Here is a 40818-nt window from a genome sequence, read left to right as displayed (position 1 = left end):
GCGCGGCAGGGCGCGGAGCACATCGTGCTGGCCGCCCGCCGCGGCCCCGACGCACCCGGCGCGGCCGGCCTGCGCGACGAACTGGAGGCAGCCGGGGCGCGGGTGACTGTGGCGGCGTGCGACGTGGCCGACCGGGACGCCCTGCGGGACCTCGTCGAGCGCGTCCGCGACATCCGCGCGGTCTTCCACACCGCCGGCGTGATCAGGGCGACCAGGCTGGCCGACACGACACCGGCGGAGTTCGCCGAGGTCATCATGGCCAAGGTCGCCGGGGCGGCGAACCTGGCGGAACTCCTGCCGGACCTCGACGCCTTCGTCCTGTTCTCCTCCACCGCGGGCGTGTGGGGCGACGGCCACGGCGCGGCCTACGCCGCCGGCAACGCCTACCTCGACGCCCTGGCCGCACAGCACCGCGCCCAGGGCCGCGCCACGACCTCCGTCGCGTGGGGCATCTGGGCCGAAGGCGGCATGGCGGCCCTGGAGCCCGTGCAGCGCCAGCGCACCCTGCTCGGCCTCGGCGAACTGGACCCGGGCCGGGCACTCGACGCGCTCCAGGACGTCCTCGACCACGACGAGGCCCTCGCGGTCGTCACCGAGGCCGACTGGGCACAGTTCGCCCGCGCCTACACCCACGCGCGGCCGAGCCGGCTGCTCCGGGACCTGCCCGAGGCCCACAGCCGGCCGCAGGCCCTCCGACCCGTGCTCCCCGCCGAGGGCACCGACCTGCTGGAGCTGATCACCACCCACGTCGCCGGGGTGCTGGGACACGCCACCCCCGAGCGGCTCGACCCCCGGCACGCGTTCAAGGACCTGGGCTTCGACTCACTGACCGCGGTGGAACTGCGCAACCGCCTGGCCGCCGCGCTCGGGGTGAGACTGCCCGCCACCCTCGTCTTCGACCACCCCACCCCGGCACGGCTGGCCGCCCACCTGTCCGGCGAGTCCGGCGAACAGGACGCGCCGCAGGCCCCGGCCCCGGCCGCGACGGACGAGCCGATCGCGATCATCGGCATGGGCTGCCGCTACCCCGGAGGTGTCGGTACCCCCGAGGACCTGTGGCGGCTGGTCGCGGACGGCGTGGACGCGGTCGGCGACTTCCCGGCCGACCGGGGATGGGACACCGACCGCCTGTACGACCCGACGGGAAGCCGCCCCGGCACGTCGAGCACGTCCCAGGGCGGCTTCCTCGACGCCGCCGGCGACTTCGACGCGGCGTTCTTCGGGATATCGCCCCGCGAGGCGCTCGCCATGGACCCGCAGCAGCGCATCCTGCTGGAGACCGCGTGGGAGACCATCGAGTACGCCGGTATCGACCCGACCACGCTGGCGGGCACACCCACCGGCGTGTTCACCGGCATCTGGTCCACCGGCTACGCCGCCGGGCCGGTCCCCGACGACCTGGAGGGCTACCAGGTCACCGGTACCGCGTCGAGCGTGGGGTCCGGCCGGCTGGCGTACCAGCTGGGGCTGCTCGGCCCGGCACTGTCCCTGGACACCGGCTGCTCGTCGTCCCTGGTGGCCCTGCACCTGGCCGCTCAGGCGCTGCGCTCGGGAGAGTGCTCCTTCGCCCTGGTCGGCGGCGTCACCGTCAACGCGGCACCCATGCTGTTCACCGAGATGTCCCGGCAGGGGGCGAGCGCGCCCGACGGCCGCAGCAAGTCCTTCGCCGCCGCGGCCGACGGGGCGGGCTGGGCCGAGGGCGCCGGTCTGCTGCTGCTGGAACGCCTGTCCGACGCCCGCCGCAACGGCCACGAGGTGCTGGCGGTCGTCCGAGGCACTGCCACCAACCAGGACGGGGCGTCCAACGGCCTGACCGCGCCGAACGGTCCGTCGCAGGAGCGGGTGATCCGGCAGGCGTTGGCGAATGCCGGGTTGGAGGCGTCCGAGGTGGACGCGGTGGAGGCGCACGGCACCGGGACCACGCTCGGTGACCCCATCGAGGCTCAGGCACTCCTGGCGACCTACGGTCAGGACCGGGTGGAGCCGTTGTGGCTGGGGTCGGTGAAGTCGAACATCGGCCACACCCAGGCGGCGGCCGGCGTCGCGGGTGTGATCAAGATGGTGATGGCGATGCGGCACGGGCAGTTGCCGCCGACCCTGCACGTCGACGCGCCCACCCCGCACGTCGACTGGGCCTCCGGCGCGGTCCGCCTGCTCACCGAACCGGTCGCCTGGCCCGGGACCGGGCGCCCCCGCCGTGCCGCCGTCTCCGCGTTCGGCATCAGCGGCACCAACGCCCACGTCATCATCGAGCAGAGCATCCTCGAACAGCCCGCCCAGGCCGACTCCGCCGCGCCCTCTCCCCGGGGCCGCGCGGACGACCAGGTCCTCTGGCCGCTGTCGGCCAGGTCCGAGGCGGCGTTGCGGGAGCAGGCGCGCCGGCTGGTCGCCTTCACCGCCGTACATCCCGAGGTGAGTCCGGCGGCGGTCGGGGGTGCTCTGGCTGCCCGCACCGTGTTCGAGCACCGGGCCGTGGTGGTGGGCTCCGCCGCCGCCCTGGAGGCACTGGCCGAGGGCGGCACGGCGCCTGGTCTGGTCACCGGGAACGCCCGCTCGCTGGGTCGGTCGGTGTTCGTGTTTCCGGGGCAGGGTGCGCAGTGGGTGGGGATGGGTGGGGAGTTGTACGGGTCGGAGCCGGTGTTCCGGGGGGTGATCGATGCGTGTGATGCGGCGTTGGCGCCGTACACGGATTGGTCGTTGGTGGAGGTGCTGGTCGGTGGTGGTGCGCTGGAGCGGGTGGATGTGGTGCAGCCCGCTCTGTTCGCGGTGATGGTGGCGCTGGCGGAGTTGTGGCGTGCGCATGGTGTGGAGCCTGATGCGGTGGTCGGGCATTCGCAGGGGGAGATCGCGGCGGCGTATGTGGCGGGGGCGTTGTCGTTGGAGGACGCCGCCAAGGCGGTCGCCCTGCGCAGCAAGGCCCTGGTCGCCCTGGCCGGACACGGCGGCATGGTCTCGGTCGCGCTGTCCGCGGACGATGCCGCCGGCTACCTGAGCCCCTGGGGCGACCGGATCACCGTCGCGGTGGTCAACTCCGCCTCGACCGTCGTCGTGTCCGGCGAACCCGGGGCCCTGGACGAACTGCTGGCAGCCTGCGCCAGGGACGGCATCCGCGCCCGCGCCATCCCCGTCGACTACGCGGCGCACTCGGCGCAGGTCGAGGCGATCCGCGAGCAGCTTCTGACCGACCTCGCGGACATCCGGCCCCGGTCCGCGGCGATCCCCTTCTACTCCACGGTCACCGCGGAACCGGTCGACACCTCCGTCCTCGACGCCGGCTACTGGTACCGCAACCTCCGCGAACCCGTACGGTTCGACCTGGCCACCGTCCGGCTCACCGCCGACGGCCACGAGGTGTTCGTGGAAGTCAGCCCGCACCCGGTGCTGGTGCAGGACCTGGACGGCGTGGCGACCGGCACCCTGCGCCGCGACCACGGCGCCATCGGGGAATTCCACACCGCCCTGGCCCGCCTCCACGTCCAGGGCGTCGCCGTGACCTGGCCGCACGACCGCCCGCACGGCGTCAGGCTGCCGCGCTACGCCTTCCAGCGCAGCACCTACTGGCTCACCCCCGCGGCCGGCGACCACGGCACCGGGCACCCGCTGGCGGGCACCACGGTCGAACTGCCCGACGGGAGCACCGTGCACAGCGGCCGCGTCTCCACCCGCACCCACCCCTGGCTGGCCGACCACGCCGTCGACGGAACGGTCCTGCTGCCGGGCACCGCCTTCCTCGAACTCGCCACCCTGGGCGGCGGGACCCTTGACGACCTCGTCCTGCACCTGCCCCTCGCGCTCTCGGACACACCGACGGAGATCCAGGTCTCGGTCGGCGCCCCGGACGACGCCGGCCGCAGCCCGGTCACCGTGCACTCCAAGGGCGGCGACGGCTGGGTCCGCCACGCGTCCGGAACTCTCGGCGGCCGGGTGACGGCCGGACGCCTCGACTGGCCCGCGAGGAACGCCGAACCCGTGGACCCCGAAGGGTTCTACGGCTTCCTCGCCGGACTCGGATACCAGTACGGACCCGCGTTCCGCGGCGTGCGGGAGCTGTGGCAGGGCGAGGACGAACTGTACGCCGAGGTGTCCGTCCCCGACGGCGCCCGCTTCGGCATCCACCCCGCGCTCCTGGACGCCGCACTCCAGCCGCTGATCCTGCTCAGCCCCGACACCCGGGTCCGGCTGCCGTTCTCGTTCTCCGGCGTCGCCGTGCACACCACCGGTGTGTCGTCCGCCCGGGTCCACCTGGCCCGGACGGGCACCGGCACCTACCGCGCGACACTGACCGACCTGTCCGGTAACCCGGTCGCGGACATCACCGCGGTGACCGTCCGTCCGGCCGCCGAGGCGCGGGCCGCGGTGCTGCACACCCAGTGGGTGCCCCTCACCGCGAGCACACGGACCGAGGTGGTGCCGAGCCCGGTACTCACTGCGGAAGCCGACGCGGACTCCGTGCACGCCCTCGTCCAGCGGGCCCGCGCGCTCGTCCAGGACTTCCTGGCCGAGCAGCCGGAGCGGGCGGCCGCACGCCTGGCCGTCCTGACCCGCGGCGTGGCCGGCGCGGCCGTACGCGGCCTGGTCCGCAGCGCCGCCGCCGAGCACCCCGGCCGGTTCGTCCTGGTCGACATGGGCGACGCGTCCGAGGAGGACGCGGTCCGGGCCGCCATGACAGCCGGCGACGAACCCGAACTGGCCCTGCGCCGGGAGGGCGTCCTCGTACCGCGGCAGGCCAGGTACGCGCCGGAACTGACCGCCCCCGACGGTGCGTACCGGCTGAGCGAGTCCGGCACCGGGCAACTGGACGACCTGGCCCTGCTGCCCTGGCAGGAGGCCGCGCTGGAACCCGGACAGGTACGGGTCGCCGTACGCGCGGCCGGCCTGAACTTCCGCGACGTGCTCATCACCCTCGGCATGTACCCGGACCGGCCCCCGCTGGGCGGCGAAGGGGCCGGCACCGTCCTCGAGGTCGGCCCCGGCGTCACGGCCTGGCGGCCCGGCGACCGCGTCCTGGGAATGATGCCCGGCGCCTTCGGGCCGCGCGCGGTCGCCGACCACCGGCTCCTGACGGCGATCCCCGACGGCTGGAGCTTCACCGAGGCGGCGTCGGTGCCCATCGCGTTCACCACCGCCTGGTACGGGCTGTTCGACCTCGGCGAACTGCGCCCCGGCGACCGGGTCCTGGTCCACTCCGGCGCGGGCGGTGTGGGCATGGCCGCCGTCCAGTTGGCCCTGAACAGCGGCGCGGAGGTCTTCGCCACCGCGAGCCCCGCCAAGTGGGACACCCTGCGGCGCCTCGGACTGGCGGACGACCACATCGGTTCGTCCCGCGACACTCGGTTCGCCGACCGGTTCCCGGCCATGGACGTCGTCCTCAACTCGCTCGCGGGAGAACTCACCGACGCCTCCCTGCGGCTGCTCGCCGACGGCGGACGGTTCGTCGAGCTGGGCAAGACGGACGTCCGCTCACCCGAGGGCCTGATCTACCGGGCCTTCGACCTCAACGACGTCGACCCCGCGCGGCAGGGCGCCATCCTCTCCAGGGTCGTGGCGCTGGTCGCCGACGGGACGCTGGAGCCGCTGCCGGTCACCGCCGCGGACCTCCGCCAGGCCGTCGCCTCCTTCCGGCTGATGAGCCAGGCCCGCCACACCGGCAAGATCGTCCTCACCGTCCCGCAGCCGATCGACCCCGACGGCACCGTACTGATCACCGGCGGCACCGGCACCCTCGGCCAGGCCGTCGCCCGGCACCTGGTGTCCCGCTACGGGGTACGGCACCTGCTGCTCGTCAGCCGCGGCGGCGGTGCGGTGCCGCACCTGGAGCCGCAAGGGGACGTCGACGTGCGGGTCGTGGCCTGTGACGTCGCGGACCGGGACGCGCTGGCGGCCGTACTGGACTCGATCCCGGCCGCGCACCCGCTCACCGCCGTCGTCCACGCGGCCGGCGTGCTCGACGACACCGTTGTGGAACGGCTGACCGCGGAGCAGCTCGACCGGGTGCTGCGTCCCAAGGTCGACGGCGCCTGGCACCTGCACGAGCTGATCCGCGAGCACCACCTCGCCGCCTTCGTGCTGTTCTCCGCGGCCGCCGGTGTACTCGGCAACGCCGGCCAGGCCGGCTACGCGGCCGCGAACTCCTACCTCGACGCGTTCGCCGCACACCGGCAGACCCTCGGACTGCCCGCCGTGTCGATGGCCTGGGGCTACTGGGAGCAGGAGAGCGGCATGACCGCCCACCTCACCGCGGCCGACCGCCAACGCCTCGCCCGCAACGGCATCCGCCCCATCAGCATCGAACGCGCCCTGGCCATGTTCGACACCGCGCTGGCTGCCGGACGTCCCGCGCTGACCACGGCCGACCTCTCGATGCCGCAGACCCTGCCGACGCCAAAGGCCCCCGCGTCGGACCTGCTGTCCCTGGTCGCCGCCCACACCGCCACCGTCCTCGGCCACTCCGACGCCGCCGCGATCACCCCCGGACTCGCCTTCCGCGACCTCGGCTTCGATTCCCTGACCTCCGTCGAACTGCGCAACCGCCTCGCCGGCGCCACCGGCCTGCGGCTGCCCGCGACCCTCGTCTTCGACCACCCCACCCCCGCCGATCTCGCCGACCACCTCACCGCCGAACTCTCCGGTGCGGGCCGGGGTGTGGTGTCGGTGGTGCCGGTGGGCGGGGTGGGTGTGGGGGTTGATCCGGTGGTGATCGTGGGCATGGGGTGCCGGTTGCCGGGTGGGGTGGGGTCTCCGGAGGAGTTGTGGGGTCTGGTGTCGGGTGGGGTGGATGCGATCGGGGGGTTTCCGGGTGATCGGGGGTGGGACGTTGAGGGGTTGTTCCATCCGGATGCGGATCATCCGGGGACGTCGTATACGCGGTCGGGTGGTTTTCTCGTGGATGCGGCGGGGTTCGATGCGGATTTCTTCGGGATCTCGCCGCGTGAGGCGTTGGCGATGGATCCGCAGCAGCGGGTGTTGCTGGAGACCGCGTGGGAGACCTTCGAGGACGCGGGGATCGATCCGACGTCGCTGCGGGGCAGCCAGACGGGCGTCTTCACCGGTATCTGGTCCTCCGGCTACGTCGGCAGCCCCGACCAGGCACCGCCCGACACCGAGGGCTACCTCGCCACCGGCATCTCGCCGAGCATCACCTCCGGCCGGGTCTCCTACCTGCTGGGCCTCCAGGGCCAGGCCGTGTCCGTCGACTCCGCCTGCTCCTCGTCACTGATGGCGATCCACCTCGCCGCGCAGGCACTGCGCTCGGGGGAGTGCACACTCGCCCTGGCCGGCGGGGTGACCGTGAGCGTGACCCCCCTGCAGTTCACGGAGTTCTCCCGCCAGCGTGCGCTGGCCCCTGACGGCCGGTGCAAGCCCTTCTCGTCGACGGCTGACGGTACGGCGTGGGGTGAGGGTGCGGGGTTGGTGCTGCTGGAGCGGTTGTCGGATGCCCGCCGTAACGGTCACCGGGTGCTGGCGGTAGTGCGGGGTTCGGCGGTGAACCAGGACGGGGCGTCCAACGGTCTGACCGCGCCGAATGGTCCGTCGCAGGAGCGGGTGATCCGGCAGGCGTTGGCGAATGCCGGCTTGGAGGCGTCCGAGGTGGACGCGGTGGAGGCGCACGGCACCGGCACCACGCTCGGTGACCCCATCGAGGCGCAGGCGCTGTTGGCGACGTACGGCCGGGACCGGGTGGAGCCGTTGTGGCTGGGGTCGGTGAAGTCGAACATCGGCCACACCCAGGCGGCGGCGGGTGTGGCGGGTGTGATCAAGATGGTGATGGCGATGCGCCACGCCGAACTGCCGCCGACGCTGCACGTCCAGGAGCCCACGCCGCATGTCGACTGGGACACCGGTGACATCCGGCTGCTGACCGAGGCCCGGCCGTGGCCGGAGACGGGGCGTCCCCGCCGCGCGGGCATCTCGGCCTTCGGGGCCAGCGGCACCAACGCCCACGTCGTCATCGAACAGTTCCCGGAAGAAACCCCCGAACAACCCGCCGCGGACGACTCCGTGGAGCCCACCGTGTGGCTGCTGTCCGGCAAGACGGACGACGCCCTCCGCGCCCAGGCCCTACGGCTCGCGGACCACATCACCGCCCACCCCGAACTCCGGCCGGCCGCGATCGGCCGGGCCCTCGCCACCACCCGCACCATGCTCGCCCACCGGGCGGCCCTGGTGGGCAGCACCCGGACCGACCTCATGGCGGAACTGGCCGCCCTCGCCGACGGAGACCCCCGCGTCATCACGGGTGTGACCGGTTCGCTGGGTCGGTCGGTGTTCGTGTTTCCGGGGCAGGGTGCGCAGTGGGTGGGTATGGGTGGGGAGTTGTACGGGTCGGAGCCGGTGTTCCGGGGGGTGATCGATGCGTGTGATGCGGCGTTGGCGCCGTACACGGATTGGTCGTTGGTGGAGGTGCTGGTCGGTGGTGGTGCGCTGGAGCGGGTGGATGTGGTGCAGCCCGCTCTGTTCGCGGTGATGGTGGCGCTGGCGGAGTTGTGGCGTGCGCATGGTGTGGAGCCTGATGCGGTGGTCGGGCATTCGCAGGGGGAGATCGCGGCGGCGTATGTGGCGGGGGCGTTGTCGTTGGAGGACGCCGCCAAGGCGGTCGCCCTGCGCAGCAAGGCCCTGGTCGCGCTGGCGGACCAGGGTGGGATGGTGTCGGTCGGCCTCGGGCATGAGCGGGCCGACGAGTTCGTGGCCCGCTGGGACGGTCGGCTGACGGTGGCGGTGGTCAACGCCCCCGGTTCGGTCGTCGTGTCGGGTGATCTGGACGCACTGGACGAACTGCTGACGGCCTGTGAGGCCGAGGGCATCCGCGCCCGCCGTCTGCCGGTGGACTACGCCGCTCACTCCGTGCAGGTCGAGGCGATCCGCGAGCAGCTGCTCACCGACCTGGCCGGCATCACGCCGCACCCGGCGGTGATCCCGTTCTACTCGACGGTGACCGGCGAGCCGGTCGACACCTCCGCCCTCGACGCCGGCTACTGGTACCGCAACCTCCGCGAACCCGTACGCTTCGACCTCGCCGTCGAGGCCCTCACGCAGGACCGGTACGGCGTGTTCGTGGAGGTCAGCCCGCACCCCGTACTGGTGCCGGTGATGGACGGCGTCGTGACCGGCACGCTGCGCCGCGGCAGCGGCAGGCAGGAATTCCACCTCGCCCTGGCGCGCCTGCACACGCAGGGCGTGGCCGTCGACTGGACGCCGGTCTTCCCCGGCGAGTCCCGCCATGTCCCGCTGCCGACGTACGCCTTCCAGCACCGGCCGTACTGGTTGAACCCCGCCGCCGCGAAGGGCGACGTGTCCGCGGCGGGACTGGAATCGGCCGGGCACCCGCTGCTCGGGGCCGTCGTCGAACTGGCCGGGGACCAGAGCGTCCTGCTCACGGGGCGGCTCTCGACGGCTACCCGGCCATGGCTGGCCGACCACGTCGTCCTGGGCTCCGTGCTGCTGCCCGGCACCGTGTTCGTCGAACTCGCCATGCACGCCGGACGGCAGGCCGGCTGCGACGTCCTGGACGAACTGGTGCTGGAAGCCCCCATGATCCTGCCGGACGACGGTTCCGTGCCGGTCCAGGTCGTCGTCGGCGCACCGGACGGGACGGGCCGGCGCCCCGTCACCGTGCACTCCCGGGCGGACGGCACCTGGCTGCGGCACGCCACCGGCATGCTCGCGACCGGCGACCGCCCCCACCCGTACGACACCGGCGAGCCCTGGCAGCCGGCCGGTGAGCCGGTCGACCTGACCGACTTCTACGACACCCTCGCCGCCCAGGGCTACGAGTACGGGCCGGTGTTCGCGGGCGTTCGCGAGATCCGGCGGCAGGGCGACGAGCTCTATGCCGAGGTGGCGCTGCCCGCCGACACCCGCGACCGCTTCGGTCTCCACCCTGCGCTGCTCGACGCCGCACTCCAGCCGCTGACCCTGCTGGCGGCCGGCCGCCTGCCGTTCTCCTTCGCCGGGGTGTCGATGCGGAAAGCCGGCTCCACGGCCCGGGTCCGCCTCACACCCACCGGCCCCGACACCTTCCGGGTCGCGCTCGCCGACGAATCCGGGCCGCTGGCGGTGATCGACGCGCTGACCGTGCGCCACCGGCCGCCGGGCATACCGGGCGCCGGGGCCGACCAGCTCTTCCGCCTCGACTGGGTGCCCGTCGAGAGCACCGGCGAACCCCCGGCGGTCCACCACGTGACGCCCCCGGCGGGAGACCCCGTGGCCGCCGCGCACACCGTCGCCGCCGAAACGCTGGGCGTGCTCCAGGACTTCCTGCGCGACGGGGACGGCCGGCTGGCCGTCGTGACCCGCGGGGCGGTCGGGCCGGACCCCGTCGACCTGCCGTCCAGCGTCGTCTGGGGCCTGGTCCGCGCGGCCCAGGCGGAACACCCCGACCGGTTCGTGCTCGTCGACACCGACGACCGCGTCCTCGTCGCGGGGGACGAACCGCAGCTTGTCGTCCGCGACGGCGCCGCCCACGCCGCTCGCCTGGTACGGGCCGAAGCGGCCCCGGCACCCGGCCCGCTCGACCCGAACGGCACCGTGCTGATCACCGGAGGCACCGGAACACTGGGCCGCCTCGTCGCCCGGCACCTGCGCGACCGGCACGGCATCCGGCACCTGCTCCTGCTCAGCAGGACCGCGGCGGAGGTGGACTTCGACGCCGAGGTGGTGGCCTGTGACGTGGCCGACCGGGACGCGCTGGCGGCCGTACTGGACTCGATCCCGGCCGCGCACCCGCTGACCGCGGTCGTCCACGCCGCCGGCGTGCTCGACGACGGCGTCGTCGAATCCCTCACGCCCGGCCGGATCGACCAGGTGCTGCGGCCCAAGGCCGACGCCGCCTGGCACCTGCACGAGCTGACGAAGGACCTCGGCCTGAGCGCGTTCGTGCTCTTCTCGTCCGCCGCCGGTGTGCTGGGCGGCCCGGGCCAGGCGAACTATGCCGCCGCGAACGCCTTCCTGGACGCCCTCGCCGTGCACCGGCGTGCCCTGGGTCTGCCGGGCGTGTCGCTGGCCTGGGGACAATGGGCCGAGGCCAGCGGGCTGACCGGACACCTCACCGACACCGACCGCACGCGCCTCGCCCGCGCCGGCGTGCTGCCGATGCCCACGGACCAGGCGCTGGCACTGTTCGACCTGGCCCTGGGCGCCGCCGATCCCGCGCTGGTCCCCGCACACCTCGACCTGTCGGCGGCGTCCACCCGCCCCCTGCTCAGCCGCCTCACCCGTTCCAGGCCCGCCCGGCGCACGGACCGGCCGGGCCTGGGCAGGGAACTGGCGGCCCTGCCCGAGACCGAGCAGCACAGCCGCGTCCTGGAACTGGTCACCGGCCAGACGGCCGCGGTCCTCGGCCACACCGACACCGCGGCCGTCAGCGCCGAGCGGGCCTTCAAGGACCTGGGCTTCGATTCGCTCACCGCGGTGGAACTGCGCAACCGGCTGTCCGCGGTCGCCGGGGTACGGCTGCCCGCGACGCTGGTCTTCGACTACCCGACTCCCGACGCGCTGGCCGGCCACCTGCGGAGCCTCCTGGTCGGTGCCCGGCGCCAGGCCCCTGCCTCACCCGTGCCGGTCGGGGTGCCGGTGTCGGGTGATCCGGTGGTGGTGGTGGGGTTGGGGGCCCGGTATCCGGGTGGGGTGGGCTCGGCGCAGGAGTTGTGGGATCTGGTGGCGGCTGGGGCGGATGCGGTGGGGGAGTTCCCGTCGGACCGTGGGTGGGATGTGGGTCGTCTCTACGATCCGGCCGGCGGTCCGGGGACGTCGTATACGCGGTCGGGTGGTTTTCTGGGGGATGCGGGTGGCTTCGACGCGGCGTTCTTCGGGATCTCGCCGCGTGAGGCGTTGGCGATGGATCCGCAGCAGCGGGTGTTGCTGGAGACGGTGTGGGAGACCTTCGAGGACGCGGGGATCGATCCGACGTCGTTGCGGGGCAGTCAGACGGGCGTCTTCACCGGCATCTGGTCCTCGGGCTACGGCGCCGGGGCACAGCCGCCCGACCTGGAGGGCTACCTCTCGACGGGCACGGCGACGAGTGTGACCTCGGGGCGGGTGTCGTATCTGCTGGGGCTGGAGGGTCCGGCGGTGTCGGTGGACACGGCGTGCTCGTCGTCGCTGGTGGCGATCCACCTGGCGGCGCAGGCGCTGCGCTCGGGGGAGTGCTCACTCGCCCTGGCCGGTGGTGTGACGGTGATGGCGACGCCGGCGGGGTTCGTCGAGTTCTCGCGGCAGCGGGGGCTTGCGGCCGATGGGCGGGTGAAGGCGTTCGCCGAGGCGGCTGATGGTACGGCGTGGGGTGAGGGTGCGGGTGTCGTGCTCCTGGAGCGGTTGTCGGATGCCCGCCGTAACGGCCACCGGGTGCTGGCGGTGGTCGCGGGAAGTGCGGTCAACCAGGACGGCGCGTCCAACGGTCTGACCGCGCCGAATGGTCCGTCGCAGGAGCGGGTGATCCGGCAGGCGTTGGCGAATGCCGGGTTGGAGGCGTCCGAGGTGGACGCGGTGGAGGCGCATGGCACCGGCACTACTCTCGGTGACCCGATCGAGGCACAGGCGCTGTTGGCGACGTACGGCCGGGACCGGGTGGAGCCGTTGTGGCTGGGGTCGGTGAAGTCGAACATCGGCCACACCCAGGCCGCCGCCGGCGTCGCGGGTGTGATCAAGATGGTGATGGCGATGCGGCACGGGCAGTTGCCGCCGACGCTGCACGTCGACGCGCCGACCTCGCACGTCGACTGGTCGGCGGGCCATGTCTCGCTGCTCACCGAGGCCCGGCCGTGGCCGGAGACGGGGCGTCCCCGCCGCGCCGGCGTGTCGGCGTTCGGCATCAGCGGCACCAACGCGCACGTGATTCTGGAGGCACCGGCCGTGGATCCGGCCGAGGAGAGGTCGCCCGAGTCCCCTGCCACTCCCACGCCGGCGGCCGTCGTCCCGGTGCCCTGGCTGCTGTCGGCCAAGTCCGAGCAGGCGCTCCGGGCCCAGGCCCGCAGGCTGCAGGCGTACGCGGCCAAGGCCTCCGACGCGGACGGAATCGGCGTCGCGCTCGCCTCGCGGACCCGGTTCGCCCACCGGGCCATGGTGACCGGACCGGAGGCACTGGCGGCCCTGGTGCGCGGGGAGGCGCATCCCGGGCTGGTGACCGGCGAGGCCCGGGGCTCGGGCGGGTCGGCGTTCGTGTTCTCCGGTCAGGGTGGTCAGTGGGTGGGGATGGGGCGGGGTTTGTACGGGGTGTTCCCGGTGTTCGCGCGGGTGTTGGACGAGGTGTGTGGGTTGTTGGGGTTGCCGGTGGGGGTGTTGTTCGAGGACGGGGAGGGGGTGTTGGGGGAGACGTCGTTCACGCAGCGGGGGGTGTTCGCGTTGGAGGTGGCGTTGTTCCGGTTGGTGGAGTCGTTGGGTGTGCGGCCGGACTTCGTGGTGGGGCATTCGGTGGGTGAGGTGGCGGCGGCTCATGTGGCGGGGGTTCTGGGTCTGGAGGACGCGTGTGTGTTGGTGGGGGCGCGGGGCCGGTTGATGCAGGGGTTGGCGGGTGGTGGGGCGATGGTGTCGGTTCGGGCGTCGGTGGAGGAGGTGGTGGGGTCGCTGGTGCCGGGTGCTGAGGTGGCGGCGGTCAACGGGGTGGATGCGGTGGTGGTGTCGGGGGACGAGGCGGCTGTGGTGGCGGTGGGTGAGGTGTGGCGTGGCCGTGGGCGTCGGGTGGGGCGGCTGGAGGTGAGTCACGCGTTTCATTCGGCGCGGATGGATCCGGTGTTGGGGGAGTTGGGCCGGGTGGCGGCGGGTCTGTCGTTCGGTGAGCCGGTGATTCCGGTGGTGTCCACGGTGGCGGGGCGTCCGGTGGATATGGGGGAGCCCGAGTACTGGGTGCGGCAGGTGCGGGAGCCGGTGCGGTTCGCTGATGCCCTGGAGTGGCTGGCGGGCCGGGGTGTGACGGGGTTCGTGGAGGTGGGGCCGCATCCGTTGCTGGTGGGGAACGGGTTGATGCGGCGTGGTGGTGATTCTGTGGAGCGGTTGTTCGCGGGGTTGGGGCGGTTGTGGGCGGATGGTGCCGTGGACTGGACGCCCCCCGTGGCCGCGGCGGCGAGGGCGTCGGGTGGACGGGTGCCTTCGTATGCGTTCCAGCACCAGCACTACTGGCTCCAACCCACCACCCCGGCACCGACCGGTGACGGCCGGATCGACCACCCGCTGCTGCGGGACGTCATGGAACTCCCCGACGACAACGGCGTGGTGCTGACGGGACAACTCGCCACCGCCGCGCAGCCGTGGCTCACCGAACACGTCATCTCGGGCTCGCCCCTGCTGCCCGCCGCGGCGTTCGTGGACCTGGCGCTCCGGGCCGGCGAACACGTCGGCTGCCCGGGGGTCGAGGACCTGACGTTGGAGACACCGCTGGTGGTCGCGGACGGCGTGCAGGTGTCCGTGACCGTCGGCCCCGACCGGGCGGGCCGGCGCAGCGTCTCGATCCACTCGCGCGCGGACGGCGAGTGGGTACGGCACGCCACCGGGACTCTGGGCGCCGTACCCGTCGCACCGCGGGAGCCCTGGGCACGGCAGTGGCCGCCGCACGCCGAAGCCGTCGACCTCGACGCCTTCTACGACGACCTGGCCGACGCCGGATTTGCCTACGGCACGGCCTTCCAAGGTCTGCGAGCGGCCTGGCGCGACGGTGACACCCTCTATGCGGAGGTGGCCGCACCCCCCGGCGACACCCGGTTCGCCCTGCACCCCGCCCTGCTCGACGCCGCGATCCAGATCGTGACCGTCGCCGACGACCGGGCGAAGATGCCGTTCGCCTTCGCGGGGATCTCCTGGTGGCGCGGCGCCGAGCACGCCAGGGTCCGGCTGACCGTGACCGGCCGGGACACCTGCGCGATCGGCCTCGCCGACCAGTCGGGCGCGCCGGTCGCCGAGATCGCCTCGTTGACCCTGCGTCGGCCGGCCGGGGCCACCACCCAGGACGTGCCGTACCAGGTGGCGTGGCCGGTCCTGGAAGCGGCGACCGCCGAACCGGACATCCCGGTCCACCACGCCACATCGCCCGTCGAGACCCTGCGGGTGATCCAGGACTTCCTCACCACGGACACCCCGCGCATGGTGGTCGCCACGCGCAACGCCGTGCCGGTTCGGCCGGGCGAGGACGTCGACCCGCAGGCCACCGCCGTCTGGGGCCTGGTACGGTCGGCCGCCACCGAGCACCCCGGCCGGTTCGTGCTGGTCGACGGTGCCGACGGCGACAAGGTCCGGCTGGCCGGCGACGAACCCCAGCTCGCGATCCGCGCCGGCGCCGTTCACATCCCCCGCCTCGAACGGGTGCGGACCGAGCCGCTGCCCTCGCTGCTCAGCCCCCAGGGCATGGTGCTCGTCACCGGCGGCACCGGCACCCTGGGCGGCACGATCGCCCGCCACCTCGCCGTACGGCACGGCGTGCGGCACCTGCTGCTGGTCAGCCGGAGCGGCCCGGACGCCCCGCGCGCGGCCGCGCTGACCGCCGACCTGGCCGCGCTGGGCGCTACCGCCGACATCGTGGCGTGCGACGTGTCCGACCGCGAGGCGGTGGCGCGGCTGCTCGCCGAACACCCGGTCACCTCGGTGATCCACGCCGCGGGCACGCTGGCCGACACCGTCGTGGAATCCCTCACCCCGCAGCAGTTCGCGCGCGTGTGGGAGCCGAAGGCCCTCGCGGCGCGGCACCTCCACGAACTGACCTCGGACCTGGAGGCGTTCGTGCTGTTCTCGTCGGCGGCCGGTGTGCTGGGCGGCGCGGGCCAGGCGAACTACGCGGCGGCGAACGCGTACCTCGACGGCCTCGCCGCACACCGGCACGCCCAGGGACAGCCGGCCGTGTCGCTCGCCTGGGGCTACTGGGCGGAGGCCAGCGGCATGACCGGAGGTCTGACCGCCACCGACCGGCACCGCCTGGCCAGGGCCGGCGTACGGCCGCTGCCGACGACGGACGCGCTGGCCCTGTTCGATGCCGCGCTGACCGCGGGCACCCCCACCCTCGCCCCCGTCAGGTTCGACCTGCCGGCGCTGCGCCGCGCCGGCGACCCGCCCGCCCTGCTGCGGGAGCTGGTACGGCCCCGGCGCAGGCAGGCCGCCGACCGCGTGCGGACGCCGGCCGACGTGCTGCAACTCGTCGTGGGCCAGGTCGCCCTCGTTCTGGGGCACTCGTCACCGGAGGCGGTCAACCCCGACCAGGCGTTCACCGACATCGGGTTCGACTCGCTCACCGCCGTGGAACTGCGCAACCAGCTCGACGCGGACACCGGCCTGCGCCTGCCCGCCACGCTCGTCTTCGACCACCCGACACCAGCCCGCCTCGCCGCCTTCCTGCACACACGGCTGCACGGCACCGAACCCGACCCTCTGCTCGCCGAACTCGACCAGCTCAAGTCCACCCTGGACGCGGCAGCCGCCGACGCCGACTACGAGACCGTCGCGGCCCGCCTCGAAGCACTTCTCGCGGCCTGGACCGCCAAACGCACCGGCTCCGCGGCCGGTGTCGACGAGGCCAGCGACGACGAACTGTTCAGCCTTCTGGACGATGCGCACCGCAGGACCGAGGTCATCCGATCGGGCGAGTCCCGAAACGCTGAGGAGCAGTAGCGATGTCTGACGAAGAGAAGCTCCGCACTTACCTCAAGCGCGCCACGGCCGACCTGGGAGTGCTCAGTAGGCGCCTCGCCGACATGGAGGAGGCCGCGCGCGAGCCGATCGCGATCATCGGCATGGGCTGCCGCTACCCGGGCGGAGTGGAGTCCCCGGACGGCCTGTGGCGGCTCGTCTCGGACGGTGCCGACGCGATCACCGAATTCCCGCCGGACCGTGGATGGGACGTCGTCTACGACCCTGACCCGGACCGGCCGGGCACGACCTACAGCAGATCGGGCGGCTTCCTCGCCGACGGCGCCGGCTTCGACGCCGGGTTCTTCGGTATCTCGCCGCGCGAGGCACTGGCGATGGACCCGCAGCAGCGGGTGCTGCTGGAAACCGCCTGGGAGACCTTCGAGTACGCCGGCATCGACCCGACCACACTCGGCGGCAGCCGCACAGCCGTGTTCACCGGCCTGTGGTCTTCCGGCTACGGCAACCAGCCGCCGCCGGACCTCGAAGGTTTCCTCGCCACCGGAACAGCCACCAGCGCCACGTCCGGGCGGGTGTCGTATCTGCTGGGGCTGGAGGGTCCGGCGGTGTCGGTGGACACGGCGTGTTCGTCGTCGCTGGTGGCGATCCATCTGGCGGCGCAGGCATTGCGGGCGGGGGAGTGCTCACTGGCCCTGGCCGGTGGTGTGACGGTGATGGCGACGCCGGCGGGGTTCGTCGAGTTCTCGCGGCAGCGGGGGCTTGCGGCCGATGGGCGGGTGAAGGCGTTCGCCGAGGCGGCCGACGGTACGGCCTGGGGTGAGGGCGCCGGCTTGGTGCTGCTGGAACGCCTGTCCGACGCCCGCCGTAACGGCCACCGGGTGCTGGCGGTCGTCCGGGGCTCGGCGGTGAACCAGGACGGCGCGTCGAACGGGCTTGCTGCGCCGAATGGTCCGTCCCAGGAACGCGTCATCCGGCAGGCGTTGGCGAATGCCGGACTGTCGACGGCGGACGTGGACGCGATGGAGGCCCACGGCACCGGGACCACCCTCGGCGATCCCATCGAGGCGCAGGCACTCCTGGCGACCTACGGTCAGGACCGGGTGGAGCCGTTGTGGCTGGGGTCGGTGAAGTCGAACATCGGGCACACCCAGGCGGCGGCGGGTGTGGCGGGTGTGATCAAGATGGTGATGGCGATGCGGCACGGGCAGTTGCCGCCGACCCTGCACGTCGACGCGCCGACCTCGCACGTCGACTGGTCGGCGGGCCATGTCTCGCTACTCACCGAGGCCCGGCCGTGGCCGGAGACGGGGCGTCCCCGCCGCGCCGGCGTGTCGGCGTTCGGCATCAGCGGCACCAACGCGCATGTGGTGATCGAGGCGGCTGCTGAAGAGTCGGTCGGGGTTTCGACGGGGTCCGCGGGCGGGGTGGTGCCGTGGGTGTTGTCGGGGAAGTCGGATGTGGCGTTGCGGGAGCAGGCACGTCGGCTGGGGGCGTTCCTGGCCGGGCATCCGGGAGTCGGCGCGGTTGCGGTGGGTCGGGCGTTGGCGGGGCGGTCGCGTTTCGATCACCGTGCGGTGCTGAGCGGTGTGGAGGCTCTGGAGGCACTGGCGGAGGGTCGGTCGGTGCCGGGTCTGGTCACGGGGACGGTCCGTCCGGTGGGTCGGTCGGTGTTCGTGTTTCCGGGGCAGGGTGCGCAGTGGGTGGGGATGGGTGGGGAGTTGTACGGGTCGGAGCCGGTGTTCCGGGGGGTGATCGATGCGTGTGATGCGGCGTTGGCGCCGTACACGGATTGGTCGTTGGTGGAGGTGCTGGTCGGTGGTGGTGCGCTGGAGCGGGTGGATGTGGTGCAGCCCGCTCTGTTCGCGGTGATGGTGGCGCTGGCGGAGTTGTGGCGTGCGCATGGTGTGGAGCCTGATGCGGTGGTCGGGCATTCGCAGGGGGAGATCGCGGCGGCGTATGTGGCGGGGGCGTTGTCGTTGGAGGACGCCGCCAAGGTGGTCGCCCTGCGTAGCAAGGCCCTGGTCGCCCTGGCGGGGCAGGGCGGGATGGTGTCGGTCGGCCTCGGGCATGAGCGGGCCGACGAGTTCGTGGCCCGCTGGGACGGCCGGCTGACGGTGGCGGTGGTCAACTCGGCGGACAGCGTGGTGGTATCGGGTGATCTGGACGCGTTGGACGAACTGCTGGCGGCCAGTGAGGCCGACGGCATCCGCGCCCGCCGTCTGCCGGTGGACTACGCCGCCCACTCCGTGCAGGTCGAGGCGATCCGCGAGCACCTGCTCGCCGACCTGGCCGACATCACACCCCGCTCGGCGGCGATTCCCTTCTACTCCACGGTCACCGGCGAGCCGCTCGACACCTCCGCCCTCGACGTCGGCTACTGGTACCGCAACCTCCGCGAACCCGTGCTGTTCGACCACACCACCCGTGCGCTGCTCGACCACGGCCACACCGTCTTCGTCGAGGTCAGCCCGCACCCGGTCCTGGTCTCCGCCGTCGAGGAGACCGGTCACCACCACGGCTCCGACCTTCTCGTCACCGGCACGCTCCGGCGCGACCAGGACGACTTCCTCACCTCGCTCGGCCGCGTGCACGTCCATGGTGTCCCGGTCGACTGGAGGTTCCCGGACGACACCGAGCCCGTCAGCCTGCCGACGTACGCCTTCCAGCGCCAGCCGTACTGGCTGCGGCCCGTCCCGACGGCGTCGGGCGACCACCCCCTGCTCAGCACGTTCGTGGAACTGCCCGACGGCGCGGTGCTCAGCGGACGGATCTCGCTCGCCACCCACCCGTGGCTGGCCGACCACGCCGTGCGGGGCTCCGTCCTCCTGCCCGGCACCGCGTTCGCGGAAATGGCGGCCTACACGGCCGGCCGGCTCGGCCACGCGGTCGAGGAGCTGGTGCTCGAAACGCCGCTCGTCCTCGACGACGCCCCGGTGCACCTCCAGGTCGTCGTGGGCCCCGAGGACGACGGCCGCACCCCGCTCACGGTGTACTCGCGTGACGGCGACGAGTGGGTGCGGCACGCCACCGGGACCCTGGGCGAGGAGCCGGTGCTGAGCGCCTGGGACTGGCCGTCGGCCGGTGAGCCCCTCGACGTCGACGGGCTCTACGACTCGCTGTCCGTGCTCGGCTACGAGTACGGGCCGGCGTTCCAGGGCGTCACGGCGGCCTGGCGGGTCGGCGAGACCGTCTACGCCGAGGTGGAGCTTCCCGCCGAGGAACCGTTTGCCCTGCACCCCGCGCTGCTCGACGCCGCACTGCACCCCATGGCGTTCCTCACCGACCGCACCGGCCTGCCGTTCGCGTTCACCGGAGTGGCGATCCGGCCCGCGGGCAGCCGGACGCTGCGGGTGCGCCTGTCCGCCACCGGGCCGGACACGTACACCGTGGCCGTGGCCGATCCGGAGGGCACCCCGGTCGCGGTCATCACGTCGCTGACCGTCCGGGACGCCACCGCCGTCCCGGACAGCCTGTACGCACTCGACTGGCTGCCCTTCGAACGGCCGGCCCTCGAACCGGCATCGACGGGCGGCGACCTCGCGGACCTGGTCGTCTACGAGGTGCCCGGGCCGCCCGGAGCGGACACCGTCGAGGCGGACCCCGTCGAGGCGGCGTACGAGAGCGCGCAGAGCGTACTCGCCGTGATCCGGGACCACTTGGCGGGCGAGCGGACGCGGCTGGCGGTCGTCACCCGCAACGCCGTCGCCGCCGCACCCGGTGACGTGGTCGGCCTCCACCACTCGATGGTCTGGGGCCTGGTCCGCGGCGCGCGGGCCGAGCACCCCGACCGGTTCGTCCTGGTCGACGCCGACCCGACCTGGGACCCCGCGCTGATCGCCGGCACGGACGAGCCGGAACTGGCGGTACGCCAAGGGGCGTTGCGCGTCCCCCGCCTCGTCCGCGTCGGCGCGAGCCTCACCCCGCCGGACGGGGCCTGGCGGCTGGAGGACACGGGCACCGGCAGCATCGACGACCTGGCGCTGGTGCCCCGCCCGGAGCTCATGGATCCGCTGGGGCCCGGGCAGGTCCGGATCGCCATGCGGGCGGCCGGACTCAACTTCCGGGACGTGCTGATCGCCCTCGGGGTCTACCCCGGCGAGGCCCTGATGGGTGGCGAAGGCGCGGGCGTCGTCCTCGAAACCGGTCCGGACAGCCGGTTCCGGCCCGGCGACCGCGTCATGGGCCTGGTCCCCGGAGCCTTCGGCCCGGTCACCGTCGCCGACCAGCGGCTGCTGGTCCGGATGCCCGACGACTGGTCGTTCGCCAGGGCCGCGTCCGTGCCCGTGGCGTTCCTGACCGCGTGGTACGGCCTGCGCGACCTGGGCGGGCTGAAGGCCGGTGACCGGGTCCTGATCCACGCCGGCACCGGCGGCGTCGGCATGGCGGCGATCCAACTGGCCCGGCGGCTCGGGGCGGAGGTGTTCGCCACTGCCGGCCCGGCCAAGTGGCACACCCTGCGCGCCCTGGGACTGGACGAGGACCACACCGCCTCGTCGCGCACCCTGGAGTTCGAGCAGAAGTTCCCGCCCATGGACGTGGTTCTGGACTCGCTGTCCGGCGAGTTCGTCGATGCCTCCCTGCGGCTGCTCGGGCCCGGCGGCCGGTTCGTGGAGATGGGCAAGACCGACATCCGCGACGCGGCCGACCATCCCGACATCGTCTACCGGGCGTTCGACATCGCCGACGCGGGGCCGGAACGGCTCGGCGAGATCCTGGACGCCGTCGTACGGGCCTTCACGGACGGCGAGTTCGCACCGCTGCCGTTGGAGGTACGCGAGGTCCGGGACGCGGTCGACGTGTTCCGGTTCATGAGCCGGGCCGCTCACATCGGGAAGATCGTCCTCACTGTTCCCGCGGATTTCGATGCGGCCGGTACGGTGCTGATCACCGGTGGTACGGGGACGCTGGGGGGCCTTGTGGCCCGGCATCTGGTGGCCGAGCGGGGTGTGCGGCACCTGTTGCTGGTCAGCCGCAGTGGTGGCGGGGCGGCGTTGTGCGAGGAGCTGGCCGGGCTGGGCGCGGAGGTGACCGTGGCCGCCTGTGACGTGGCCGACCGGGACGCGCTGGCGGCCGTACTGGACTCGATCCCGGCCGCGCACCCGCTGACCGCGGTCATCCACGCCGCCGGCGTGCTCGACGACGCCGTGGTCGAGTCCCTGACCCCCGAACGCCTCCGGCAGGTCGCCGACCCCAAGGCACGGGCGGCGTGGAACCTGCACGAACTCACCCGGGGGCGCGACCTGACGGCGTTCGTCCTCTTCTCCTCGGCGGCCGGGACGCTCGGCAGCCCCGGCCAGGCCAACTACGCCGCGGCCAACACCTTCCTCGACGCCCTCGCCGTGCACCGGCGCGCCCTCGGACTGCCGGCGACCTCGCTGGCCTGGGGCTACTGGGCCGAGGCGAGCGGCATGACCGGGCACCTGACCGGTGCCGACCAGGACCGGCTGATGCGAGCCGGGGTCGTGCCGCTGGCCACCGACCACGCCCTGTCGCTGTTCGACGCGGCCCTGGCCACGGACCGGGCCGCGCTGGTGCCGGTACGCCTCGACCTGTCCGTGATGGCGGGCGCCCCGGCGGCCCCGGCAGCCCTCAAGGGCCTCGTCTCCCGCAAGGCGGCCCGGCGCCCGGCGCGGCACGGCGCGATGGCCGACCGCCTGCGGTCACTGCCGGAGGCCGAACGGCTGCGAGCCGCACTCGACCTGGTCACCGCCCACACTGCCGCCGTGCTCGGTCACCGCGAACCGGGGGCCGCATGGGACCGGCAGCCGTTCAAGGACCTCGGCTTCGATTCCCTGACCTCCGTCGAACTGCGTAACCGGCTCAACACCGCCACCGGCCTGCGCCTGCCCGCCACTGTCACCTTCGACCACCCCACCCCGCGGCAACTCGCCGAGCACCTGCTGAGCGAGATCCTCGGCCGGGGTGTGGTGTCGGTGGTGCCGGTGGGTGGGGTGGGTGTGGGGGTTGATCCGGTGGTGATCGTGGGCATGGGGTGCCGGTTGCCGGGTGGGGTGGGGTCTCCGGAGGAGTTGTGGGGTCTGGTGTCGGGTGGGGTGGATGCGATCGGGGGGTTTCCGGGTGATCGGGGGTGGGACGTTGAGGGGTTGTTCCATCCGGATGCGGATCATCCGGGGACGTCGTATACGCGGTCGGGTGGTTTTCTCGTGGACGCGGCGGGGTTCGATGCGGATTTCTTCGGGATCTCGCCGCGTGAGGCGTTGGCGATGGATCCGCAGCAGCGGGTGTTGCTGGAGACCGCGTGGGAGACCTTCGAGCACGCGGGGATCGATCCGACGTCGCTGCGGGGTAGCCAGACGGGCGTCTTCACCGGTATCTGGTCCTCCGGCTACGGCGACCAGGCGCCCGCCGGCACCGAGGGCTATCTCGGTACGGGCGCCGCGACCAGCGTGACCTCCGGCCGGATCGCCTACCTGCTGGGGCTGGAGGGTGCGGCGGTCTCGCTGGACACCGCCTGCTCGTCCTCGCTGGTGGCGATCCACCTGGCCGCGCAGGCACTGCGCTCGGGGGAGTGCACACTCGCCCTGGCCGGCGGGGTGACGGTGATGGCGACCCCGCTGGGGTTCACGGAGTTCTCGCGCCAGCGCGGCCTGGCTCCCGACGGCAGGGTGAAGGCGTTCGCCGAGGCGGCCGACGGCACGGCCTGGGGTGAGGGCGCGGGGTTGGTGCTGCTGGAGCGGTTGTCGGATGCCCGCCGTAACGGTCACCGGGTGCTGGCGGTGGTGCGGGGCTCGGCGGTGAACCAGGACGGCACCTCCAACGGCCTCGGGGCGCCGAATGGTCCGTCGCAGGAGCGGGTGATCCGGCAGGCGTTGGCGAATGCCGGGTTGGAGGCGTCCGAGGTGGACGCGGTGGAGGCGCATGGCACCGGGACCACGCTCGGTGACCCCATCGAGGCACAGGCGCTGTTGGCGACGTACGGCCGGGACCGGGTGGAGCCGTTGTGGCTGGGGTCGGTGAAGTCGAACATCGGCCACACCCAGGCGGCGGCCGGTGTGGCGGGTGTGATCAAGATGGTGATGGCGATGCGGCACGGGCAGTTGCCGCCGACGCTGCATGTCGACGCGCCGACCTCGCACGTCGACTGGGACTCCGGGAACGTCCGGTTGCTCACCGAGGCCCGGCCCTGGCCCGACAGCGGCCACCTGCGTCGTGCGGGCATCTCGGCGTTCGGCATCAGCGGTACCAACGCCCATGTGGTGATCGAGGCGGCTGCTGAAGAGTCGGTCGGGGTTTCGACGGGGTCCGCGGGCGGGCTGGTGCCGTGGGTGTTGTCGGGGAAGTCGGATGTGGCGTTGCGGGAGCAGGCGCGCCGGCTGGTCGCCTTCACCGCCGTACATCCCGAGGTGAGTCCGGCGGCGGTCGGGGGTGCTCTGGCCGCCCGCACCGTGTTCGAGCACCGGGCGGTGCTGAGCGGTGCGGAGGCGTTGGAGGCACTGGCGGAGGGCCGGTCGGCGCCGGGTCTGGTCACCGGGAACGCCCGTCCGCTGGGTCGTTCGGTGTTCGTGTTTCCGGGGCAGGGTGCTCAATGGGTCGGTATGGGCGGGGAGTTGTACGGCTCGGAGCCGGTGTTCCGGGAGGCGATCGACGCGTGTGCTGCGGCGTTGGCGCCGTACACGGACTGGTCGTTGGTGGAGGTGCTGGTCGGTGGTGGTGCGCTGGAGCGGGTGGATGTGGTGCAGCCCGCTCTGTTCGCGGTGATGGTGGCGCTGGCGGAGTTGTGGCGTGCGCATGGTGTGGAGCCTGATGCGGTGGTCGGGCATTCGCAGGGGGAGATCGCGGCGGCGTATGTGGCGGGGGCGTTGTCGTTGGAGGACGCCGCCAAGGCGGTCGCCCTGCGCAGCAAGGCCCTGGTCGCGCTGGCGGACCAGGGTGGGATGGTGTCGGTCGGCCTCGGGCATGAGCCGGCGGCCGAGTTCGTGGCCCGCTGGGACGGTCGGCTGACGGTGGCGGTGGTCAACGCCCCCGGTTCGGTCGTCGTGTCGGGTGATCTGGACGCACTGGACGAACTGCTGACGGCCTGTGAGGCCGAGGGCATCCGCGCCCGCCGTCTGCCCGTCGACTACGCGGCCCACTCCGCGCAGGTCGAGGCGATCCGCGAGCAGCTGCTCACCGACCTGGCCGGCATCACGCCGCACCCGGCGGTGATCCCGTTCTACTCCACGGTCACCGGCGAGCCGGTCGACACCTCCGCCCTCGACGCCGGCTACTGGTACCGCAACCTCCGCGAACCCGTGCTGTTCGACCAGACCACCCGGCTGCTGCTCGCCTCGGGTGGCCGCCCCGTCTTCGTCGAGATCAGCCCGCACCCGGTGCTCACGCCCGCGCTGGAGGAGCACGAGGCGGGTGTGGTGACCGGGACACTGCGCCGCGACCACGGCACCCCGGCCGAGTTCCTGGCCGCCGCGGCGCGGCTGTTCGTCGCGGGTGTGCCGGTGCGGTGGCCGTTCCCTGAACGGGAGCCGGTGGCGCTGCCCACCTATCCCTTCCAGCGGACGCGGTTCTGGCTCGCCGGAGGCGCGGGAGACGTGTCCGCGGCCGGGCTCGACTCGGTGGACCACCCGCTGCTCGGCGCCGCTGTCGAGGTGGGCGAGCAGCGGGTCCTGACGGGTCGGCTCTCCCTGGCCACCCACCCCTGGCTCGCGGACCACTCCGTACTGGGGAGGGTGCTGCTGCCCGCGACGGCGTTCGTGGAACTGGCGGTGCACGCGGCCGGGGCGGCAGTGGAGGAACTGGTCCTGGAGGCGCCGCTGGTATTGCCCGCGGACGGCGCGGTGGACGTGCAGGTCGTCGTGGGCGAGCCGGACGAGACCGGCCGCCGCACGGTCGACGTCCGGTCCCGTACGGACGGTTGGGTGCGGCACGCCACCGGCACAGTGAGCGGCCGGCCTGTGGTCGGCCGGCCTGTGGTCGGGCGGCCCGTGGTCGGGCAGGAGCTGACGCAATGGCCGCCGACCGGCGCGGAACCTGTCACCGGGCTCTATGACACGCTCGCCGCGGCGGGCTACGAGTACGGGCCGGCCTTCCAGGCCGTGCAGGCGGTGTGGCGGCGCGGCAATGAGGTGTTCGCGGAGGTCACCGTGCCGGACGCGGCCCGGTTCTCCGTCCATCCGGCCCTGCTGGACGCCGCTCTGCAACCGCTGGCGCTGCTGTCCGGCACGGAAGGCGACGTACGGCTGCCGTTCTCGCTGGGCGGGATCGCGGTCCACCGCACCGGCGTGACCTCCGCGCGCGTGCGGCTGACGGTGGTGCGCCCCGGCACGTACGCCGTCCACCTGGCGGACCGGTCCGGCGAGCCCGTGGCGACCATCGAGGCGCTGACCACCCGTCCGATGGCTGAACGCGGCCCGCTGTACGCCCTCGACTGGATTCCGCTGATTCCCGGGCTGACCCCCGGCGAAGGCGCGCTCGGCGACGCCGTGGTCTCGCCCGGCTCGGTCGCCGAGGCGCTGACGGCCGTCCAGGACTTCCTGGCCGGGCCCGGCGAACGGCTCGTGGTGCGCACGCGGGGCGCGGTCGCCGTCGTTCCCGGTGACGGGGTGAGCGACCCGGAAGCCTCGGCCGTGTGGGGCCTGGTCCGGTCCGCGCAGTCCGAGCACCCCGGCCGATTCGTGCTCGTGGACGCCGACGAGCTGCCCGACGGCCTGTCGGTCGGCGACGAGGACCAGGTGGCGGTGCGCCGGGGAGCCGTCTACGTGCCCCGGCTGGTGCGCTCCGCACCGGAGGCGTTCGACGGACGGCTGACGCAGGTGGGCACGGGCAGCCTGGACGACCTCGTCTTCCTGCCGTACGAGCAGGCCCCGCCCGGGCCCCGGGAGGTACGCGTCGCCGTGCGGGCGGCCGGCCTGAACTTCCGGGACGTGCTGATCGCCCTCGGCGTCTACCCGGACCCGGCGCTGCTCGGCAGCGAGGGCGCGGGCGTCGTCACCGAGGTCGGCGCCGAGGTCACCGGGCTGCAGCCGGGTGACCGGGTCGCCGGGCTGCTGCCCGGCGCGTTCGGCCGGGTGGCCGTCGCCGACCACAGGGTGCTGGTGCGCATCCCCGACGAGTGGACGTTCACCCAGGCCGCCACTGTGCCGATCGCGTTCCTGACGGCGTGGTACGGCCTGCGCGACCTGGGCGGGCTGAAGGCCGGTGACCGGGTGCTGATCCACGCCGGCACCGGCGGCGTCGGCATGGCGGCGGTCCAGCTCGCACGGCTTTGGGGCGCGGACGTCCACGCGACCGCCAGCCCGGGCAAGTGGGACGCGCTGCGCGCCCTGGGGCTGGACGAGGACCACATCGCCTCGTCCCGGACCCTGGAGTTCGCCGACCGGTTCGGACCCTTCGACGTGGTGCTGAACTCGCTGTCCGGTGAATTCCTGGACGCCTCCCTGCGGCTGCTCGCGCCCGGCGGGCGGTTCGTGGAGATGGGCAAGGCCGACATCCGGCCCGGCGTGTCGGCCTTCGACCTGGCCGACGCGGGACCGGAGCGGCTGGGGGAGATCCTGGCCGAGGCCGTCCGACTGCTCAGCGCAGGCGAGCTGCGTCTGCCACCACTCACCACCTGGGACGTCCGCCGCGCGCGGGACGCCTTCCGGTTCATGAGCCGGGCCGCTCACGTCGGGAAGATCGTCCTCACTGTTCCCGCGGATTTCGATGCGGCCGGTACGGTGCTGATCACCGGTGGTACGGGGACGCTGGGGGGCCTTGTGGCCCGGCATCTGGTGGCCGAGCGGGGTGTGCGGCACCTGTTGCTGGTCAGCCGCGGTGGTGGCGGGGCGGCGTTGCGCGAGGAGCTGGCCGGGCTGGGCGCGGAGGTGACCGTGGCCGCCTGTGACGTGGCCGACCGGGACGCGCTGGCGGCTGTACTGGACTCGATCCCGGCCGCGCACCCGCTGACCGCGGTCGTCCACGCCGCCGGCGTGCTCGACGACGCCGTGGTCGAGTCCCTGACCCCCGAACGCCTCGCCGCGGTCTGGGAGCCCAAGGCGCGGGCGGCCTGGCACCTGCACGAACTCACCCGGGGGCAGGACCTGACGGCGTTCGTCCTCTTCTCCTCGGCGGCCGGGACGCTCGGCAGCCCCGGCCAGGCCAACTACGCCGCGGCGAACGCCTACCTCGACGGCCTGGCCGCGTACCGGCGCGCCCAGGGCCTGCCGGGAGTGTCGTTGGCCTGGGGCTACTGGGCCGAGGCCAGCGGGCTGACCGGGCAGATGTCCGAGGCCGACGGTGAACGCCTCGCCCGCGCGGGGCTGCTGCCGATGGCGACCGACCACGGACTCGGGCTGTTCGACGGGGGCCTGGACACCGCGGAACCGGTGGTGGTCGCGGCCGGCCTCAAGGTGTCCGCCCTGGGCGACCGGCCGGTGCTGCGCGCGCTGGCACGCGCCCGCAAACCGGTGCGGACCACCGGACTGGCGGGCGAGCTGGGATCGCTCCCCGAGGCCCTGCAACGCGAGATCCTGCTCGACCTGGTCAGCACCCACGCCTCGGCCGTGCTGGGCCGCAGCGACGAGATCGCCGGCGACCTGGCCTTCAAGGACCTGGGCTTCGACTCGCTCACCGGCGTGGAGCTGCGCAACCGGCTGTCCACGGCGGTCGGGACCCGGCTGTCGGCGACGATGGTCTTCGACCACCCGACCCCGGCCCGGCTGGCCGAATACCTGCGTGAGGTGGTCCTCGGCAAGGAGCGCCGGACGGTCGCGCCCGTGCCGGTCGGGGTGCCGGTGTCGGGTGATCCGGTGGTGGTGGTGGGGTTGGGGGCCCGGTATCCGGGTGGGGTGGGCTCGGCGCAGGAGTTGTGGGATCTGGTGGCGGCTGGGGCGGATGCGGTGGGGGGGTTCCCGTCGGACCGTGGGTGGGATGTGGGTCGTCTCTACGATCCGGCCGGCGGTCCGGGGACGTCGTATACGCGGTCGGGTGGTTTTCTGGGGGATGCGGGTGGCTTCGACGCGGCGTTCTTCGGGATCTCGCCGCGTGAGGCGTTGGCGATGGATCCGCAGCAGCGGGTGTTGCTGGAGACGGTGTGGGAGACGTTCGAGCACGCGGGGATCGATCCGACGTCGTTGCGGGGCAGTCAGACGGGCGTCTTCACCGGCATCTGGGCATCCGGCTACGCGGGCGGAGTGGACCAGATCTCGCGTGACGCGGACGGCTACGTGGCCACCGGCACGGCGACGAGTGTGACCTCGGGGCGGGTGTCGTATCTGCTGGGGCTCGAGGGTCCGGCGGTGTCGGTGGACACGGCGTGCTCGTCGTCGCTGGTGGCGATCCACCTGGCGGCGCAGGCACTGCGCTCGGGGGAGTGCACACTCGCCCTGGCCGGCGGGGTGACGGTCATGGCGACACCCGCCGCCTTCATCGACTTCTCCCGCCAGCGGGGGCTTGCGGCCGATGGGCGGGTGAAGGCGTTCGCCGAGGCGGCTGACGGTACGGCGTGGGGTGAGGGCGCCGGCTTGGTGCTGCTGGAACGCCTGTCCGACGCCCGCCGTAACGGCCACCGGGTGCTGGCGGTGGTCGCGGGAAGTGCGGTCAACCAGGACGGCGCGTCCAATGGTCTGACCGCGCCGAATGGTCCGTCGCAGGAGCGGGTGATCCGTCAGGCGTTGGCGAATGCCGGCTTGGAGGCGTCCGAGGTGGACGCGGTGGAGGCGCATGGCACCGGGACGACGCTCGGTGACCCGATCGAGGCGCAGGCGCTGTTGGCGGCGTACGGCGGGGACCGGGTGGAGCCGTTGTGGCTGGGGTCGGTGAAGTCGAACATCGGCCACACCCAGGCGGCGGCGGGTGTGGCGGGTGTGATCAAGATGGTGATGGCGATGCGGCACGGGCAGTTGCCGCCGACGCTGCACGTCGACGCGCCGACCTCGCACGTCGACTGGGAGTCCGGGAGCGTCCGGTTGCTCACCGAGGCCCGGCCCTGGCCCGACAACGGCCACCTGCGTCGTGCGGGCGTCTCGGCGTTCGGCATCAGCGGCACCAACGCGCACGTGATCCTGGAGGCACCGGCCGTGGATCCGGCCGAGGAGAGGTCGCCCGAGTCCCCTGCCACTCCCACGCCGGCGGCCGTCGTGCCGGTGCCGTGGCTGCTGTCGGCGAAGTCGGACGCGGCCCTGCGTGACCAGGCCCGCAGGCTGCGCGGGTTCCTCGCCGAACACCCCGAGGTGACACCGGCCGAGGTGGCCGCGGACCTGGCCGCGCGGGCCCGGTTTCCGCACCGTGCCGTGCTGACGGACCCGGCCGGCCTGGACGCGCTGATCGACGGAGAGCCCGGACTTGTCACGGGCACTGCCTCCCCGGGCGGGTCGGCGTTCGTGTTCTCCGGTCAGGGTGGTCAGTGGGTGGGGATGGGGCGGGGTTTGTACGGGGTGTTCCCGGTGTTCGCGCGGGTGTTGGACGAGGTGTGTGGGTTGTTGGGGTTGCCGGTGGGGGTGTTGTTCGAGGACGGGGAGGGGGTGTTGGGGGAGACGTCGTTCACGCAGCGGGGGGTGTTCGCGTTGGAGGTGGCGTTGTTCCGGTTGGTGGAGTCGTTGGGTGTGCGGCCGGACTTCGTGGTGGGGCATTCGGTGGGTGAGGTGGCGGCGGCTCATGTGGCGGGGGTTCTGGGTCTGGAGGACGCGTGTGTGTTGGTGGGGGCGCGGGGCCGGTTGATGCAGGGGTTGGCGGGTGGTGGGGCGATGGTGTCGGTTCGGGCGTCGGTGGAGGAGGTGGTGGGGTCGCTGGTGCCGGGTGCTGAGGTGGCGGCGGTCAACGGGGTGGATGCGGTGGTGGTGTCGGGGGACGAGGCGGCGGTGGTGGCGGTGGGTGAGGTGTGGCGTGGCCGTGGGCGTCGGGTGGGGCGGTTGGAGGTGAGTCACGCGTTTCATTCGGCGCGGATGGATCCGGTGTTGGGGGAGTTGGGCCGGGTGGCGGCGGGTTTGTCGTTCGGTGAGCCGGTGATTCCGGTGGTGTCCACGGTGGCGGGGCGTCCGGTGGATATGGGGGAGCCGGGGTACTGGGTGCGGCAGGTGCGGGAGCCGGTGCGGTTCGCTGATGCCCTGGAGTGGCTGGCGGGTCGGGGTGTGACGGGGTTCGTGGAGGTGGGTCCGCATCCGTTGCTGGTGGGGAACGGGTTGATGCGGCGTGGTGGTGATTCTGTGGAGCGGTTGTTCGCGGGGTTGGGGCGGTTGTGGGCGGATGGTGCCGTGGACTGGACGCCCCCCGTGGTGGCTGCGGCGGCGGGGGCGTCGGGTGGACGGGTGCCTTCGTATGCGTTCCAGCACCAGCACTACTGGCTCCAGCCCACCACCCCGTCGGAGGGCCCCGACACGCCCGACCACCCGCTGCTGCGGTCCCTGGTGAAGCTCCCCGACGGGCAGGGCGTGGTGCTGACCGGGAAGCTCTCCGCGTCCGTCCACCCGTGGCTGGCCGAGCACACCGTGCTCGGTTCGACGCTGCTGCCCGCGATGGCGTTCGTGGACATGGTCGTCCACGCCGGCGAGCACACGGCCAGCCCCGTACTGTCCGAGCTGGTCCTGGAGGCGCCGCTCGTGCTGTCCGAGCACGACGGTGTGCACGTGCAGGTCACCGTCGGCGCGCCCGACGACACCGGACGCCGGCCCGTCACCGTCCACTCCCGCACCTCCGCCGAGCCCGACGAGTGGACCCGCCACGCGACCGGCGTGCTCAGTCCGCCCACGGACCGGGCGACACGGGCGGACCGGACGGCCGTGCCCGGGGCGGACGACAGCGGGGCCGCGCCGCTCGACATCGGCTCGCTCTACGACCGGCTCGCCGAAGCCGGCTACGACTACGGGCCGACCTTCCAGGGGCTCACCGGCATCCGGCGACACGGCGAGGACCTGCACGCCGAGGTGAGCTTCCCGGCGGACCCCGCGCAGCTCACCGGCTACCGCGTCCACCCCGCGCTCCTGGACGCCGCCATACAGCCGCTGACCCTGCTCGCCGGCCTCGCGGCCGAGGACGGCGGCGCCGGCGGCAGCCCGGCGCGGCTGCCCTTCTCGTTCTCCGGCGTGTCGGTCACCGGGTCGGCCGCGACGGTCCGCGTGGTGCTGCACCCGATCGGGCCGGACACCTGCGCGGTGCGGATCACCGACACCGCCGGGATGCCGGTCGTGAGCATCGACGAGATCGTCCTGCGGCCCGTCGAAGCGGCGGGTCACGGGGCCGGGCGCCGGTCGAACACGCTGTTCGCCGTTGACTGGACCCCGATGGCGGCACTAGACGGTCCGGGCACCGAGACGGTCCTCCACGAGGTCGTCGGCGAGGGCGAACCGGTCGCGGCCGCCCACGCGGTGACCCGGGAACTGCTCGGCAGGGTCCGGGAGTTCCTGGCCACCGATACGCCGGTCCGGCTCGTCGTCCTCACCGGCGACGACCTGGCCTCGGCCGCCGCCCGCGGCTTCCTGCGCAGCGCGCACAGCGAGAACCCCGGGCGGATCCTGAGCGTCCGGCACGACGGCACGGCCGCCTCACGACGGGCGATCCCCGCCGCGGTGCGCGCCGCCGTGAGCGACGGCGAGCCCGAGATCCGGTTGCGCGACGGAATCGCCCTCGTGCCGAGGCTGGTGAGGGCCGCCCCGACCGGGCCGACCGGGCCGACCGGGCCCCTGGACGGCGCGCCCCTGGACGGCACCGTGCTGATCACCGGCGGCACCGGCACCCTCGGCGTCCTGCTCGCCCGGCACCTGGTCGCGCGGCACGGTGCCCCGCACGTGGTGCTCGCCGGCCGTCGCGGCGTCGAGCCGCCCGGGCTCCGGCAGGAGCTGGGCGCCGCCCTCACCGTGGTCGCCTGCGACGCCGGTGACCGCGGGGCACTGAGGGATCTCGTCGCCTCGATCCCCGACCTGCGGGTCGTCGTGCACGCCGCCGGGGTCGTCGACGACGCCGTGGTGGGATCGATGACTCCGGAGCAGATCGACACGGTGCTGCGCTCGAAGGCCGATGCCGCGTGGCACCTCCACGAAGCCACCGAGCACCTCGACCTGCGGGCGTTCGTGCTGTTCTCCTCGGCGTCCGGGGTGTTCGGCGCCCCCGGGCAGGCCAACTACGCCGCCGCGAACGCGTTCCTCGACGAGCTCGCCGAGCACCGGCACGTGCGCGGTCTGCCGGTCACCTCCCTGGCCTGGGGCCAGTGGGCCGAGTCCAGCGGCATCACCGGGGGACTGAGCGAGGCCGACCACCGTCGGCTGGCGAGGACCGGGATGCTGCCGCTGGCCACCGAGCAGGCCCTCGACCTGTTCGACACCGCCCTGGCCGACGAACGCCCGGCGCTGGTGCCGGTGCGCCTCGACCTCGCGGCGATCGACACCCCGCCCGCGCTGCTGCGCGGACTCGCCCGGCCGCGGCGCGCGCCGGCCCCGGCAGCCGGCCCCGGCGACCTGCGGGCCAGGCTCGAAGCCCTGCCCGAGCCCGAACAGCGCGCCCTGCTGCTCGACCTGGTCGCCACGCGCAGCGCGAGCATCCTCGGGATGGCGCCCGGCGGGATCGACGACCCGCGTCAGCTGTTCCGCGACCACGGCGTCGACTCGCTGACCGCCATCGAGCTGCGCAATCAGCTCAACGCGGCCACCGGGCTCCAGCTCCCGGCGACCCTCGTCTTCGACTTCCCGACGCCCGAACAGCTCGTCAACCACCTCTACGGGCAGCTGTGCTCGCCGGAGAACCGGGTCGCCGGGCCGATGGAGCGCCTGCTGCGCAAGGCCCTCGACGTCGGCCGCGCGCAGGACGGCCTCGACCTGCTGGCCACGGCGTCCCGGCTGAGCCCGGCCACCGACGCGCCCAAGGCCGAGGTGGTCGCCCTCGCGGCCGGCCTCCTCCAGCCGTCGCTGGTCTGCCTGCCGTCCGCGCTGGCGTCGAGCGGCATCGAGGAGTACGGGCGGTTCGCCGCGGCGCTGGAGGCCGCCCGCGACGTCACGGCGGTCACCCTGCCGGGCTTCGCCGGCGACCCGCTGCCCGCGGACGCCGACGTCCTGGTCCAGGCACTCGCCGACGCCGCGTCGGCCGTCGCCGCGCCGGTGCTGGTCGGCCGTTCGGTGGGCGCGTGGCTGGCGCTGGAGACCGCCAGGGAACTGGAACGGCGGGGGGCCCGGCCCAGCGCCGTGGTGCTCATCGACGGCTACCCCGACGACCTGCCGGGTGTGCTCACCGGCATGCTCGACGCCGGCCACCAGGTCCAGCCGGTCGACGACGACCGGCTGGTGGCCATGGGCCGATACCTCGATCTGGCCGGCGCCCCGGAGCCCGTCACCGCGCCGGTGCTGCTGGTGGGCACCGGGAAGCGCTCGTGGCCCCGGCTGTCCACCACCGCCCAGGAGGTGCTCACCGTCTCGGGCGACCACTTCACCGTACTGGAGGAGCACTCCGCGGCCACGGCGCTGGCCATCAGCACATGGCTCCTCGACTTCAGCGGATACGGCGCCGGATTGTCCGCGCTCAGGGGAAAGGACTATGCATGATCTGGGACAACGTCTACATCGGCGGAACGGGGCGGTATCTGCCGCCCCGCACGCCCGCGACACAGGCCGTGCCGGACACCGAGACCATGCGGCGGCTGCTCGCGCTGTCGGACTTCGTGTCGTTCACCCGCTCCGACGACGTCACCGAGCACGCGATGGCCGTGCACGCGGCGATCGGAGCCCTGCGCGAGTCCGGCCTCAGCGGCGCCGACATCTCCATGGCCGCCTACGCCCAGATGGACCACCAGGACCACATGGCGTCCTCCTGCCACCTGCAGCGCGTCCTCGGCCTCGGCCACGCCCTCGTCTACGAGGTCGAGGCGACCAGCAACGGCGGCTCGGCCGCGCTGCAGGCCGCTGCCGCGCACCTGGTGGCCGACCCGGCCGCGACCGCGACCCTGGTCACGGCTACCGCCCGGTTCCTGCCGCCGCGGTGGGAACGCTGGCAGCCCACCATCGGGGTCTTCCTGTCCGACGGTGCGGGCGCGGCCGTGCTCAACCGCGAGGGCGGCCGGGCGCGGCTGGTCGCGACCGCCAACAGCTCCGCGACCCAGATGGAGGTCCTCGCCACCCCGACGATCCCGGACCCCAAGGGCCACCGCAACCGTACGCCGATCGAGGTCACCGGCCTGGCCCCGTATCTGACGCTGATGAGCGGGGCGCTGGTCACCGCGGTCGAGCAGGCCGCCAAGGAGGCCGGCGTCAGCGTCGCCGACATCACCAGGTTCGTCGTCACCGGTCTGGGCCTGGCCCAACTGGAGGTCGTCGTGCTGGAGCCGCTCGGCATCGACCTGGGCCGCACCACCTGGCCGATGCTGCGCGAACTCGGCCACGTCGGGCCGTGCGACCAACTGCTCGGCGTGGACCACCTGTTGCACGACGAGACCCTCAGGCCCGGCGACACCATCATGTCGATCGGCCTCGGCATGGGCTCGCGGTTCACCGCTACCCTGCTGGAGGTCACCGAGCCGCCCAAGCCCCGTACGACCACCACCTTCACCGAGCCGGTGCGCGCGCAGGCCCCGCCCGCCGACGCGTATGTCATCGACCCCTCGGGCGGTGACATCTTCGGCGAGGCCGCTGCCTTGCGCGAGCGCGGCCCGGCCACGCCCGTCGAACTGCCCGGTGGCGTGTCGGCCTGGGCCGTCACCGGGCACGACCTGGCGAAGAAGCTGCTGCTCGACCCGAAGGTCTCCAAGGACGCGAACAAGCACTGGCCCATGTGGCGCGACGGCGACATCCCGCCGGACTGGCCGCTGATCATGTGGGTCGCGATGCAGAACATGTTCACCGCCTACGGGGCCGACCACACCAGGCTTCGCAGCCTGGTGGCCAAGGCGTTCACCCCGCGCCGGATCGAAGCGATGCGGCCGCGCGTCGAGGAGATCACGGCCGGCCTGATCGCCGACCTGGCCGCGGTGCCGCCGGGGCAGACGGTCGACCTGCGCGCACGGTTCGCGTTCCCGCTGCCGATCCAGGTCATCACCGGATTGTTCGGGGTGAGCGAGCAGACGGGCGCGGACCTGCGGCGGCTGGTGGACGCGGTGTTCAGCCTCGACGCGGACCCGGCGGGCGTGCAGGCCGCCTCCGGCGAGCTGTACATGCTGCTCAAGGAACTCGTGGCCGCCAAACGGCGCGACCCCGGCGACGACATGACCAGCGACCTGATCGCCGCACAGGAGGCGGACGGCACACGACTGTCCGAGCGGGAACTGCTGGACACCCTGCTGCTGACCATCTCCGCCGGCTTCGAGACGACGGTCAACCTGCTCGATCACGCCATCCACGCGCTGGCCACGCACCCGTCCCAGCTCGCCCTGGTGCGGTCCGGGACCAGCACGTGGGAGGACGTGGTGGACGAGACCCTGCGCTGGCAGGCGCCGGTGCCGAACCTGCCGCTGCGGTACGCCGTGGAGGACGTCTCCGTGGACGGCGTGCAGATCCGCAAGGGTGAGGCGATCCTGCTGTCCTACGGCGCGGCCGGCCGCGACCCGGCGCAGCACGGGGCCGACGCGGGGGAGTTCTCCGTCACCCGGCCGTCGCGGGCCGACCACCTCACCTTCGGGCACGGCGTGCACTACTGCCTCGGCAGCCCCCTGGCGAAGCTGGAGGCGACGACGGCGCTGTCCGCGCTGTTCTCCCGGTTCCCCCGGCTGCGGCTGGCCGTCCCGTCGTCCGAACTCGAGCCGCTGGGTTCCTTCTTCACCAACGGACACAAGACTCTTCCGGTCATCCTGGAGGAGAGTTGATGGCCCATTTCGCCTTCGTGAGCGCGCCCGCGTCCGGGCATGTGAACCCGACCCTGCCGCTGGTCGAAGAGCTGGTCCGGCGCGGTCACCGGGTCAGCTACGCCACGGGACCGGCCACCGCGGACGCCGCCTTCGCCGCCGGGGCGGCGCCGGTGACCCTGCCCTCGCAGCTGCCGCCCGACATGGCGGCGCGGGGCGGGTTCACGGCGGAACAGCTCGCCGTGACGATGGAGTACTACCTCGACGACGCGCGTGCCTCTTTCCCCGTCCTGGCCGGGCACTTCTCGGCCGACCCGCCGGACGCGGTGTGCTACGACTCGGTGACCTTCACCGGGAGGATGCTGGCGAACCTGCTCGAGGTGCCGGAGATCTCCCTGGTGCCGACCTTCGCGGAGAACGAGTCCTTCTCGGCGGCGCAGGTGTACTTACCAGCCGACTTCGACCACACCAACCCCCGGCTGGTGGCCGCGTTCCAGGACATGGGGAAGTTCGCGCAGGGCCACACCTTCCTCGAGGACCCGAACCTGATGTTCGGCTACGTGGCCCCGACGAGCCTGGTGTTCATCCCCCGCGAGTTCCAGATGTCGGGGGACACCTTCGACGAGCGCTTCCACTTCGTCGGGCCGTCGCTGAGCAGCCGGCAGACCGCTGAGGAGTGGAGCCCCCGGTCGCGGGCCCCGGTGCTGCTGATATCGCTGGGAACCGTCTTCAACGACCGGCCCGAGTTCTATCGGACCTGCGTCGAGGCGTTCGGGGACAGTGACTGGCAGGTCGTCATGGCGGTGGGCGGGCTGGACCAGGAGTCGCTGGGCCCGATCCCGGCGAACGTCGAAGTGCACGCGCACGTGCCGCAGGTGGCGGTGCTGCGACACACCGAGGTGTTCCTGAGCCACGGCGGGATGAACTCGGCGATGGAGTCCCTCTACCACGGGGTGCCCTTCGTGGCGGTGCCGCAGATCCCGGAACAGCGGGCGATCGCCCGGCGGGCGGAGGAACTGCAGGTCGGCAGGATGCTCGCCGAGCCGACCGTGCAGGGCCTGCGCGACGCCGTCCAGGACGTCGGGTCCTGCCGCCCCAGGGCGGCGGCCCTGAGCCGGATCCTGCGCGGGGCGGGCGGCGCGGCAAAGGGTGCGGACGTCCTGGAGAAGCTGCTGACGCGGTAGCGGCCGGACTCCACCGGGCAGTCCGCCCCCGCACCCGCCCGGTGGAGCCCTTCCCACGCACGGTCTGTGGAGGACGGGTAGAGGTACATGGGGACGGTGACCGTCTCCAGGCGGGCGGCCTGCTTGAGGTGTTTGACCAACTCGTCGAGTGTGGTGATCGGTTCAGTGGCGTTGACCCTGGTGGCCGGGTCGGTGCGAAAGGATCCGGAAGCAGGAGCGCGTCATCCGGGCGGCGCAGCGGGCGGTCCCGCTGCGGCGGCGCGGCACCGCCGCCGAGGGGCGGTGCCGCGCCGCCGTCGCCTCACTCCGCCGGCAGTCGCGGCGTGCGCGGCGGGACGGTCCGGCGGTCTCCGGTCGCCTCGAAGGCGGCGGCGAGGGTCAGCAGGGCGTTGTCGTCGTAGGCGCGGCCCGCGAAGGTCAGTCCGACGGGCATGCCGATGTCCGCCATGGTGCCCATGGGCACGGTCACCGTCGGGATGCCGAGGTGGCGGGGCACCAGGTTGCCGTTCGCGACCCAGACGCCGTTGCGCCAGCCGAGGTCGGCGGAGGCCTCGGAGACGTCCATGTCGGCGGGGCCGACGTCGGCGACGGTCGGGAACACCACGGCGTCCAGGCGCAGTTCGTCCATCCACTGCTCCAGGTCGACCCGGCGGGTCTCCTCCAGCCCGCGCAGTCCCTCCTCCAGGTGGGGCATGTCGGTGAAGGAGGCGTAGCGGCGCTCGCGCACGAAGCGCGGGTACTCGCCGATCGTGTCGTCGAAGCCGGCGTAGCGGTCCGGGAGTTCACCCTCCTGCTTGGGGAAGATGCGCTCGCCGTCGACCTCGGTCAGGGTGGCGAGTTCCGGGTCGCCGTTGGCGCGCAGGAAGTCGTCCCACGCCCAGGCGGAGAGGTCCTCGATCTCGACGGTGAGGAAGTCCCGGCCGACCAGGCCGCGGGTGAACAGCGACGGGGCGCCGGGGCGGTCGGACTCGTAGTTCGACACGACGGGGAAGTCGACCTCGACCACCTCGGCGCCGGCCGCCTCCAGGTCGCGGCGCGCGGCGTTCCACAGGTCGATCACCGAGGGGCGGGTGTCGATCCGCTGACCGGTCTGGCCGCCGATGCCGCCTTCGGGGTTCGTTCCGGCGTCCGGGTCGGCGTTGATGTACATCCTGGGGACGCCGACGCGCTTGCCGGCCAGCGCGGCGCGCGCCGCCGCCGGATCGGCGGGCCCGAGCGCCGGGTACGAGGCGGGGCGGACCTGCGACGACGCGGGCAGCGGCACCCACGGCTGGGCGCGCCACAGGTCGCCGCGGGTCTGCGGGTCGTCGGCCACGATGACGTCGAGCAGCTCGAACAGGTCGGCCATGGTGCGGGTGTGCGGGACGACGACGTCCATGGTCGGTACCAGCGGCCAGTTGCCGCGCACCGAGATCACGCCGCGGCTGGGCGTGTAGGCGCACAGCGCGTTGTTCGACGCGGGTGCCCGGCCCGACGACCAGGTCTCCTCGCCGAGGCCGAACGCGCCGAACGACGCGGCCGTCGCGGTGCCCGAGCCGTTGGACGAGCCGGAGCCGTAGGCGCTGGTGAGCCAGTCGGCGCTGTACGGGCTCTCCGCGCGGCCGTACACGCCGCGCTGCATGCCGCCGTTGGCCATCGGCGGCATGTTGGTCAGGCCGATGAGGACGGCCCCGCCCGCGCGCAGCCGCTCGATCGCGAAGGCGTCGCGCTGGGCGACGAGGTGCTCGAAGGCCGGCGAACCGGCCGCGGCGGTCAGCCCCTTGGCGAGGTAGCTGTCCTTCGCGGTGTACGGGATGCCGTCCAGCGGGCCGAGCGTCTCGCCGCGCGCCCGGCGGGCGTCGGAGGCCTCGGCTTCGGCGCGGGCGTGCGGGTTCATCACGACCATCGCGTTGAGCGCGGTGGCGGTGCCCGGCCGGTCGTACGCCTCGATCCGCGCGAGGTAGGCGTCGAGCAGCGCGACCGCGGTGGTCTCGCCCTTCTCCAGCGCCGCGCGCAGGTCGGCGATATTGGTCTCCACGACGTCGAATCCCCGCGTCATGCGGATGCCTCCTGGATGGTGGGTCGGGTAGGGCGAACCGGTGGGGCGTCCGGCCGGTCGAGCGGACGGACGCCTCAGTCGCATTGACTAGATTTTCAGTCTAGACTACCGATCTAGATCCCCAGAAGCGAGATGAGGCCATGTCGACGCCGGAGTCCCAGCCGCCCGCTCAGCCCCCGCGCCGCCCCGCTACGCCCAGCGGCGGCGGGGCACGGGAACGGGCGATGCGGGCCGCCATCAGCGCCATCGCCGAGAAGGGCGCCGCGACCGTGCGGATGTCGGACATCGCCGAGCGGGCCGGCATGAGCACCGGGCACATCCTGTACCACTTCGGCAAGAAGGACCGCCTGCTGCTCGAAGTCCTCGTGTGGAGCGAGGGGGACCTCGGGGCCCGGTTCCAGCAGGCCGCGGACGAGGCCGCCTCCCCCGCCGAGAAGCTGGACCTGTTCGTCCGCGCCTACCTGCCCCGCCACCCGGGCGACGAACGCTACGCCCTGTGGACGCAGGTGCTGGCGCAGCGCCACGACGACGCGGGCCGCACCGTCCTCACGGCGCTCTCCGACGCCTGGGAGGAACGCCTGGAAGCCGTCATCCGCGAGGGCCGGGCCCTGGGACAGTTCGCCGACGTGGACCTGCCCGAGTTCGTCATCAGGGCGGTGGCCATGCTCAACGGGCTCTCCGAGGACGTGATGTTCGGACGGCCGCGCTGGCAGCACACCTCCGCGCACACCTTCGCGCTGTCCGCCCTCGAACGCGAACTCAGGCCGACCGGCGGGGCGTGACGGCGTGCCGGTCGGCGGCTGCTACCGGCCGCTACCGGTCACGACCGGCCGGGGGCGGTCTTCGGCGGGGTGTCCAGCACCCGGAAGGAGAGGCCGGCGGCGATCAGCCGGTCGATCAGCGGCCGGCCCATCGCCACCGCCGTGGTCGACTGCCCCGCCACCGGCGGCAGGTCGTCGTACGCGAGGCAGAGCGCCGACTCGGCCAGCATCTTCGCGGTCTCCTGGTAGCCGGGATCACCCCCGGACACCTCGGTGAGCACCCTGCGCCCGTCATGGGCCCGCGCCGTGAACCGGACGGCGAACCAGGAGCGCGCCCGCTGCTCTTCGCTCGGCCCGTCGCCGGGCTTGCGCAGCCGGCCCAGGGCCCGGCGCAGCAGCGGCAGTTGGGCGGCGAGGGCGACCGCCGCCAGCACGGCGACGCCGCCGACGGCGATCGGCAGCCGTCGCACCGCCGCATAGTGGGCGTAGCCGAAGTCGGGGCCGTACTCGGCGAGGGCGGCGGCCGAGCGGGAGACCACCTGGGGGTCGATGGTGGGCATCGGTACCGCCCAGGCCCGGGCCGCCCGCGAC

Annotated in this window: 6 protein-coding genes and 1 pseudogene; 5 read left to right on the top strand and 2 right to left on the bottom strand. The window is 73.3% G+C overall.

Features of this window, described 5'->3' with window-relative positions; genetic code table 11:
• The 4 genes from BG452_RS39600 to BG452_RS39535 all read left to right on the top strand — a co-directional run.
• On the top strand, positions 1–16581 hold a 16581-nt coding region (locus BG452_RS39600), incomplete at its 5' end, for a type I polyketide synthase (protein WP_188309185.1).
• A gap of 2 nt (positions 16582–16583) precedes the next feature.
• The gene (locus tag BG452_RS46585; protein ID WP_223243410.1) at positions 16584–34016 is read left to right on the top strand and encodes a type I polyketide synthase; all 17433 of its coding nucleotides are present in this window, start codon (positions 16584–16586) and stop codon (positions 34014–34016) included.
• Positions 34013–36265, top strand: coding sequence for a cytochrome P450 (locus BG452_RS47925; protein WP_188309184.1), 2253 nt, complete (start codon positions 34013–34015; stop codon positions 36263–36265). The genes BG452_RS46585 and BG452_RS47925 overlap by 4 nt, the downstream gene beginning before the upstream one ends.
• A complete protein-coding gene (locus tag BG452_RS39535; protein WP_223243409.1) occupies positions 36265–37428 on the top strand; it encodes a macrolide family glycosyltransferase in 1164 nt (387 codons plus the stop codon). Before BG452_RS47925 ends, BG452_RS39535 begins: the two co-directional genes overlap by 1 nt.
• 301 nt (positions 37429–37729) lie before the next feature.
• On the opposite strand, the gene BG452_RS39530 is transcribed toward BG452_RS39535, so the two are convergent.
• A complete protein-coding gene (locus BG452_RS39530; protein WP_188309182.1) occupies positions 37730–39466 on the bottom strand; it encodes an amidase in 1737 nt (578 codons plus the stop codon).
• A 224-nt stretch (positions 39467–39690) separates the two neighbouring features.
• Between BG452_RS39530 and BG452_RS39525 the strand changes: the two genes are divergently transcribed.
• Positions 39691–40248 (top strand): TetR/AcrR family transcriptional regulator, encoded by a 558-nt coding sequence (locus tag BG452_RS39525; protein WP_223243408.1) that lies wholly within the window; start codon positions 39691–39693, stop codon positions 40246–40248.
• A 38-nt stretch (positions 40249–40286) separates the two neighbouring features.
• Here BG452_RS39525 and BG452_RS39520 read toward each other — a convergent pair.
• A pseudogene (locus BG452_RS39520) lies at positions 40287–40818 on the bottom strand (saccharopine dehydrogenase); the annotation flags it as partial.

Source organism: Streptomyces sp. CBMA123 (assembly GCF_014596465.1).
GTDB lineage: Bacteria > Actinomycetota > Actinomycetes > Streptomycetales > Streptomycetaceae > Kitasatospora.
This window is presented reverse-complemented; position numbering and strand designations above follow the sequence as displayed.

What these genes read in the sequence shown, in the direction of transcription:
- BG452_RS46585 (WP_223243410.1), top strand. Translation starts at nt 16,584, where the DNA reads ATGTCTGACGAAGAGAAGCTCCGCACTTACCTCAAGCGCGCCACGGCC.
- BG452_RS47925 (WP_188309184.1), top strand. Translation starts at nt 34,013, where the DNA reads ATGATCTGGGACAACGTCTACATCGGCGGAACGGGGCGGTATCTGCCG.
- BG452_RS39535 (WP_223243409.1), top strand. Translation starts at nt 36,265, where the DNA reads ATGGCCCATTTCGCCTTCGTGAGCGCGCCCGCGTCCGGGCATGTGAAC.
- BG452_RS39530 (WP_188309182.1), bottom strand. Translation starts at nt 39,466, where the DNA reads ATGACGCGGGGATTCGACGTCGTGGAGACCAATATCGCCGACCTGCGC.
- BG452_RS39525 (WP_223243408.1), top strand. Translation starts at nt 39,691, where the DNA reads ATGCGGGCCGCCATCAGCGCCATCGCCGAGAAGGGCGCCGCGACCGTG.